Source organism: Paenibacillus sp. FSL R5-0749 (assembly GCF_038595085.1).
GTDB lineage: Bacteria > Bacillota > Bacilli > Paenibacillales > Paenibacillaceae > Paenibacillus.
Window position 1 is genome coordinate 1,441,785 of record NZ_CP152005.1, and the last position, 57,671, is coordinate 1,499,455.

The following is a 57,671-nucleotide window of genomic DNA, read 5'->3' on the forward strand; positions in this document are numbered from 1 at the left end:
ACATTTTGGATCAGCTGGCTCGCTCAGGTTATATCGATTTCCTCGCCGTGGGTGTCGACGATGCCAACACGCAGGGTGTTCAGATTAATGAAATCAACTATGTAGAAGCACGAATCAATGAATGGCTCAGTGGAACCAATGGACAAAATCCGGATCGTGCCATCATCTTGCCGGATGCGGATGGTCTGGGGCACGCTTTGGTTGCTCGCATGGCTAACCAGTTGTTCCGAGGCGGGGCGAAGACACGTTACGCCGTGAAATATTTTGGTCCTCACGGCAATACGATCATCAACACATATGAATACATGGACGTACACGAGAATGTGGTTCGTCACGTGGATATTGTGGGCGGTGTGCTTGTGGCGGATTCGGCATATCCTGAACCGGAGGTGGTGACGGATCCGATGACTAGTGTGGATAATGAACAGCTGGTGGCTGTATCGGTCGAGCAAGTTGTTCCATTTGATATGGCTTCCGAACTGGATCGTATGACCAAGGGTCACCCGGGAGTTTCCGGAGAGAACACAGCCGTCGACATCGAGATTATTGCGATTACCGCTCTGGATCAGGTGCAGGCTGCGTTGGAGCAGTTGACGCTGAATGGGGAGCAAGGCCTGCCTTCGGTGTTAATTGATTTTGTGGGAAAAGGTCCAGCGAATGTTGATGTTGCTGAAGCGTTGCTGAGCAGTCCATATACCGGACGGGTGTTGGGATACAGTGCTTGGAATACACCGGGCAACAAGATCGGTATTGCCGTAGGTATGGGGCAGTCCAGGTACGCGTTGATCACCACAGAGAAGCATGAGCATAAATTGCGAGATGCAATGAATGCACACGGCTCCTTGTTGTTTAAACGTTTCCTGAAAGATTATTACTATAAAGCGGTAGCGATTGCAGAGATTCGCACGTATTCCCGAGCTCACGCGTTGTATACCAATGTGGCTACTCTTTCAGATCAAAATATGTTGCTGTTCAACTCGGAGGAAGATTATGCCCATCTGCAAACATTGCTCCGTGATCTGATGCAAACTTATACCACGGCGCTTGCGAATAAGACAGCCTTCCAGACAGGCAATGTGGCGATTAAGCAGATCTGTAATGACGAATTATCCTATGCGACGTATGCTAGTGCACTGTTGGAATATGCGAATCCGGATTTCATCTGGGGCCGCGCATTTGAGATTACGTTGAACCCGCAAGTTACTTTGAACTAAACTGTTATCTCATCATTTGCTCCTCATGTTTAGGGTGATCACTCGTATGACTGTACTGCTTAATCTCGCCGTTGTTAAAAATGATATATTTATACTTCGCTTCTATTTCATCCGCGAATGTTACGGAGGCACCGTAAGGTGCTTCAGAACTTTTTGAGGAGTAAGTCCCTTTTACTTCGATAAGCTGTTCGGGGGAGTAACCTTTCTGTTCGATCAGGTAAGTGGTTACCTGTTGTTCAGCATCATTTTTCTTGAGCGGATTACCAAGCAGTCCGAAATAAGCCCAGCAGGATATCCCGAGTATAATTGATAAGACGACAAGTGAAGTGATCTTGAATGTTTTACTCATTGGCATTCCTCTCTGTTTTAAGTAAGCGACAACGAATTTGATAATGAAATATTAATATATTTGGATAAATTTATCAATTATTTGTTCTTAATTTTAATGCTTACTTAGGTATCCTTTTAAGGATGATACAAGTATCGTCTTTTTTCCACCCGAACAACTCCCTTAATCGCACCGAAGTCGTACGGAACACCGTCCGCGCTAGGGATGAAAGGGTGTAAGATTGTATTATCGGATCAACAACAAGGGACGCACCGAAAGCACATACGCTAATGTACAGACCGGCCAAATGGCCGGTCTTTTTGATGCGGTGAATGTAGTCTCTGTAATGGTTCGATAGCATACAGACTCTGAATTCAAAGGGGGAGTCTACTGCTGCTGCTGCATTGTTGCTGCACGGTGTGGGCAGATCTCAAACTTGCAGCCAAAGGGGGCGAAATGAATGTGTCTATGAACAATGAGATTAGCACGGTCATGAGCACCGGTAAAATGAGTACGCTCATTAAAAAAACGCTGAAACAGAAGCTCGCGGTCCTTGTTCCAGATTGGGATGATCGTGTGCTGGATGTACCTGCTTCAGGCGAAGTGTTGGCTGGGCCTTGTGCCGTGGTTGCGTTTGCCGAAGAAGTGCCGAAGTCTGCTTGGGCGGGATATCGAAGGATTATTAAAATCTCACCATACGCTCGTCCGGAAGATGGCGGCGCTGAACAAGTGGAAGATTGGTCAGCTGAACTAATCAAAGGGTTGCATCAGGTAAGGTTGATTGACGAAGAAGGAGTAGCCTTCACCTGCATCTATCTGGGTTCTTCAGATAGTGATCGAGTGGATGCCGGGTTTGGCATGCTTACACGCAGTCTGCGGTTTGGGGTGTATATTCCCGAAGACTGGGGTCCTTCTCTCGCTGAAACGGGAGATGGATGGTTAGCTGCGCTTCAAGACTGGACACAGCAAGAACTTGGCTCGAACTGGTCGGTATATGGGGATGCCTGGCCCGGTGGATACGATACGCCGTCTGTGTTATGGCGATTGGCCGGATGCAACACGTCTGTGGCGGGCACTTCAGCATTGGAGGTTCGACAACAGTGGATTGGGCATGTGCTCACCGATCATACAGTGCTAACACGGCACACAGTTACTCGGTTGGTCGAACAGCTTGCTGTGCAATCTCGTCTTGCCGTCAATGAAACGGGGGGCGAAGCGCACGAAGGTAACACGAGATATATTACAGTGGATGAGGTCACGGCAGATTTACAGGCAGATGCGTATCTGAATGGTCAGATTCGACTGACGTTGCAACAGCGGATTCGTCGTCCGGGTACAAATGTGCCATTGATTCGTGGGATTCACCATAGCAAAGGGACGGAATAGATGTTGAGCCCAGAGGAACTCCATCACAGGTGGTTCCAGATGATAACTTTAGAATGAGAATGTAGCTTTGAGATGATAGATCTAGCTTCAACATTATAGCTTCATATTCATAGGTTCAAAGGATCAAAAATTCATAGATCAAACTTAAAGGTTAAAGTTCCAAGATTAGAATTAAAGCTTGAATTTGTAGCGTAGTTCGAAAATCATAGCGATAAGTTCATCGTTTAACGAAATTAGTAGTCCAACAAATGAGGTGAGATGGCTATGGCAAGCTCAGTGAAAAAAAGCAAACAGACAGCCCCGCGGTATACACGGGCCGAACTGATGAATCATGCAGAAGCCCTCTTTGCCGTTAAGGCAGAGGTGCTGTACGGTGCGCTGTACGAAGCGGCGCAAGAGACGTTTTCCATTGAAGAAACGCAAGAACGAATTAACCAATTTATGAAAGCGAAGGTGAAGGGATAATGGCAGGTGGAACTTGGGAGCAAACGAATCGTCCGGTCCTTCCGGGCTTATATATGAATTTTCAGGCGGCAGCATCCTCGGCCATTCAAGCGGGAACGCGGGGGACGGTCGTTGTTCCAATCAAGGCCAACTGGGGTCCTGTAGGGACTTTTGTTGAAGTAGGGAGCGAAGCGGCGATTGAACGTATCTATGCGGCGAATGCGCTGGACAACGGTACAGCTTATACGTCCTTGAAGCTTGCCCTGTTGGGCGGGCCGAAGAAGTTGCTCGCTTATCGGGTAGCAAATGCTGCTGCCAAAACAGCTACGCTCACCTTGAAGGACAGCAGTGATGCCAATGTGCTGCAACTGGATGCGAAGTATCCTGGGGATCGTGCGAATGGATTCTACGTCACCATCCAGCCAGGTGTAATTGATAATACGAAACATGAAGTGCGCCTCTTTGAAGGTAACCGGATGTTGTATGCGCTCCTGACTGCGGATATCACAGCAGCTTCTCTGGCAAAAGAGATTAATTCGGATGAACGAAATGTCTGGGTGACGGCGCAGGCGATTGGTGATGGTGCGGGTGTGGTAGCTACTGTTGCGGGTGCGGCATTCAAAGGCGGCGTAAGTGGCAATGATGACCTAACCAATGCGGAATACATTGCTGTGCAGGGTGCGCTGGAAGGAGAGCAATTCGACGTCTTGGCTTTGGATCAGGCGGCTGATGCACCTCTGCTTGCGAGCTTTGCGGCATGGGTGAAACGTGTGCGTGGTGAAGGCAAGCCAGTGATGGCTGTATTTGGCGGTTCGGCAGCGGATGATACCTCTGCTACAGCAGCACAAAAAGCAGCAGCACGTTCGCTTGCGCTCAACCATGAAGGTGTGATTAACGTTGGTACAGGCGTTCGCCTTGGAGATGCATTCTATAGCTCGGCAGAAACGTCTGCTTATGTTGCAGGACTGATCGCCGGACAACGTCTGAACCAATCTACCACTTATGCAGCTACGCCGTTCGATGATGTGACACGTCGCTGGACGCGCGCAGAACAGGAGCAGGCGGTACAGAACGGCGTATTTATTTTCTTCCATGATGGACGTCAGGTGAAAGCACTTCGCGGTGTAAACACACTTGTAACGCCAGCCGCTGGCCAGAATAATGCGTGGAAAAAAATCCGATCTATTCGTGTGTTGGACGCCATTAACACGGATCTGCAACGTTCCGCGGAAGATACGTATATCGGTAAAGTGAACAATACCGAAGAGGGTCGTCAGGCACTGATTAGTGCCATGAAGGCCTATTTGGCGCTGCTCGCACAGAGCAATGTGATTGAAGCTGACGGTTACGATGTCATTCTTGATCCGGCGTATTATGGCACTGCTCCAGTTCTCAAACCGGAGGCAGATCAGGTATTCCTGCAATGGAATGTGAAGCTGACGGATGTGATGGAGCAGTTGTTCGGTATATTTTACGTGCAATAAGGTTGTGTGGAAGGAAAGAACTATTTTTCTAAAATAATTACTATGAACGGATGGTTTACACGATATTTTTAATTTCAAGGAGGAAAAAGTATGTTGGATGCGTCAAGAGTAATTCTCGGTACCCATGGTCAGCTGCATATTGATGGTGTGTGGCAGACAAACATTAACAAGTTGGAAGCGAGTGTGGAGATTGAAAAGCGTGAGCTGAACCTGGTCGGTAACGACTGGAAAGTGCACAAAAACGGCGCAAAAAAAGGAACAGGCACGATGACGGGCTACAAGGTCACTTCGGATATGATCCTGCGCGGCTTCACCAAATTCGAGATTATTTCGAAGCTGAACGACCCTGAATCATATGGACACGAGAGTGTTCTGCTAAAAGGTTGCATGGTGGACAAAATCCAGCTTGCCAACTGGACAGCGGGTGAGGAAGTACCGGAGGAAACGGGCTTCACGTTTGAAGGATTTGAATTGTTAAATCCGATTGTGGCGAACTAAAAAGGACTTTAATGGAGGCCGAGATGATCTCGGTCTCTTTGTTGTCTACTTAAAGCAAATTTAGTATCTACACGATAACGGAGAGGACAGAAATAACGTGAAGAAGTGGAGCGTTCGCCTTTATCCCCGGATTTTCCCTTGAAGAGGGGAATCAAAAAAATCTGGGGATAACAGCGATCGGAAGGTTATTCTGTCATCGGAGTGGCTAGTGTACCATTATGATTGCAAAATGTGAGCAAGAAGGAGATAACGCCCAATGAGTATGAATGAAAATATGTCCGAAGAACAGATTTTGGATCAATTGTTTGAAGCAGCAGAACGTTTGCCAGAGGAGAATGTGCGGATTCAGCGTCTGGATCTGCTGTTGACCTTGCGTGGACTGACGTCCTCCAAAGTGGATCACATTCGCGAACGCTGTACAATTCGAAAAACGACCAAAGGCCGCACCGAGGAAAAGGTGGATACGGAAACATTTAACGCGCTTCTCATTTCCGAAGCAACCGTGAAATTGAAAGTACGCAGCCTGGAACTGTCCGGCTGGGGGGATACCCGCATTACCGGTCGCATGAAGCTGTCTGGTGGAGAACAGGCGGTTCGCCGTATGCTGCTCGCGGGTGAATTGGATGCTGTAGGTGATAAAGTGCTGGAGCTGTCCGGCTTCGGTGTGGAGATTGAAGACCTAAAAAACTGATTCACTCCGGCGGAATGACCACGTTCCTGTATCACATGTGGGTACGTCATCATCTCCGACCCGGAGAGTTCTGGTCTTTGCCACGCGGGGAGCGCTCGCTGTTGATCGCGTTCTCGGAAGAGGAAATGGCAGCGATCACTTCGCAAATGAATAGATAACGATATAAGGCAGGAGGTGAAAAAATGGCAGAAATGATTGTAGGTCTATCCAAGTCCAATGCCGAAATGCGGACAACCCTTCGATACCTGGATCAGATCCAGCGTTCTACGGAACGGCTGGGAAGAGTTCGATATCAGAGTCTAATCAAGGTGAACAATGAACTGAGAACGACTGGGCGCAGGTTGGAGCATATTTATAGTATGGCTGTGCGAATCAGCAGGCTGCGAATTACACCGACGGTTGGGTTGATTGATAAGCTCAGTCCAGCATTGGATCGCGCATTGGCGAAACTGAACAGTTTCAGGGACCAGATGGTTACGGCTTCGGGTACAGTATCGCTTGAGGTTCGGCAGAAGATCGAAGTGGCGATGGGGAAGATGAACCCGGCGAGTGGGCCTTCGTTGGCACTGAACATTGGGAGCAATAATAATACGGTCAATAATCCTGCCAAGGAAGAAGAACCTAAAAAGTGGTGGGAAAAGTGGCTTGAAGGAATTCAAGCATTCAATGATGTGAAAGATGCAGCGTTTAATGTAGGGGATATTATTGGTTTATTCAAAAAGAAAAAGGATGACAGTCCTGCACCAGATCCAACCAGAAGCCCGGCTTCCAAATGCTGCTGTTGCACAGGTGGAAAGATGGGCAAAAACCGCAGAGTTCGTACACCGAATGCGGGTGGAGGCGGAGGCCCTGATCGGGGCAGAAGAGGCTACCGAAGTGGTAGAAGATCAGGCAACGGCCCGAATCCAGGCCCAAGACCAAATCCGGTACCGAGGCCACCTGTACCTGATCCGCCTAATCCTCCACCCGATCGAAATAGAAATGGGAGAAGAGGACGAAGAGTTAGAGGTATGGGTGGCTTAGGCTTCGCAGACTCTGGTTCACTCGGATCATTAACCGATATGCTGGCAGGTAGTGGGTTGATGGACAGCTTGAGCGGAGGTTTCGCCAAAGGTGCCAAAAGGCTTCTCGGACCCATAAGCATGCTCGCAGACGTGGCGAATGTAGCGACAGCACCCCCGGAAGAACGTGGTCGAGCGGTAGGTTCCATGATTGGCGGCACAGCAGGCACTGCGATTGGTAGCGCCATCGGTAGTGTACTTTTACCTGGTATAGGGACATGGGTTGGTGGTGCAGTAGGTGGTTGGGCCGGAAGTGCAGCAGGCGGTTGGATCGGAGACAAAGCGAAGGATATTGGAAACTTTATGTCTAGTGCTACCGAGGGTGTAGGGGATGCATTGTCGGGTGCAGCGGACTATGTCTCTGAGAAAACCAAAAAAATCACCGATGGCATATCCAACTTCTTCGGCTTTGGTTCCAAAAAAGAAGAGAAGACGGTCTCGGCAGCAACAGTAGCTGCACCGTCGCAATTACCAACAGGGCCGCAGATGGCACCTGCTTATATTCCACCAGCACTGGCCATGACAGGCCCAACGGCTTATATGAACAGCAAGGTCGGTCAGCCTACATCTGCTGGCTTCATGGGAACAAGCATGATGCAAAACCAAGCCATGGCGCTTGGTAACGGTGCTACGCAGACGAATGGAAAATCGTCTACGATGACGGTACAAATATCCGAAGACCAGATGAGCAGTCTGTCCGGTTACTTGAAGGATTTCAAAACCGAAACTACCAATCAGATTGCGATCAATATTCCACCAGGTGCTGTGCAGGTGACCGTTCGTGAAAATGCCATTGACTACGATGGACTATCACGTCAAGTTGGACAACGTATTGTAGGGGAAGTGCGTCGTGCGATGGAAAACCGAAAAACCATCATGGCCTAAGCAGAAAGGAGGCCGTTTATGACTGTATTGGAAGATAACGTGGAAGGGATCAGAATGGAATTTACTCTGATCGATGGGAAAACGCAGTTTCAATTTCCAGTGAAACCGGAAGAATTGACGATCTCACGTTCCAAAGGGTACGAAACGATTAATATGCTGGAGCATGGCGAGTTTGATTTTGCGCAGGGGGAGAAGGTGAAGGAGATCACCTTCTCTTCTTTTTTTCCCAAAGAGTATGATGCGTCCTATTGCATGTACGAAGATTTGCCTGATCCGCGGGTAGCGATGAATATGCTGAATACGTTTTTGATATCGAAAAAGCCGCTGCGCTTCATCATCACCAACACGGGGGTGAATGTGCCGGTATATCTGATCTCGCACAATACGACCTTCCGGGGCGGGGAGAGCGGAGATATTTATTTCGACTTAACCCTGCGGACATGGCGGGATTCCAAGGTGGAGAAGGTCGGCTCAGCTGCATCCGGGAGCAAGTCAGGTTCTCGTACGGATTTGAAAAAGTCTAGCAAGACCTACACCGTCAAATCCGGTGACTCTCTGTCCAAAATAGCAAAGCTTGAGCTGGGCAGCAGTTCCAAATGGAACGAGATCTACAAGCTCAACAAGAAGATCATCGGCACTGATCCTAACCGGATCAAGCCCGGGCAAAAGCTGGTGATGCCATGACCTACAAGGTCATTGTCGACGACAAATATGACATCACCAAGCTGGTAGAGACAATTACGCTGAAGGACTCGCTGGACCAGATTGCGTATCAGGCCAACATCCGGCTGGCGGTGTCTGCATCTTCGGGTCTGCCTTCGATCTCACCGGGCATGGCGGTGCGGATTAGCGGGGTTCCTTTTGGCGAAAAATCCATGGTTCATTTGCTGCATCCTGCGGTCATCTGGGAGGTGGAGAGTTCCAACAGCGGCACCAAGCGGCTATCTCTCACGGTGTACGACCGGATGATCTATCTGGAAAAATCAGAGGACGAGTTCCTGTTGCCGAAGGATCAGACTGCTACGCAACGACTCAAAACCTACGCCAAAGAGTGGAAGATTCCATACGGCACGCTACCGGATACGAAGACCAAGCTGGGCAAAGCCGTGTATCGGTCACAGACGATCTTTTCGATGATGTTTGCTGATCTGAAGGAAACGGCCAAGTCTGGTGGGGAGATGTATCATCCACGGATGACACCCGGCGGATTGCAGCTATTTCAGGTCGGCAGTAACGCGAAGGTGTATGAGCTGGATCGGCTGATTGATCTGACCCAGATGCGTACGCTCGAAGGAGCGGTCACCAAAGTGAAGGTGATGGCAGCGTCGGAGTCTGGAAGTGGCAAAGAGGTTCCATCCAAAGTGCTCGCGATTGAGCAGAATGGTGTGGAAGAACTGGGCACATTGCAAAAGCTGGTCGAGGACGATCAGGTGAAATCGACAAACGCCGCGAAGAAACTGGCGAAAAGTCATCTGACGGGGATTCAGGAGACCTTTACGATCTCCGCACCGGATGTGAATACGATTCGCGCCGGGGACGCCGTGTTGTTAAAAGGACTGAAGTTAATCGTCATGTCGGTCAGCCGTGATCTGTCTGCCGGACCTGGAACGATGACATTGGAACTGGGGACGGCTGAGCTGGTGAAAAGGAGGGTTTACCTTGAATAAAGATGATCCGTATGGGCATTTTGCCGACGTCATGCGGGGTGCGATGAGTACTCATTCCCGTCAGGCCGTGAGCGGTCTGGGCGCGGTATTGGGTACGATGACCTCTTCCGGCGTAAAGCTGGATGATTTCAAGCACGAAGTGCGGGATTATCTCGTGGCCGAGTTGCCGGGCACGCTTGGATTACCGGAGCGCGAGGCTGCTGGCGCGATTTCCGATATACCTGACGTGGCAAACGGTGGAACGACGGTCACAGGACGGTTTCTTTTGCAAGAAGAGGAAGTGGAAGAAGCGGTGTGGTCTCTTGGTAAAGGATTAAAAGCGGGAGATCGCGTACTGGCGATGCGGGTGAATGGCGGTAACGACATTGTGGTGCTGTGTAAGGTGGTGAGTGCCAATGCCTAGTTTGTTCCCGGAAACGGGTATGGTCTGGGGAGATGAGGAGGATCTGTCGGGGGCGGCATCTGAAGAGGTACGCTTTGGACGAAGTTGGCGATTTGATTACGATACAGGCGATTTTGTGCTGACCCCAAGTGGCAAAGTCGCTGCTGCTGATGGGCATGAAGCCTGGGTGCAATGGTGCATCAAGGCCGTGAAAACCCCAAGGTACAGACATGTGATTTATTCTCGGGACTATGGTTCGGAGCTGGAGGAGCTGGTGGGTCATGGTGATAGTCGCGGCGTGATGGAAAGTGAAATTACCAGGATGGTGACGGAAACGCTATTGGCTGATCCACGCACGGATTCGGTAGACCAGTTTACATTCGATTGGAATCGGGAACAGTGCATGTTCTCGTGCCGGGTGGCGAGTGTGCAGGAAGAGATGTTTATTCTGGAAAGTGAGGTGATCTGACGGGATGGCTGAGATTCCGCGTTATTTGGAGGACCAGACGGAGGAACAGATTATGCAGCGTATGCTGGATCGTCTGCCCGCGGATCTGGATAAGTCGGAGGGTTCGTTTCTGTGGGATGCGGAAGCTCCGGTAGCGTTTATGCTGTCTGAGGCGGCGTTGTGGGCGCAGGAATTACTGCGGCGGGGGTTTGCAAGTACGGCTGCAAGCAGTGATCCGAATTTTCGTTCGGAAGAGCTGGATCTGCGGGCGGGAGAGCACGGCATTACGCGGCGGGCTGCGGTGGCGGCTCAGGGTGCTGTGAGATTCGTGGGTACGCCGGGGAAAGTGGTGCCTGCTGGAACGGTCGTGGCTACGCTCGCGGATGAAGTGTCTGCTGAAGCTTCGCTCGAATATGAGACAGTCGGACGTGTGGAACTGGATGCAGAGGGCTTCGGGGTGGTTGGCGTGCGAGCGCTTGTTGCTGGAAAAGAGAGCAATGTGCCTGCGGGCACGGTAACGGTGCTGTCTACACCTGTAAGTGGCGTGACTTCTGTCACTAACGTTGAGGTGATCAAAGGCGGTGCGGATGTTGAGGCAGATACCGCGCTGCTGGAACGCTTTTATGCCAAAGTCCGCAACCAAGGGACAAGCGGCAACAAATCGCAATATGTACAGTGGGCCAGTGAAGTGCCAGGTGTTGGTGCAACACGGGTTATACCGTTATGGCAGGGACCAGGTACGGTGGGATTGTATTTGTTGGACACGGACAAACGTGCCGCAGGTACTGATCTGGTGGCAGCGGTACAAAAGTATGTTGATCCAACGCAGGATGGGCAAGGTGAAGGTGTTGCGCCGGCGGGGCCAGTGGTGTCCGTGATGCCAGCAGAAGAAGTGCCGATGAACATTCAGGTGAAGTTGACGCTGGCCAGTGATGCGACGTTGGCTGATGTGCGAGCATTGATCGAACGTGGGGTGACCGCGTATCTGAAACAGTTGGCTTTTGCAGATCCACTCGTGCGTTACACCCGCATTGCCGCGATCCTGCTGGACATTCCGCCAATTATCGACTATTCGGAGCTTACCGTGAACGGTGTGAGCGACCAGAATATTGAGATGACCACGAGTCAGGTAGCCGTGCTGGGGACGGTGGATGTGCATGAGTAGTGTTGGGCAGATGGTGAGGTGTAACGTGCGGAAGGAAGATGAGAAAGCTTTCCGGGAATGTAGTGGAGAAGGTCGTTCAGGAAGCAAGGAAGCCGTTCGGCAGATGGCGGTAAACCCGTGGAGTGAGCGAGTTCACGCGAATGTGAAAGGAAAGGAGGATGCTGGTCATGAGTGCTCCTTCTATTGTAGATGTTGGACTGACGAGTGAGAAAGGGCGGGAGTTGTTCTCGTATTTGCCACGGTATTACGAGACTTCGCGCGTCATGCAAGCCGATATGCAGGCCAAAGGCACCGAAATGGATCTGCTGTACCAGGCTCTGGATGAGACGTTGGAGCAGTTTTTTGTCCGGACGGCGACGTGGGGGCTGGACTTCTGGGAGCAGGAGCTTGGCATTGAGACCGATCATCGTCTCAAACCTGTGGAACAAAGGCGTGCTGTGGTGGAGTCGAAGCTGCGTGGTGCCGGGAAATTCTCCGGCAGGCTGGTTGCGAATGTGGCTGAGGCTTATGCCGGAGGCAAGGTGGATGTAACTTTTCAGCCGGAAGCGTGGAGTTTTACGGTGAGCTTTGTGGATACGATGGGCATCCCGCCCAATATCGATGATCTGAAACGGGCGATTGAAGAATTGAAACCGGCCCATATGGCCGTGGAATATGAGTATCGTTATCTGGTCTGGGACGATCTGGACAAGAAGCAGAAAACATGGAATGAACTGGACGCCGCGTCCTTGACGTGGAATGAACTGGAGGTGTGGGCGTAATGCCAAAAGAAACAGATCGACTGAAATTACCTCTTCCCTTGGGAAACGAGAATGTGACCCGGGAGAGTATTAATGGAATTTTTGAGAAGATTGATGCAGGTGTTGCGACACAAGCGGATTTGGATACGCTTCGTGAAGCGGTGAGCAAGATGGATATTCCCGATGCGTCTTTGACGCAAAAAGGGAAGGTACAGTTGTCTGATGTTACTAATAGCACTGCAAAAGACAAAGCGGCAACGCCGAGCGCTGTTAAGATAGCATTTGATGAGGCTACCTCGGCAAAGCAGCTTGGAGTTGAGCAAAAAGCGAATGTGGTTGCCGCGCTTAATTCCATAGGTGTATCGGCATCCACATCAGAGTCATGGGCACAGCTTGTCTCAAAGCTAACTACTGTCGTCCGGTCTACGGGCAACGCAACAGAAGCACAAGTGTTGACAAGTGCGACATTTAGTAATGTGGCTGGCAACGGCAGAATAGGAACGATGCCTAACCGTTCAGCAGAAAATCATCACATGCCTGCCATAGATTCAACATTATGGGTTGGTGATCGGGTGTTCTTAAGACCACCAACTGGATACTACAACGGTGAGTCATGGGTGACCACACCAACACCCACCCTAATTCCAGAAAACCTACGGCGTGGTGTCTCCACAATTGGGGGTGTTGTTGGTACGTTAGACCCTAGCAATTCGGGTATGGTTCTTGCTCAATATACATCCCATAGAGATAAACCCGTTGATTCTGATCGGCCGTTTGAGTTTACAGTCGTTGAAAAACCAGCAGGGACGAAGCAACTATTCTTATTTCCCAATATCCAATCGTCAACGCCACCCGTATCTTTTTGGGCGCAATATAACGGGACGACAATATTTACGTATGTCGCTGTTGACAAAAACGGAACTATGTGGAATTTTATGACCTTCTTTGGTTATGGTAATCAAGCAAGAACTTATTTAAACTACCAGTATTTGATCAGCAGTATCGATCGAACGATCCGTACGTTTAGTGGTTCCTATCCCTTCACAGTAGCAAATGCCCCAGCAAACTTTGATATGGATGGTATTGTGAAAATAGTTGGCCGGGCTACGGGGAATACCCCAACAACCAATTTTAATTTCGAATCCAATTATAACTATATTTACGGTTAAGGAGGGACCCCTTTGAAAATAGTTTATCAAAAAACAGGTCGAGTCGTTGGTATATACTACGGAGTTAACGACACCATAAAGGGTGATTATAAAGACAGCAAATCAGCCATACCAAACCCCGAAGCGATTCCCAATATGGAGCCAGTCCTGATGTTCAACCCAGAATCGGACAAGCTTTACTATGACTATATTGCCGTAGAGAGTTTAGAAACGAGGTTGTCCAGACTTACCGAAGAAAACAATGCAAATCAATTGGCGTTGATGGAATTACACATGATAATGCTTAAAGCACTTCCTAATGCCGAATAACCTGGCTCGGTTTTTGAACCGTGTGGGTTGAAAGGAGGTAACAATATGTTAGCTGTATACGTAATGATGATCCATAAAGGATTGATCAAGTTGGAGTCTGTACCATTACAAAGCCGTGATAAAGTGGCTGAAGCTCTTGCAGCGGTAGGGATGAACTAGAGCAGAAATATAATGTAACTCGCTTCCAATTATATAACACATAACCTCATGTTCTCGTAATTGGTTTTTGTATATTAATGAAAAGAGTGTAGAAGTTTGGAATACCGATTATGTCTTTTACACAACAGTCCTGAACAGATATTTATATAATTTCAGGATGGGGTGCTATTCAAAAAAATTAATTAATTTTAGACATGAATTATTTCACCAGATAAAAAGGAGGTGAACTATGACTACAAACCAACTAACTACAGCCATTGCAAGAATACTCTCACAGCGCTTCACGAACATCTCGATCCACCCGTCAACGGGAAATAACAACTCTAATCCAGATACTAAAGGCTTAACCTACCGCTTGCTGTCCGCTCAGCTCACCAGGGAACGCAGCGATCGCTTCGTCCTGTCTCATGCCTTTGAAATCCGCTGGCTCGATCCAAACGATATCCCAGCAACCCTGCCAGATGAGCTGTTTGAAGCACTGGAAACCATCGACGTGGAGGGCACATCCTATCGCGCAACGGAAATGCGTTGGGAAACGGAGAACGACACACCACGAATGCTGGTGTACTATACCATGCGAACCACCAAAGTGTCGGAGTCCGCCCGTACCATGCAACAACTGGAACAGCGACCTACCGCACTTAAGGCTACAAGAGAATAACTATATTAGTTCAACCGAACGATGGTTATCCTGTCCTTAAAGTGGTCAGTATAGCTATTTTTTTTATTGAACTTAACTAACCGAATGAGGGGATCTACATGAAAGGAATAGGAGGCGCATTGGCAATGTTTACGAAAAAAGAACCGGACCCTAAAAAAACAGACACTCCACAGAAAAACAATCCAAAATACAGCAAAGCACAGTTCGCCGAATCCCGGCAACTCAGCCTTATCGAAAAAGATATTTTGGCAGCAGTTCTGCTGGAACAACAAACGTACACCTTGCAAGAAGCACAGCAACACATCCAACAATTTATGAATGGGGAGGCACAATAATGGCTGGAGGAACATGGACAACACAAAACAAGGTACGCCCCGGCGTATATATGAATTTTGCATCAGAGGGCTCGTTGCCCGGTACGGTAGGAGAGCGGGGAACGGTGGCTTTGGCATTGCCATTGTCATGGGGACAAGCGGGCATGATCATGACTGTACAAGCTGGTGAAGATGTACAAGCCAAATTGGGCTATGACTGGACAGCACCTCAACTGCTGCTCATCCGCGAAGCTTTGAAACGGGCACAGACCTTACTTCTTTATCGACTGAATGCAGGTACTAAAGCCAAGGCAACTTTGGATAAACTGACAGTCACAGCCCAACACGGCGGCGTACGTGGTAATGATCTGGCTGTTGTAATCTCCGCGAATATTAATGATCCGGATCAATTGGATGTCTCCACTTTGCTTGTGGGTAAAGAAGTGGACAAACAAACCGCGTCTACCATCGAATCTCTGGAATCCAACGCATACGTCACATTTACTGGTGAAGGTGCACTTACAGCTACAGCGTCACTTCCACTAACAGGTGGCTTGGATGGTACAGCAACGAACCAAGACCATTCCGATTTCCTAACCAAGCTAGAGGTGCTGGATTTTAACACGGTTGGTCTGGTCTCAGATGATGCCACACTCAAGTCAGTCTATACAGCTTACATCAAGCGTTTGCGTGATACCGAGGGCAAGAAGGTGCAACTGGTTCTGTCCGATTATCCTGCTGCAGATCATGAAGGCATTATCAGTGTGAAAAATGGTGTTGTACTTGCAGACGGTACCGTTCTTACGCCGAAACAAACGGTAGCTTGGACTGCTGGTGCAACAGCCGGGGCTAATCTGAATGAATCCCTGACGTTCCGTGCGTATGACGATGCCGTGGATGTGAATGGCAGATTGACACATACCGAGACAGAAGCAGCATTGCGTAATGGCGAGTTTGTGTTTACAGCGAGCAGCAACCGTGCGGTGGTAGAACAGGATGTAAATACATTCCGTTCGGTGACACCGGATAAGGCACGTCATTTTGCCAAAAACCGTGTTGTCCGTGTACTCGATGGTATCGCTAACGACATGAAACGGATCTTCGAGTCCTACTACATCGGCAAAGTGAACAACAACGAAGATGGGCGCAGCCTGTTCCGTTCCCAATGTGTGACTTATCTGAAGCAACTTCAAGATATTGGTGCCATTCAAAATTTTGATTCCAAAACAGATATCACTGTTGCTCTGGGCAATGAAACCGACAGTATTCTGATCGAGATTCAGGTCCAACCTGTGGATTCCGTTGAAAAAGTATATATGAAAGTGAAGGTGGTTTAAGATGGCATTTTTGAAAGCAAGTGACACGATCTCCGGCCAGGAAGGCCGCGCATACGCAACGATTAACGGACAGACGGAAGAAATGTTCTATGTGAAGACATTGGAAGCAACGGTGGAGAAACAAAAAGCAGAGGTCAAAACGTTGGGGCGTCGCGGCGTACAGCACAAAGCAACCGGTTGGTCCGGTTCAGGTTCCATGACAATCTTTTATACCACATCCCGTTTCCGCGAGCTTATGCTCCAGTACATGCAGAATGGTGTGGACACGTACTTCGACATTGAAGTGACTAACGAAGATCCTTCGTCTACAATTGGCAAACAGACCGTGACCCTCAAAGGCGTCAACCTCGACAGTGTGATTATGGCATCCCTGGATACCGAGGCAGAGGCGCTGGAGGAAGAAGTGAGCTTTACATTTGAAGATGTCGATATGCCTGTATCGTTCAACCTTCCTAAGTAATTTAGCGTGGAAAGCATAGTAATTTAAGATTTATAAACAGTTTAACTTAGCAGCGGGTTTGTAAAAGAAACCTGTTCAACTTGCCTGTGTTACGGGCTATTTGGCGTGTCATATTTCTGCTCTTCGCCGCTTCATGCGGCGGGGAGCCTAACTTTAGAGGAGGAACAATACATGAGTGGATTGAGTATGTTTTTTGCCCAAAATGCAGCAATGGATACAACGGAGGAGTATATCGTGTCCCCCCGTTTCAAGGATGAGAAAGGCGAACCGGTTGCCTGGAAACTGCGCAGCATGACCGAGGACGAGAACCAGGAATGCCGCAAAGCGGCTACCCGCAAAATCAAGGGCAAGAACGGTGTCTATACACCCGACATTGATGCGAATGATTACATGGCTCGCCTGATGAGCGCAAGTGTAGTATTTCCTGATTTGAAAAACGCAGAACTCCAGCGGTCATATGGCGTGATGGGGGCGGAATCGCTTTTGCGGAAAATGCTATTGCCTGGGGAATTTGCTTCGCTCGGTGAACAGGTCCAGAAGCTGAATGGCTTCAATCAGGATATGAACGAACTGGTGGATGACGTAAAAAACTAATTAAAGAGGGCGATTCCGAAGCCAATCTGGCTTATTACGCTCTCCATGAATTAAACATTTTGCCGCACGAGCTAATGGCCTTCTCCATGCGAGAACGAGCGGCGATCTATGCGATGATCTCCATCCGGGTGGAAGAAGAGAAGAAAGAACGGTCCAAGAATCGCGCCCGGAAGAAATAAAAAGGAAAGGAGGGAGAAATAAATGTATGCCATGTTTGCAAGACTGTATCTTACTTCAACACGTATAGTAACGCAATTTCAACAATTACCTGCTGCTATAAGTACCATGTTTAATTCTGCTCGACTGAACAGTATTGCAATGGCATCCAAACTGTTACAAGGGGTATCCGAGGAACAAGCCAAAGTAAACGCAGCTTTTGCAGAAGGAGCCCAACGCGTGCGATCCTGGATCAGCATGATGAAATCAGCAGGACAAGCGGTTCTTGTACCAGCGGCGCAGGAAGAGGATCTGAAGCATCGCTATATGGCTGCTACGGGTGATGATGCTCAGGGAGAGACGATCTTTAATCGCTACCGTGCGGAAGCTTCCAAGAGCGGACAGAATGTTACGGATGCTTTGCAAGGTGCACTATCTCTCATCCCGTATGCGCAGAATACGGACCAGGTTGATCAGCTGAGAGACATGACTAAACGGTTGAGCATGCTTTCTCCAGACTGGAAAAGTATTTCGGATGCCTCAGGTGCTTTGGTGGCCGCAATGAATGGTGATAATGGTGAACTGGCAAGCTCTTTTAATATTCCAGAAGAGATTTTGAATGGAGCAGGTCTGCAACAAAGTATTGATTCATCCAATCTGGATGGGTTTATCACAAAGCTTGATGTTATTCTACAAAAACAAGGCTATACCCAACAGGCTTTTGATACCATGTTGGATTCACCGTTGCAGAAGTGGAATGCACTGGTGAATCAGTTTAATGGGGTTCTCGGCCAGATTGGACAGGCAGCTCTTGTTGCGTTGACGCCTTTACTAGATCGATTAAATGAGGCTTTTGCCAATGGTGAATTCACTGGCATTATTGAATGGCTTAGCAATGCATTTACGGTTGCGGCAAACGCGTTGACGATGCTGGTAGATGGCATTCTGTATATAGCAAGTGTGATTCAGCAGAACTGGGATATTATTCAGCCGATTCTTATGGCGCTTGCGCTTGTAGCTCTGGCTTTGGTCATTATCCAAGTATACAGTCTGGTTGCTGCGTGGTTATTGTTAAATTGGCCGATTCTTTTAGCAATTGCTGCGATTGCCGCAGTTATTGGAATTTTAAACATGATGGGGATGTCTGGTACAGAGATTCTTGGAGTTATTATAGGTTCATTTATGATGCTTGGGGAAATCGTACGCGTAGTTGTGGCTACAGTGTGGAATCTGTTTGCTTCGCTGGGGGAGGCCATTTTCAACGCTTTCAGAGCTCCGATGTATGCTTTACAGAAATTATTTAAAGATACGGGGATTTTCATACTTGATCTATTCTATAACGTCGTAACTGTAATTGAAGATGCCATGGAACGAATTAATGGTGGACTGAACAGTCTGATCAAACTTGTTAACAAAACTTTTGGCTTTAATATTGGTTTGTTTCAAGATTCAGATATTAATTTAGGTGGCAAGCAAATAAAGGAGTGGAAGAAAGGTCTGGAATCTTGGGAGCCTACGAGTGATAAAGATGTGAAGACTTTCTTCAAAATGGACGGAGAATACAATCCTAAAGCTTTTGAAGATGGTCAGAAGGTTGCGGAGGATTTACTTTCTGGTTTCTCTTCAACTTCGAATGCAGATTCCAAGGATAAAGGTCTACCAGGCGGTAATTTTGGCAAAGGCTTCACACCTGAAATACCCAAAACACCTCCTATGCCTTCAATACCAACAGCACCTGCTCCCACCGTTGTCCCCAACAGCAACATGAGTAACATCAACAAAATCAACAATATCGGACAGGTGGACAAAATCGGTGACGTGGATGGCACAGTGGATGTGACGAGCGAGGACTTGAAACTGATGCGTGAGCTGGCAGAGATGCAGGCGATTCAGCGATTTGTCAGCCTTACGCCAACTGTTCAGGTCACTACGGGTGATATCAACAGCGGACATGACGTGGACAGCATCATCAGCAAAATCACCGATGGACTGAACAGTCAGATCGTCTCCAGTGCCCAGGGGGTGTATGGATAAGTGGAATATTATATTCAACTCAGCTTCAATAACCGCTCTGAATACATGTTTTTCCCGGTGACACCAGAGAGCATTGAGTTTTCGGATTCGGGAGACGGCAGTTCGTTTAACGTGAGCGCTTTGGGTGAAATTAACGTGATCAAGTCGCCGAAGCTGCGTGAAGTCAGTTTCAGCGGGATTTTTCCAGCAGACTACAGCCCGTACCATCTGAACTATGATGCAAGACATCCGGCAATTCAGAAGCAGTTTTACCGTGATCCCTATGAATATGTGAAAAAGATCATCGGCTGGATGCAGACGGGCAGACCCGTCAGGCTGTTCTTTTCCAGTGCAAGGTATACCATTAATATGGCGGTTTCCATTGAGAGCTTCGATTGGAAAGAGACAGCGGGTACAGTGGGGGATATCCAGTATGATATCAAGCTGAAGCAGTTCATTTTCTATGCCGCCAAAAAAGTAGTACCGCTCAAGGACAGCAAGGATAATACTGCTTCAAAAACAAAAACCAAAGCCTCCCGGCCCAATGAAAAAATCCAGCCCAAGACGGTTACACTCAAAGCCGGAGACTCCTTGTGGTCTGTAGCCAAAGCCCATCTGGGAGATGGATCTCGCTGGAAAGAGATGCAGAAGTTAAATGGCATCAAAGATGCACAACTGAAGAAGCTGCCGATTGGACTTGTGATCAAGCTTCCGTGAAAGGAGAGGCAATATGCAAGAGCAGATCAGGCTGGATGATAAGCTAGCCAACTTGAAGAAACGGTTATTGCTGGATGACAAGCAGGGCAACATCTGGGACATTAGCGAAATTGCTGGCGACATTACGTACAAAACCTCCCGCATCGGCAAGCCTTCCTCTCTGGAATTCACGTTGATCAAGGGCAGTCTGTACCAGAATAAAAAATTCACCTATGAGAATGGATATGTCGTGAAATATATCAGCAACGAGGTAGGCATATTTTACGGATATATCTTCTCGGTGGATAGCGGCAAGGACGAAAGTGTCAAAATCAAAGCCTACGACCAGACTCGTTATCTAACCGCAAATCAGACGTACAAGTTCGTTAACGCAACCGCTACAGATGTGATCAAACGAATTGCTACCGACTTTCAGTTGAAGGTGGGCGAGCTGATCCAGCCGAAATATGTTATTCCACGCATGCTGTTTGATAACAAAAAGCTGATCGACATGATCTGTGAGGCGCTCGACCGAACGCTGATCTATGATGGCAAAAACTACATCTTCTACGATGATTTCGGCAAGCTGGTGCTTCGGGATGTGGAAGAGATGCCTTACGGCTTTGTCATTGGGGATAACAGTCTGCTCACAGATTACAGCTATACAAGATCTATTGATGACCAGACGTATAACAAAATCAAGCTTTATCGGGATAACAAGGATACGGGAAAAAGAGAAACGTTTGTTCATCAGGATTCAGGCAGCATCCGTCAATGGGGGCTGCTTTTTTTGTACCAAAAAGCGGATGATGGCCTGAACGAAGGCCAGATTGATGACATGCTGAAGACCCTGATGACCCTCCGTAACCGTGAGACGCAGACGTTGAAAGTGGATGCGCTTGGCGATTTCAAGGTGAGGGCAGGCAGTTTTGTCAACATCCAGATCGATGAACTCAAGATTAATCAATATTTTCTGGTGGACGAATGTACGCATAAGGTACAGAGCGGTGTGCATACGATGTCGCTGGATTTGAAGGTGGTGTAACGATAAATGATGCTGGACGTGATTAAAAAGGCGGCGGTTGCCGCTGTAGATGCCAAGTCTCCCGTTCAGGTAATGTACGGAAGCGTGACAAACACACAGCCTCTGGAGATCACCGTTGAACAACGGCTGGCATTGGCTGAGCCTTTCCTGGTACTGCCGGAATCCGTAGTGAACAAAGCTTGGACCGTGGGTGACCATGTCTTGTTGTTGCGTGTTCAAGGTGGAGACAGCTTTGTCGTGCTGGATCGGCTGGTGAATCCATGATTCCACAGGGTGCGCAGATGAGCGCAGAAGATCAGGAGGAAGCTGCTGTGCTTCCAAGTCTGACGTATGTGTTTCAAGCTTCAGGACAGCGAATTGGCAGACTGCAACTGGATGGAAAAGATGCGGTAAGACAGGCGGTGTATAAAGCGTTATCCACACGTCGCTACGAGCATCTAATCTACTCTTCGGATTATGGCATGGAATGGTCCTGGGAAGGAATGGCCGGGAAATCCATGGTTGAATCTGAACTGGAACGCTGGATCCGCGAAGCGTTGCTTCCGGATGATCGGATTTCGGATGTAACGGAGTTCGAATTCGTTCACGAGGTAGATGGGGTACGGGTTTCATTTACCGTGGAAACGGATTTTGGCAGCTTCAGGGAAGAGACGGAGGTGAACATGGATGTATGAAGGGCAGACGTTTGAAATTATTCTAAATAGAATGCTGGATAGGGTACCAGATGGTGTGGATAAACGTGAAGGCAGTATTATCTATGATGCGCTTGCGCCTGCGGCTGTAGAAATGGCTCAGATGTATATCGAGCTGGATGTGAACGCCAATCTGAAGTTTGCAGATACAGCATCTGGAGAGTATCTGGATCGCGCGGTGGCTTGGTCTGGCATTAGTCGAAAAGCGGCCACGAAGGCACGTTGGGCTGGAAGTTTTCGGGACAACGAAGGTAAGCCTGTTGAGGTTCCTTTGGAGAGTCGTTTTTCCACGGGGGATCGGGTGTATGTTGTTGTGGAACGCATCGCAGCAGGGCAATATGTGTTGGAGTGTGAAGTTGCAGGGGCGGAAGGTAATGAGTATACGGGGGCTCTGCTGCCCATTGATTATATTGCCGGCCTGACGACGGCTGAATTGACACAGTTGCTGGTTCATGGTGAAGACGAGGAAACGGATCAGGCCTTGTATGATCGCTATCAGGATAAAGTTTCCCGTCCGGTTACGAGTGCCAACAAATATCAGTATGAGTTATGGGCGCGGGAAAATTCCGGGGTTGGCAAAGCGAAGGCTTTTCCACTATGGGACGGGCCAGGTACAGTCAAAGTGGCATTGCTGAATAATGAAATGCAAACACCTGCTGATGCGGTCATTAAGGCGGTGCAAGAGTATATCGATCCAACCCAGAATGGAATGGGCGAAGGTGCTGCTCCAATTGGACCCGTGGTTACAGTCGTGGGAGCGGAAGAGGTTCCTATTGATGTGGAGGTACAGGTCACGCTTGCTTCTGGTTCAACGTACGAGGGCGTGAAGACACTGATTGAAACGGGAGTTACGGCGTATCTGAAAGAACTGGCTTTTGCCGATCCGTTAGTTCGTTGGACACGTATTGCCAATGTCATTCTGGATATTCCGCCCGTAATCGATTACAGCGATCTGCTGGTGAATGGTGGGATGTCCAATCTGGAGATCGCCCCCGGCGCAGTAGCCGTTCTTGGGACGGTGAAGGTGACATGAGTAAAGCAGAGGTATTAATGAATCTTTTGCCCCCGTTGTATGAAAATGTGCTGGAGATGCAGCTTCTTACCGAGACCGAAGGGGTAGAGTTAGACAAGCTTACTGTGGGTTTGGAAAGTGTGCTGGATCAATTCTACCCGGAGTCTGCGACCTGGGCATTGGAACGTTATGAGCGGGATTTGCAGATTCCTACAAATCAAGCCAAGCCAGAAGACCAGCGGAGATCCGTAATCATTTCCAAAATGCGCGGCAGCGGTAAAGTCTCAGGCTCCATGCTCAAGAACGTGGCGCAGGCCTACGAAAGTGGCGGGATTGATGTATCCGTTACGCCCGAGGAGTACTTGATCCGAATCCGATTCATCGACACATGGGGCTTGCCGCCCAATCTGGATGATCTGAAGGCAGCGATTGAGGATATTAAACCAGCACATATGACCGTAGAGTACCGTCTACGGTATTTGACGATCTCGGAGGTTGAAAGCATGACGCTGGAGGAGATCGAACAGACCCGACAGGATAAATTTGCAGGAGGTGGAGCATAGATGAATGAACCAAAAACACCGAACTTGGGATTGAATAAGATTGACCGTTCCTCGCCATCGACGACCTATTTTGATCTGGATAAGTATTTGGATCAGAACTGGGAGAAGGTTGATGAGGGTGTAGCGACTAAGCAAGATTTAGAGGAAATTCGTGAAGCGATAGGGGAGATCGATGTTCCTGATGCGTCTTTGACGCAGAAGGGTAAGGTGCAGTTGTCTAGTAGGATGGATGGATCGTCTGAGATAGTGGCTGCAACAGAGAAGGCTGTTAACGATGCACGTAAAGCTGCTGAAACTAGTGCGAAGAATGCTAGTCTTTCAAGGAATGGAGGTACTCTCACTGGGAGTGGTGGAATACTATCAATTGTAAATGAAACCCCTGAACTTGATGGACTGTACGCTCAATTATATCCCGAAGGTATAGAGGCTGGAAGGAAAGCATGGTTTGGTTTTGGTGATAAATACAGTCGTAGCCTTACTTTGGCAAATGAATTTTTAGATGGTGATATAGTATTTCGTGATCGCACGGGCACTACATCTATTGCTGATTTAAAGCAATCTGGCGTTAAGGCTAAGCAACGTATCGTAGACTCGCTTAACGTCTTAGGTGAATCAGCGTCTACGAGTGATGATTGGGAACGACTAGAACATAAACTTCGTGTAGGGAAGATATATGGCCCGAACAAGAAAGTCCCAATTGAGAAAGTGAAAGATATGCAGATAACATTGGCTGCCACTTTTTCGAATAGCCAACCTGATATAAAATACGGAGTGGATATCGAAGGAAACATAACTTTTGGTAGTATCATATCAGGAACAAATTTATATAAGCTAACCAACATTAATCCTGCTGGAGTAGAAAGATGGACCACGTCTATGAATAATGGATGGACTTTATCCGCTCTTACAGTTAATAGTGTTAGACTGGAAATAGCTACTATATTTAGTCGAAGCGTAAATAATGTTACTGAATCTCAGGTTTACATTTTTGATTGTAGGAATGGAGTTCAGCTAAGAAGTTTTCAGATTGAACCTCTTGGTTATAGTAGTTTGGAGCTTGATGATAATGGATTAGTTTATGTTAAGGAAAGCTATAGAGTTAATGTTTATGACGCTTCTGGTGGAATACGCACAACTATTTCATATTATTATTCAGGAAAAGAAGCTGTATGTGTGGATAGAAAGAATGGTGAAATATATTTACATGCTAGTTTCAACGGTAAAACGGGTGTTCATAAATTTTCAAATAATGGAACATATTTATGGTATTGTGCTGTTACTTTCTTTGGAGGATTTGCAATTGGGATGCAAAACGGGGTGACTATGTTACATGTTCGGACAACTGGTTCATCAAATGTCACTCTAATTAATGCTAAAACAGGGGAAAAGAATCTACAAATCACTAATGTATTACCACGTAGTTTTAATCCTCGATCAATCATTATGTATAGCGATAGCATCTTGGCTGATGATAATGGTATGGGTATTTTGTATGGTGCTGAAGAAGAAAGCTCAGGTTCGAATTATTGTAAGTTGGCTCTTGGTATATATTCTGAAGGTGGAAAATACAAGAGATCATTAGACTTTTCTGATTCGTTGTATTCATTCATTAATGTAAAAGGAATATTTGCAAGCGGTGATGGAAGCAGACCTGATAAAATACTATTTATTTTTTCGAGTCGGATAAATGTATACAATATTAATGCGGAAATACTAGGTTAGGGGGATATGCATATGTACGTTTTTTATGAAGATATTAGTAAAGATACTGGAAGGGTAACCACGATCCTTTTTGACGATAGTCTATTTGACCCATTGGATAAAAGGCAGTACTTTAAATTGGATACATTGCCCAGTCCTGAAGAGATTGTTGGAAAAGAACCGATTATGTTTATAAAGAAGGACGAGAAAGAAATTTACTATGAATATGAAAATACTCCAGCTATCGTTGATCCAGTTAAAGAAATTAAGGCCTTGCAGCAAGAAAACAATACCCTTAGAAACGAAATTGAGATTAATCAACTTGCCCTTATAGAGTTACACAGCATTATTTTAGAGTTAAAAGGAGGGAGAAACGTATGAAATCTCTTTATATTAGATTGATTCAAAAGAGTTTGATTAGCATTGAAGATGTCCCAGAAGAATTGAGAAAAGATGTGCAAAAAGAGCTCGAAAATTTTTAATTTAGGTACATTTAGGAATTCTATAACTTGAGAGACACGTTTCATTACAATATGGAGTAATGAAAATAGTTATATGCTTCAAAATATATTATTGAAATAAAATATTATTTATTTTTATGCATGGAGGTGAAATTATGGAACGATGGGACACCCTATGGAAATGGGGAATTGCACTCATGAGCAGCTCGGTAACCTACTTCTTCGGAGGTTGGTCAGGGGTGCTCGGCGTATTGCTTGTGTTCGTCATCCTCGACTACCTAACAGGTATCGCAGCGGCGGGGATGACTGGCAAGCTAGAAAGTAATGTCGGCATGTTCGGCATTGCACGGAAGGTATTTATATTTGCAATGGTATCGGTGGCTCATCTGGTGGACGGTGTTCTGGGAGACGGACATTTGTTCAGGGATGCGGTCGCCTTTTTTTATATCGCAAATGAGTTGTTGTCCATTATCGAAAACGGGGGCAAGTTGGGCGCTCCAATCCCGCCTGTGATTCGGCAAGCCATTGAAGTGCTCAAGGGAAAAGGGGGAACCGGGGGGATCTCGGGTAACTATACTCCTGATTCCAGAGAATCTTTTGTACAGTCAGATCATGAGGAGGTTGATCAACAGATTAGAGATGAAACGAAGTAAAGACTCAGCATTCATTAAAAATTGTCCTGTGGCGGATATAGAGCACTACAGAGTCGAAAGTCTGCACCAGTAGCCTACAAGTAGTGAAAGAGACGGAATCGATTCTGAAGAAGCGGAGCGGTCGCCTTTGTCTCTAAATTTTAACCATTAGAATAATAAATCATAAAAATTTGGAGACAACAGCGATCATAAGAACGATCCGTATCTGGAACGGTCGCGTACCGGCTTGATATTTTTTCCTAAGAGGATAGATACTCATTGAACATAGCTATTACCATCAACAAGGGACACGCACACAAGCAACCCCTGATCCAACCGCATTAACTATATACAAACGGCAATTTGCCGCATAAAGGGTGTGAGAAACATGCAAACGAGAAGTTCAGGCAACACACAGGGCATTGACGTCTCCCGATACCAGGGCAATATTGACTGGGCTAAGGTGAAGGCAAGTGGCATGACATTTGTATTCATCAAGGCAACCGAGGGACAGACGTATACCGATCCAAATTACCAGAAAAATGTAACAGGCGCACTGGCGGCGGGTATGCTGGTGGGAACCTACCATTTCTTCCGCGCGACATCTACCGATGGTGCCAAGGCAGAAGCGGCACATTATGCCAATACACTGAACAAAGTTGGAGGCGCCAAGGCGTTACAACTGCCACCTGTCATGGACTACGAGAACAACCCCGGCAACCTGAGCAAAGCGCAGATGAATACAGTTGCCAAAGCTTTTTTAACCGAACTACAACGTCTGACAGGTGTAAAACCGATCATATACACAGGCAATTCTTTTGCCGGGAATTTTGACACATCACTCAGCTCATACGATCTGTGGATCGCGCGTTACAGCAACACCCGTGTACCGGACGACCAGCCGGCATGGAAGCGTTGGACGTTCTGGCAGTACACGGATTCGGGCAAGGTGAATGGCATCAGCGGCAACGTGGATATGAATGAATTCGAGGGAACAGCGGCACAGCTCAGAGCAAGATACGCAGCAGCCACTCCGAAACCTCCGGAGCCAACCAATCCAACGAATCCAAGTAATCCGAATCCACCAACCGAACCACCGAAAGGGGGCGAACCGATGACAGCCGAAGAGAAAGCAGCGTTTGATGCGCTCAAATCCCAAGTCGACAAACTGCAGGCGCGTCAGCAAATGGAAGTTCCAGTATGGGCAAAAGCAGCTGTGGATGCAGCACTGGCGTATGACACCAAAAATCCATTGTTCAGCATCGATAATGGGGCGAGTTATGATTTTTACCGTTTTATTACCGTAATGCATCGCAGAGGTTTATTTAAAAAGTGAACTGATTTTTAGCAAATTAAAATGTTGATTTTATATGAATGTGGATGGAGTGGAGAAGGAACACGAGACGCTTTTTGTCGAACTGTGTTCCTTTTTTGTGCTTTGTGTAAGTAATATTAACGCATATAATAAAGTTGAAGACTTATGTCTGTAAATCTCTTGTCTAATTGATTAATGTGATGTAAAGTAAGTTACACGAAATTGTTTTTCACTACGGTTTACTTACACAATCCTCCTCATCATGACAGAACCATAACATAAGAAGTTATTGTAATGTCTCCCTGCTGTACAATCCAACATCTCAAGATGACTCGTTCATACGTTTTACACATCCAATCTGCAAGAGACAACCACCGTATTAAAAATACTTACACGATCTAAACAACCTAGCCTATGTTGAGTTTCTTTCGTCTGTATTGCAAACGATACCTAGTCCAGCTCCCACACTGCATACTTAAGAGGACCCGCGACCCGCTCAAGGAACAGACGTTATTGGTACCCAGCAGCGTAGTATCCATATGCCCATTTGTATTTCTGATCTAGTGACTTGAACTTGGTCTTACCGGTCCGTAACCGTTCGCTATTACTTATTGACCTTAGTTCAAATAAATCGCAACAATCTCATTCATTTCATTACATTACATAGAGTCATCTCACAAGGCATTTTGTTCATTGTACGTCTTCTTTCTCTATAAAAATTAATCGTCCATATCCGTAATCCATGCGCAGGATGATCTGGCGTTTACTTATATCCATTATTCATCTTTCTCCCATACTTTTTTCAAGTTTCATATACATGCCTTACTTCTCCCGGAACTTTAATTCAGGTATCACAGGCACCTAAAGCCTTTCATTGATACAAGCAAGCACCGAACCAATGGCTATCATTGAAGTTTTTTCATGCCAGCATCACACACATTATGAGACAGGGAAGGGTGTTGTACGTATGCGAATGAGAAAGAAATGGATGTCCGGTTTTTTGACTCTGGCTTTGAGTACCGTCTTGGTGTTGTCAGGCTGTTCGAGCAATGAGGGGGCTGGGAATTCGCCTGCTCCGGCGGAAGGCAGCGAGCCACCAGCCGAAGTGACAGAAGCGCAAGATACGATGATTATGGGGCGTGGCGGGGATTCGGTGGCATTGGACCCGGCAATTGTGACCGATGGAGAGTCGCTGAAGATTGGACATCAGGTGTTCGACTCGTTGCTGGACTACAAGGAAGGCGGAACAGAAGTCGTTCCTGGACTGGCAGAGAGCTGGGAGATTTCGGCGGATGGGCTCAAGTATGTGTTTAAGCTGAAGTCCGGTGTGAAATTCCATGATGGTACGGACTTCAACGCTGAGGCTGTTGTGTTCAACTACAACCGCTGGGGTGATCCGGCGAGTGAATATAAATTCGAAGGAGACTCCTTCGATTATTACGACTCCATGTTTGGTCCAGAGGACGGACGTGTGATCAAGGAAGTGAAGGCGACGGACGAGACTACGGTGGAGTTCACATTGAACCAGCCACAAGCGCCTTTTCTGCAAAATATTGCGATGACGCCATTCGGCATTGCCAGCCCAAAAGCGATTCAGGAGAAAAAAGAAAACTTCAAGAGCGAGCCTGTGGGCACCGGACCATTTGTATTCAAAGAGTGGAAGCGTAACGACTCCATTACCCTGGAGAAAAACGAGGATTATTGGAAAGAAGGACTGCCGAAGCTGAACAAAGTTATCGTGCGTTCGATTCCGGATAATACCGCTCGCTTCAATGCCCTGCAAAACGGCGAGATTGATGTCATGGAAGACTTGAACCCGGACGATCTGTCCATCCTTGAAGGCAACAGTGAGTTGCAGAAGATTGAGCGTCCACCGTTCAACGTGGCGTATATCGGCTTTAACTTCAAGAAGAAACCATTTGATAATGTCAAAGTCAGACAAGCCCTCAACCATGCGGTGAACAAACAGGCACTTATTGATGCGTTCTTTGCTGGACAAGCTGAGCCTGCTGTCAACCCGATGCCGCCAACGCTGTGGGGATACAACGATACCATTGAGGATTACCCATATGATCTGGAAAAAGCAAAAGCTCTACTCGCCGAAGCTGGCTTCCCTGACGGTTTGCCTGATCCGGTAACCTTCTATGCCATGCCGGTATCTCGCCCGTATATGCCTGATGGCAAGAAAGTAGCGGAAGCGATCCAGGCTGATTTTGAGAAAATCGGCGTGACCACGAACATCGAATCCCCAGAATGGGCGACGTATCTGGATGATGCCAAAGCCGGGGAGAAAGACGATATCTACATGCTCGGTTGGACGGGGGATAACGGGGACCCGGATAACTTCCTGTATACATTGCTGGACAAAGACGCCATTCCGGGCAACAACCGTAGCTTCTACGTCAACGAAGAGTTGCATGTGCTGCTGACGGATGCGCAGAAAGAAACAGATCAGGAGAAACGTGCCGAGCTGTACAAACAAGCACAGATGATTATCAAGGAAGACGCACCTTGGATTCCACTTGTGCACACCACGCCAATTCTGGCGGGTAAATCGAACCTGAAAGGTTTTGTACCATCTCCGCTGGGCAGTGAATCCTATGCTGGTGCCTACTTCGAATAATACAGACGTAAGCTGAACTTATCCATTTCAGGATAACGGAGAGTGGAGAATCACTCTGAAGAGGGCACTGCACCTCGGAGTGAGTAGGTGTAATTTCTTTCTATTAAAGCGCTGGTGAGACGAAATGCTTGGCAGAACCCACATCCGGACGTAACTATCCAAAGCATGCGTATCTGCCAGCGCTTTTTATTTTGCACGATATGTCGAAGGCAGGTGAACAGGATTGAACAGCTATATTGTCAAACGTGTGCTTGTGTTGCTGCCCGTGCTGCTGGGCATGACCCTGATTGTCTTTTCCATCATCCATGCCATTCCGGGTGATCCGGCCGAGACCATACTTGGGCAAAAGGCAACCGAACAATCCAAGCAGGCCCTCCGTGACCAGCTCGGTCTGGATAAACCCTGGTTCCAGCAATATTTCGCCTACTTGGGCGATTTGATCAAAGGCGACCTCGGAACATCCATCCGCACCAAGGTGCCTATTGCCCAGGAAATTGTGCCTTATCTGACAGCAACCCTTGAATTAACGATGGCAAGTATGTTGTTTGCTGTCATTATCGGGGTGAATGCCGGGATTATCAGTGCATGGAAGCACAACTCCTGGTTTGATTATTGTTGTATGGTCATTGCTTTAGTGGGTGTATCCATGCCGATCTTCTGGCTCGGTTTGATGGAACAATGGCTGTTTGCAAACAAATTGCAGTGGCTGCCATCCATTGGGCGCATGAATGCACGTGATCCGGTGGAAGCCATTACGGGCTTGTATGTGCTGGACACGATGATCGCTGGACAATGGAATCAGTTGTGGACCGTAACGAAACATTTGTTGCTTCCGAGTATAGCGCTGGGCACCATTCCAATGGCCGTTATTGCCCGGATGACCCGTTCCAGCATGCTGGAAGTGATGAGTTCCGATTACATTCGTACTGCAAAGGCGAAGGGACTGGGCCCGTTTTTTGTCGTATATGGACATGCCCTTAAAAATGCTTTTATTCCCGTGCTTACGGTTATCGGCATCCAGACCGGATCGTTGCTCGGGGGTGCGGTGTTGACCGAAACGATCTTTGCTTGGCCGGGCGTGGGACGTTATATATATGAAGCGATTAGTTCGCGGGACTATCCGGTAATCCAGAGTGGCATTCTGATCGTGGCATTCTTTTTCGTGGTCATCAACCTGATTGTGGACTTGCTCTACGCCGTGTTCGATCCTCGGATTAGTTATAAATAGGAGATTCATTAATCATTCATATCCAAGAAAGGAGACGCCGCATGGCCAAATTATCGACCAATACCGGACCATCCATTGATGCTGCGTCGGCGAGCACATCCGGTCCATGGCGGGAAGCGTGGAGAACGTTTCGGAAGAATCGGCTTGCGCTTGCGGGCTTGATTATTATCGTGTTTTTTATCCTGTTGGCCTTCCTTGCGCCATACATCGCACCTTACGATTACAAAGAACAGGTGCTGGTGGATCGGCTACAGGCGCCTTCGGCAGAGCATTGGTTTGGTACGGATGATCTGGGACGTGACGTGTTTTCCAGAGTGCTGCATGGAGCGCGCATTTCCTTGTGGGTGGGCTTCTTCTCTGTCATTGGTTCCATTATCGCGGGTACGCTGCTTGGTCTGATTGCTGGATTTTATGGAAAATTGGCGGACATGCTCATCTCGCGTTTATTTGATATCTTGCTCGCATTCCCGGGGATTTTGCTGGCCATCGCCATTGTGGCGATAATGGGCCCGTCGTTGCAAAATGCACTGCTCGCCATCGCCATCGTCAACATCCCGACTTACGGAAGGTTGGTGCGTTCACGGGTACTCAGCTTGAGACAGGAGGAATTCATTACGTCGGCGCGGACACTTGGGGCGGGCAACGGGCGGATCTTATTCCGCCACATCTTGCCCAACAGTCTTACTCCGCTGATCGTACAGGGTACGCTCGGGATTGGAACGGCGATCATCGAGGCCGCAGCACTTGGATTTCTGGGCATGGGTGCACAACCACCCGACCCGGAGTGGGGGAAAATGCTGTCGGACTCCCGTCAGTTTATACAAAAAGCACCGTGGACACTCATCTTCCCCGGCGTTTCCATCATGTTGACCGTCCTCGGCTTCAACCTCATGGGCGATGGACTCCGTGATACCCTTGATCCGAAAATGGCCAAAAAGTAGAATTTTCAAACTCAAACTCAAACTCGTATTCATATTCAACCTCAAGCTCTAACCGTAACCGTAACCGTAACCGTAACCGTAACCGTAACCGTAACCGTAACCGTAACCGTAACCGTAACCGTAACCGTAACCGTAACCGTAACCGTAACCGTAACCGTAACTTTATAACCTTATTCTGCATTCTAACTTTTTCTGTAACGCTTTTATGCGGCACTGCTAACTATAAAACTAAGCGTATGTGCTACTTTTTAACGCGTCCCTATTTGTACCTGTAATGCTAGCTTCTGCTCCAACTCTAACGAACCTAGGAGGTCCTATTTTGCGATTTCCAGTCAATCTCCCGATCTAACGAACTTCACACACCCTAATATGTGAAAAACTTTCGAATGTGCTCCATAGATTGGATTAAATTTAGCAATAGCGTGTCTAGGGTTCGTTAGATTACAGATTCATCCAAAAAAGGCCATTTAACGCCTCTGAGGTTCGTTAGCGCGACTGCCATACTTCTCAAGACATTCAAGCAATCACAGGACCAAGTTACCAATATACCAACGAACATATCAACACAATATATCAACACAAAAATAGCAATACGGACATATCAATACGAACACATCGATACGGCAGTCTCAACACTGCAAACCCGAGGATATTCCGAGGCGCATTAAATAGACAAGTTTTAAAGCCATCCACGATACCAATGGACAGATTACGATCTTCCCCCATAAGCCGGTTCGAACTTTGGTTCGAGGCGGCTTTTGTTTTACCTGTGGGATTACGTTAAAATGATTGGTGATGTGTCAAAGTTGAAGGGTATTCGATCTTTTTGTTAAAATAACCGCCTGCGTATTGACACCCAATTTTCCCATATGTTATATAAAAGGAAGGGTTTAGCACTCCGATCATTAGAGTGCTAACAAATGATGTTTTTACTATACGCCTACATATGGAATGATTCTGTTTTTGAAAATAGTTATTGAACCTGAGTAGGACATGCGAAGCCAAGGGACGCACAGACCTGAAGAAGCGAAATGTTTGCTTAATCTACAGACTCCATCTAAATAGAAGGCTCTAATCCTCATACAAGTTCCTGATTAAATGCGAAAGTAGTGCAGGGGACGAAATCGATTTGGAGGAAGCGAAGCGTTCGCCTTTATCACCGGATTACTCCCTTATATAAAGGAATCAAAGAAATCTGGGGATAACAGCGATCCGAAAAACGATTCGTAACCGCAACGGCTACATGGCAGAACGTCATGCACTTATTTTTTGCAATGACTCATTAGTGTGAGTCACATTATCTGAGGACTAGAGCGCTCAAAGGTTTTTGAGTCTACTAATGGTCGCAGGTATATCTCAGTTATTTCTATTTTCAATCAAGAATCATTCGATATCCAAATCTGAAAGGAGTCCAACCATTCATGGCTAAAAAAGAATTCCAGGCAGAATCCAAACGTTTGCTGGATATGATGATCAACTCCATTTATACCCAAAGAGAAATCTTTTTGAGAGAATTGATCTCCAACTCCAGTGACGCCATTGATAAAATTTATTACAGAGCACTGACAGACGATACGCTCGTTTTCAACAAAGAGGACTACTTCATCAAGCTTACAATCGACAAAGAAAACCGCACGCTCACACTGACAGATACCGGTATCGGGATGACGCAGGAAGAGCTGGAGAACAATCTGGGGGTTATCGCGAAGAGTGGTTCCCTGGCGTTTAAGAAGGAAAATGAAGCCAAAGACGGCCATAACATCATCGGACAATTTGGGGTTGGTTTCTACTCGGCATTTATGGTGGCGGACAAGCTGACCGTAACGAGTAAAACGCTGGGCAGCGACGAGGCTTGGAAATGGGAGTCCGAGGGCGCGGATGGATACACCATTACACCGGCTGAAAAAGACTCCGTAGGTACAGAGATCGTGCTGACGATCAAAGAAAATACCGAAGAAGATTCGTATGACGAATTTTTGGAAGAGTACCGCCTGAGATCCATCATCAAGAAATACTCCGACTTCATTCGCTACCCGATCAAGATGGATGTGACGGGTCAACGTCCGAAAGAGGGCACGGAGAACGAGTTCGAGGAGTACCAAGAAGAACAAACCGTGAACAGCATGGTGCCGATCTGGCGTAAAAATAAAAGCGAATTGACTGAAGAAGACTACAATAACTTCTATATGGAAAAACGCTACGGTTTTGACAAACCGCTCAAACACCTGCACATCAGCGCAGATGGCGCAGTGGTATATAATGCAATCCTGTTTATTCCGGAGAACACGCCGTTTGACTACTATACCAAAGAGTATGAAAAAGGCCTTGAACTCTACTCTAACGGTGTACTGATCATGGATAAATGCGGGGATCTGTTGCCAGATTACTTCGGGTTTGTCAAAGGTATGGTGGATTCGGAAGACCTGTCTCTGAACATTTCCCGTGAGATGTTGCAACATGACCGTCAGCTAAGCCTGATCGCGAAGAATATTAAGAACAAAATCAAGAGCCAACTGCAAAGCCTGTTGAAGGACGAGCGTGAGAACTACGAGAAGTTCTACCAGGCGTTTGGTCGTCAATTGAAATATGGTGTATACAGTGACTATGGTGTGAACAAAGATACATTGCAGGATCTGCTGTTGTTCACGTCTTCCAAAGAGGGCAAACTCGTGAGCCTGGACGAATACGTCTCCAGAATGCCGGAAGACCAGAAGTACATCTATTATGCCTCCGGTGAGTCCATTAGTCGTATTGAGAAGCTGCCACAGATCGAGGGTGTTCTTGAGAAAGGGTACGAAGTACTGTACTTTACCGATGACATCGATGAGTTCGCAATCAAGATGATCATGAACTACAAGGAGAAAGAATTCAAATCCATCTCCAGTGGTGACCTGGGTATCGAAGATAGCGCGGACCAAGAAGAAACGGACGCTCAAGACAACGACAACAAAGAGCTGTTTGAAGCGATGCAAGCTCAATTGGCGGGTAAAGTCAAAGCCGTTAAAGCTTCCAAACGTCTCAGAAGCCACCCGGTATGTTTGTCCACTGAAGGTGAGCTGACGATTGAAATGGAGAAAATCCTGAAAGCTATGCCGAATAGCGAAAATGTACAAGCCGACAAAGTTCTTGAAATCAACGTGAATCATGATGTCTTCAAATCATTGAAAGACGCTTTCGCACAGGATCAGGAGAAACTGAACCTCTACACAAGTCTGCTGTACCATCAGGCATTGCTGATCGAGGGATTGCCAATTCAGGACCCAGTAGAGTTTACTAACGATATCTGCAAGGTTATGGTGTAACAATCCGGCGTACAAGGGTGCAATAACATCCTTGATGCAAACATTCACGCCGCTTCAAGAGTCACTGCGTGAACATTAAGTTTAGTAGCTAAATCGTAACGCTGCATCCACCATAATCATCCGACAGGGCATTTACGTCCTGTCGGTTTTTTTGTTTTTACTCACAACGGGGTGGGCGTGGGGGAGGCAGACTATCATTGCAGCGATGGATGAACATCGTAATGAAATTCTTTAGCCTTTCAAAGTTTTGAAGAATTCCTCCTTTATAGGGAATGTGATGTCATTTAAATTGGGAGTGAATCAAACAGCAAAAGTAGTGAAGGTGACGGAATCGATTCTGAAGAAGCGAAGCGTTCGCCTTTATTCCCGAAATTCTCCCTTTTAAAAGGGAATCAAAGAAATTTGGGAATAACAGCGATCATAAGAACGATCCGTAACCGTAACGGCCACACAAACTGTATAAGTCACTTTTTTCATCATAAGTCACGATAGTGTGAGTTCAATATGAATCATGATCATTTAGATGCACGAATGATAGTCTGGCAGGGTATAATAAAAGAATAGGACTGTTTATTACAAGTTGATGTAAGAAGAGATGACAATCGCAGACAGGTTTTACTTTTCGAAACCACAGATGTTGTGTATAATCACTCAAAATAGAGACAGTCGGCTAGGAGTGATCCCCATGCAATGGAACGATCTGAGAGAACATAGACAATATCCTGAACTAACCAAATTGGATGGATCTCGTGCAGCATACGAACGGGACTATTCCAGACTCATTCATTCACCGACCTTCCGTCGGTTACAGGGCAAATCACAGGTGTTTGGCGCAGGAACGGGTGATTATTATCGTACTCGTTTGACCCATTCCCTGGAGGTGGCGCAGATTGCACGAGAGGCTGCCCGCAGCCTGATTCGTCGTTTTCCCGAGGTGGACTGGGACCGTGCGGATAACCCTGGCCTTATTATTGATTCAGAAGTGGTGGAGTGTGCTGCAATCGCACATGATTTCGGTCACCCGCCGTTTGGACATAAAGGTGAAGAAGTATTAGATGGTATTCTGGATGACCTCATTAACACCGAGGCTAAGAAAATTATGAAAAAAAGCCGCAGCGCCAAAGTTCCCAAGGTGGAGTCTGAAGTCCGTGCCGAGCTAAAACGGAAATATGAGCATTTTGAAGGAAACGCACACAATTTCCGTCTCATTATGCATTTGGAGAAGCGTGAGGATATCGACGGACTGAACCTGTCGGATGCGGTATTACTGGGAATCAACAAGTATCCGTACCCCGGGACAGAGAGCAAGAAAGGCATGTATCATCATGAGTGGCAATATATTCGTGAGATCCGTGAACGTTGGAACGTGCCGGCAGGCAAGAAGACGCTTGAAGCACAGCTGATGGACCTATGCGATGATATTGCATACTCCTCGCATGACCTGGAGGATGGGATCAAAGCAGGCAAAATTGAAGTACATGAGCATTTCCTGCAAGATCCGCATGTGAATCGATTAATTGTGGATAAGATTACAACACTGGAGGATCTATTCTGGGACGGATGGACCCGGGAAGCAATTGGGCAAAAGGTAGAGGAGGTGCTCGCTTCGTTCCTGCGCATCTGGAATGAAAAGATGCCATTCTGCGAGCATGATTACTCACGTACCCGTCGTGAGGTGAAAGCTTATTGGGTGAGCTTTTTTGTAGGCAGCCTGGGTGTTATTGACGATGGCGACTGGAAGAAGGTAACCTTTGTCCGTGAAGGGGCTGAGGATCTTGATATGCTGCGTACAGTAAGTGTGCTCAAGAGTTTTGCATGGGTGACGATGATACGTGACCTGCGTGTGCAACGGCTACAGAAGCGAAGTGAGTGGATGATTAAGCGATTATGGGATGCATTCCTCGATCCGGAAACGTCCAAATCCATTATTCCATCCGACTGGCTGCAACGCTATGAGAAAGATCAGGCCAAAGCGCAACCGATCTGGACCTGGGAACACATGGTGATTGATTATATTGCAGGAATGACGGATGCATTTGCCGAGAAAATATACAATGAACTTTATGGACTGAAGGTAGGTTCCATCTACGATCTGGATTAAAATGAACCGATATAAAGGGAGATGAGACGCTTGGCTGCAAGAATGAGTGATAAGTTCAGACTGGGCGTACTTGACCTTGTTCCAAGGTTAAAAGATGCCTCAGCGGAACAGGCACTTCAACAATCGGTGATACTTGCGCAACATGCCGAGGCTTGGGGATACGTCCGATACTGGACATCTGAGCATCACGATATGGCTGAACTGGCATCGGCCTCTCCCGAAGTACTGCTATCCCACATCGGAGCAAGAACGACAACGATCCAACTCGGCTCTGGCGCGGTCCTGTTGCCCCATTACAGCCCGCTCAAAGTTGCAGAGTCATTCCGTCTGCTGGCGACGCTCTATCCTGGGCGCGTTGAGCTTGGGCTCGGACGCGCTCCTGGCGGTGGACCTCATGCGACAATGGCACTTAGTGGCAATTACTTGCAACATGTGTCCAAGTTGCCTGAATCACTTGCAGCACTGACGGAACTGCTTGAAGATCGATATACCTACGAGGATCATCCTGTGACGGCTCGTCCGATTCCAAAGCTTCCGTTATCGCTTTGGATGTTGGGGACCAACGTGAAGAGCGCAGAATTTGCGGCACGGTTCGGCATGGGTTATGTCTTTGGTCAATTCATGAGTGATGCTGATGGTACAGAGGCTGTAAGGCGATACCGAGAAGGATTTGTTCCCAGTGCAACCATGAAGGAACCTGAAGTTATGGTGGCAGTCAGCGTATTGTGTGCGGAGTCAGAGACGGATGCCTTGGCCTGGAGTCGTGATATGGCAGAGAGACGCAAGGCGGATGGAAAAGAACGTTTAAGCGAGCTGAATTCGAGTGGTATCGCGGTCTCCAACACGAATGACTCAGCCAGTGCTGATCATCATGAATCAGAGCGGCACTATGCAGGTACACCTGAGCATGTATGGGGTCAATTGGAACAAGTAAGTCGCAGGCTGGATACGGAGCGGTTGCTTCTGGTTACGGCAGGACCAGATTATGAGCGCAGGCTGAATTCTTACCGATTGCTGGCTGATCATAAGACCGCCATACTGAAGTAGGACGACTACTTTATGATATAAGCCGTTGAAATTTGGACAAACCGAAGAACTACAGATCAGGAATTTTCCGAATGCTGCAGTTCTTCGGTTTTACTTTGTAGAATTTCGACAATTATTTACAAGATTAAGCTTCTTAATAACAAAATAATGTTATAATACTTTACGTCTATTTTCCTATCGATATAATATAGATAAGTTCTTTTGACAAGAGGTCAAAAGAAGGGGAAAACAATGACAAAAGCACCTGAATTCGGGATGACCGAAGAGGTCAAGGGGGGAAATCATATGTTCAGCAGATTTAAGATCAAAAGTATCGGTCTGCGTATCAGCATCGCATTTTACTTGTTAATCCTCTGTTTGATTATTTTGAGTGTCACCATTGTCACCCGCATGAATTCAATCGAATCCAACACCAATGAGATTACAAACAATTGGATGCCATCAATCCAGCAAATTAACCGGTTAAATTATACTACGGAGCACGTTCTTTCGCTAAGTTATCGTCACTTCGACGCGGATAACTCGGACAAGGCAGCCTTGTCAGAAGAGCGTACCAAGTATATTCGTGAAACGACACAGACAATTAAAATTTATGACCAGCAGGAAAAGTCTACGGAGGAACTCGATCACTGGACTGCGTTCAAGAACAAATGGGAAGCGTATCTCAAGATTAATACGCAAGCAATCAAGCTGAGTGATGAGGGTCAGACACAGTTGGCGAAGGAAGTTGCTGATAAGGGTGCGGATTCCTTTGACACCATGCAAGTTGATCTCGATTATCTCGTGGAATACAATCAGAAACAGTCTGACATTGCGGCGTCCCAAACGATCAGATCGGTACAGGATGGTAGACTAATCATCATTATCGGCGTTCTGGTCATGATTGTCATTACAGCGATCAGCATTCCGATTATCCGTTCACAGGTTGTGAAACCACTGCTGCGTGTTATTAGCGCGGTGAAACTGATTGCAGAAGGCCAATTGAATGTTCAGGATATACATACTAAACATGAGGATGAAGTCGGCGTTCTGGCCAAAGCAGTGAATGATATGAAAGGTAACCTGACTTCCATGGTGCTAAGCGTCAGACGAATTGCGGAAGCTGTCAATCGTCAGAGCGGGGAACTGGCAATCTCATCCGAAGAGGTTAAGATTGGTAGTCGCCAAATAGCAGTGACCATGGAAGAGTCAGCCAAGGCTGCGGAGAGCCAGGCAGAGACAGCCGTGGAATCAGCCCGTACGGTTGAAGCATTGAATGATCACATTCAGAATCATACGGAACAAGGCAGTCAGCTGCGCGTCATGTCGGATCTTGTACTGGAGCAAGGGCTGAATGGTCGCAAAGCGATGGAACAGTCAGTTCAGCAGATGCAGCAAATTTCCGGAGCGGTCTCAACTTCCATGAACAAAATGGAACGGTTGAATCGTAAAAACGAAGATATCTCCAAGCTGGTTCAGGTCATTCATGACATTGCACGCCAAACCAATCTGCTGGCATTGAATGCCTCCATTGAAGCAGCCCGTGCGGGAGAGAGTGGACGCGGGTTCGCCGTAGTGGCCTCAGAAGTGCGGAAGTTATCGGAAGCTGTGCAGACTTCGGTCGAAGAGATCACGGCGATTACCGAGGATATTCAGCAGGAGTCACAAGGGGTGGTTGCGGAATTGCGTACAGGCGTACAGGAGACCGAACTGGGTCAGGAGCATGTACTTGCTTCAGGTCAGCTCTTCCGTACGATTAATGAATCGGTGGAAGGCATGGTTGGTGTGATTGGCACCATGACAGATGGCCTCGCAGGCATGCAGGAAGCAAGCGGACGAATGAATGATTTCAGTCAGCAGATTTCGGCTGTTTCGGAACAATCAGCAGCAAGTGTGGAAGAAGTTTCTGCATCGGCGGAAGAGCAGGTCAGTTCCATGGAAACGATTAGCGGCAATATTCAAAGTCTGAAAGAATTATCGGAAGATTTGCTAACATCCATTGAAAAATTAAAAATATAACCTTCTTCTTATAATAGAAGAAACTGGCTCATGCTTGCGCGGGCTGTTGAGAATCTCAATATAAAGTAAGGTGTCCCTCAATCCTGGGTACACCTTACTTTTTTCTTTCCAAATAGTTACGTCCAAAGAAATGGATAGTTGTCTAGCAGTCTAACATTGTATACAATGACTACCTGAAGCATTCGTAACAGCTGATATTTGATATGTATACACTGAGCTACTGTTTATATAGAAGAAACATGATTAATGAAGGAAGGGGAGGAGAATTTTGCCTGATGAAACAATTGGTAGTTACACTACTTCTGGGAAATACCTCTACACCTTTGCTTGCCACGAGAACGAGCGTGAATTGTGCATGCTGGAGCTGAATACGTTGCTTGAACCGAGTTCAGAGATCAGTATGGATAGGGGAGCATATGTGTGGTCTGAACGACGTATATCACCTGGACGTAGTCCTTTTATCCATGGCAGATTAGATGTAATCGGTGAAGGCGATACGGTGACTGACCTGCTCCCTCTTGCCAAAGAGATTCGGCTGTTGCCAGAAGAGACATTTAAGGTGACATGTCTGAAAGAAGGGGATCATGCCCCTGATTATGCACAGTCTCGTCAGCTGGAAAAAGAAGTCGGCATGTGCATTAAAGGCAGGGCACAGATGAAGCAGCCAAAGGTGACTTTCGGCCTAATCCAAACAGGAGAAAAATGGATCTTGGGCCAGTGGACAGAAGCTGATCGATCATGGCAGATACATCGGCAGAAGCCGCAAAATTACTCAACTGGATTTGGCATCACGCTTGCCAGAGCGCTGGTGAATATTGCTGTTCCGAACGTGGAAAACCATCGATTACTTGATCCGTGCTGCGGTATGGGAACAGTTGTCATTGAAGCTTTATCCATGGGAATTGATGCGAGAGGTAACGACCTTAATCCTCTGGCTGTCCGAGGTGCACGCATCAATCTGCCGCATTATGGATTTGATTCGGATCGAATCACGTTAGGGGATATGAATGAACTGCAAGATCGGTATGATGCAGCGATTTTGGACATGCCCTATAATCTCTGTTCTGTACTTCCAGATGCTGAGCAACGAGCCATGTTGGAGAGCTTGCGCAGATTGGCCAAACGGGCCGTGGTTGTTTCCACAGAGTGGGTAGAAGAGCATTTGTTGGAAGCGGGATGGACAGTAAAAGAGTACCGAACAGTAAACAAAGGCACGTTTATACGTCATATTTGGTTGTGTGTGTAAGTATAAAAAAACAAAACTCTACCTCTAAGGAAATTTCCAGAGGTAGAGTTTTTTACTGTGTACATTTTAATTGAACTAACGATTTACACGAGAAACGTAGAGGACAGAAATAACCAGAAGAAGCAAGTTGATTTGCACAATATTGCATGGGAACGGATGTTTGTGTTAATATTTATGACTATAATCCACCAGGTTAAGCGGAAGTGTCTGGCCAGCTATATAAGCTTCCAGATTTTTGACGAAAATATCGAGGGCACGATCCGTGTATTGCTCCGTGCTTCCTGCGATATGTGGCGTCATTAAGACGTTATCCATGCCCCATAACGGGTGGTCTGCCGGAAGGGGTTCTTCTTCGAACACGTCCAGTGCGGCGAAGGCAACCTGGCCGTTTTGGAGTGCATTCAGCAAGGCTTCCGTTTTCACACTGGGGCCGCGGCCCACATTGACGAAACATGCACCAGATTGGAAATGCTCAAATGCAGTTTGATCATATATATGTTTGGTTTCATCGGTCAACGGTAAAATGTTAATCACATAATCGCCTTGGCTCAAGGCTTCATGTAGGCCGGTCATGTCGTACATCTGATCCACGTTGGGCACATCTTTGCCTGAGCGACGAACTCCGATCGTTCGCATGCCGAGTGCTTTGAGGATGCGGGCTGTTTCGGTTCCAATCTCACCTACACCAACGATGACCGCTGTTTTACCGTGCAGTTCGGGTAGGGGGTTGGCGGGAGCTTTCCATTCGGATTGCTGTTGATGCAACATGGCTTGTCTCAGCCAGCGGCTGTGGGATAACATCATGCCCAGAATAATTTCGGTGATTGGAATGGCGTGAACTCCATTTGCACTGGTGACCTGAATGTTCTTCTGCTGCAAATCTGCAAAAGGAAGATTGTCCACACCAGCGGACCAGACCTGAACCCACTTCAACAGGCTGTCTTGTCTCAATGCATGTTCAGTGACAAGAGGTGACCAACCGAGAATAATCTCAGCCTCTTTCAACGCAGCAGGGTCCGATTCCTTGGCTTTTCCGAATGTCAGGGTGTACCCCGGTGCGGCATTCTGAATGCGTTGTTTCTGTTCTTCGGATAGAGATGGAAAACATACAATTTTACCCATAATGTGTGGTCCTCCTGAGATCAATAGTTTGATAAGTTTGATAATTGAAGTGTATCAGATTTGATGTTGGATGTGCATAAGGTGGTAAATGCAGGAATCTAGCCTTATTTGCAAATGGTTATCTTTGTGTCACTCTATACTTACCCAACTTGAAACGATATGTATAGTTATGAAATAATAGAGCGAACTTTAGAGAGGTGTATGCAATGAATAACCAATCACATCAGGATCATTCATCCCGACGGGAAAGATTGTTTGTGGCGATTCGTCTTCCTGGTCCTGTTCAGCAGTCTCTTCAGATGGACGCGAGGCTTGTACAGAACAAGCTTGATTTTCGTAAATGGACAGATCATCGGGATTATCATATAACCTTGCAATTTCTTGGAGATACACTTGTTAGTGAGATTGGACATCTTCGGAAAGCGTTGCGCTCAGTAGCAGTTGAATTCCAGGCGTTTGAACTTCAGCTTGCGGATTGGGGCACATTTGGACTTGAAGAAGCGCCTAAAGTATTATGGAAGGGTGTTAGCGGAGAGATAGATCGGTTGATTTCATTGCAAAAACAAATCGTTCAGGCCACATCGACTCTTGGATTCGAAGCTGAATTAAGACCATATGCTCCCCACATCACCGTTGCTAGAAAATATCTGGGACAACTCCCAGGTAATGAGAATAAAGGGGTATCTGGAGTGCTTCCGGAACATGCCTCAGGTGTTAATTCATGGATGGTGGAGGACATTGTACTTTATGTGACAAGGCTTGGACAATCTCCAATGTATGAGGTCGTGGACACGTTCTCTTTTTCCTGATAATCATTTTTATGCCATAAAATCACATTGACATTACGTTTATCCCTATGTAATATTAGCCATCGTTATTCAAATTCTTTTTTTTGGGTTACTTAGATAAGGGAAATGTTTCGACAGGAGGAATCTTCGAATGAACATTATAAGCAAGAATCGTTGGGTAGCACCGATGTTATCAGTGCTGCTTGTATGTATAGTGGGGGTAAATGTCGTTCAGGCGACGGGGAAGTGGAATGAAGCTAGTGATAGTAAACAGATGACCGAACTTGCGGCTTCTGTGCAAAATAAACAAACATCTGCGCAAGAAGAGAGGCGCATGATGGAAGATGGGACAAGTCTGTCTACACAAACCGTAGCGTGGACTGAATCTCTGCCAGCGAAGAACTGGTTGACGACTGCTCAAGAAAAGCAGGAATTGCAAGAAGCCAAGGCCAAGAACAAAGCTAGAGCTGTAGCTGCGGCCAAAGCCAAAAAAGAAGCTGCACTGAAATTGGCCAAAGTGGAACGTGCCAAAGCGGTGGCTGCTGTAACAACTCCCCCCCAAAAACTATACTTTACGCGGACCAAACTTCTGAACCAGGAAGACTCGAAACTCGCAACCTGGTCATACAGTGTGTCCGATAAAGAACTGCTCCTGCTGCAAAAAATCGTCATGGCAGAGGCGGAAGGTGAACCGTACGAAGGCAAAGTGGCAGTTGCCAATGTTGTCTTAAACCGGCTGCGGTCAGCCAATTTTCCCGATACCATTTACAAGGTGATCTATCAGAAATCCCAGTTCAGTCCTGTAGCGAACGGACGTTTGAAACGTGTGGTTCCCAATGAGGACAGTATCAAAGCAGTGAATGCTGCGCTGAACGGGAAGAAGGAAGTTGCCGATGATACGTATTATTTCTTATCATTGACGCTTGCCGACGATCTGACAGTTGCCCGCTCGCAGAAAAAAGTAAAAACGATCGGTCATCATACTTTCTACAAGTAATCGACCCGTAAATTCTGCAAACAGGCAGGGTAGTTAACAGTGTGTGCTTCACACGGCCCCTTCAAAAAGCCTGAATCGTAGTTTTATTTCGTTATTTAAAATATGGTTATACTCTAAATTACCCCTTTTTCTGCCAAATCATACGGTCGAAATCAATGAAAATAAAAGAAGGTTCCCTTCCAATAATTCGGAAGGGAACCTTCTTTGTATATCGTGAGCACTTGCCTTGTCCTCTATAACACCTCATGAGAGCTGTTCTACAGGTCCATAGAGACGTTAGAATGGGATTCTGGTACCTGACAAGGACGTGGCAGCAATTCCGGCTGAGAATCGCTCTACGGGTGTTTTCGTAACTTCGGCTGTCGTCGGGAATAATAAATCATGAACAGCTTGGGCGCAACACGTTGGATCATAGGCTGAACGGCTGCCGGTAATATGTGCTACGTTCAGCGGGCTTTCAGCTTGAGTGGATGCCTGTTCACAGAGTTGGCTGAAACGTTTGGTAATCACATCGGCAGAGTGGATGACCTGGCCGTATCCGGCTTGTACAAAGTATTCACAGTTCTCTTCCTCTTGACCCGCCAGCGGAGGAATGAACAGCATGGGTAACCGCTTAGCCAACGCTTCGGTACATGTCATGCCACCAGGCTTCGTGATTAGCACATCGGATACATCCATCAGTTTGCTTACTTCACGGGTATATCCCAGAATACGAATATTAGGGTGCTGGAAGCAAGGCATCTCCTTCATTTTTGCAATCATTTTCTCGTTGCTACCAAGACAAAACACCAATTGAACACGATCTGCCCAGGACGTGAGAGCTTTCATATGATCCTCATCAAAAGAAAGTCCCCAGCCTCCACCCATAAGCAGCGCAGTAGGCATGTTCTGAAGCCCCATCTCTTGCCGCAGCTTTACTTTGTCGCCCGCTTCCCAGAAGTCAGGATGCACAGGAATTCCTGTAATCTGAATGTGGGAGGGATCGACCCCCCGAATTTCAAGTAATGCTTTGACCTGAGGGGTGGAGACCAGATATTTATTCACTTCCGGATTAATCCATGTTCCATGCACGTCATAATCCGTCACGACGGTATAGAGCGGGATATTCAGGCCCTGGCGTTTGAGCCGGGAGATCACTGCATTTGGAAAAGGATGGGTACAGATCACCGCATCTGGTTTCAGTTGGGATACGACCTGTGCTGTCTGTGTATAGAAAATTCGATGCAACGCCAGCTTGGTAAAGCCATTTAATGACTTGTTGTACTGTGTGCGGTACAACAGACTGACCAGTTTGGGTTGAACCGACAGTGTCTTTCGATATGCAGAAAAGATTAATGGAGCTACCGTTGGATTTAAAAATTTGCCTAGTTCAATGACACGACTGTGAACATGTGGACTGACTTTTTTGATGCCATGTGCCAGCGCATGAGCGGCCTGAGTGTGACCGGTACCGAATCCTTCCGATAATAAGAGCACTCTTGGTTTTCGCATGAGTTCACCTTTATTCATAAGTTTTAATTCATAATGAAGATATTCATCATTTTCGTTAGCTATAAATTATACATTACTACATGAATATACATTGAAGCGCAGAATCATGTTTCATCCATAAATATTTACACCATATCTCTTGGTCTGAGACAGTCTGACTTCATTTATATACGTATGTTTGAGTCATCTTACACTATAGACGACGACAGAAGGAGTTTCCACTGCATTTCGGTTAAAAAAAATTAACACAATATTTAAAATGTTAGGGTTGCAATCTTATTGCTGAGGTGGTAATGTATATTTTGACCGAATGACCGAATTGTATTTTTGGTCATTTATGTAGGACGAATGAACATTGAATGGAGTAAAAGGAGGGATATGATGGCTCCGATTGACAGGAGACAGCAGGTTATTCATGCAGCAGCCCAGTCGTTTGCCATGTTTGGATACAAAGCAACTACGATGGACCAGGTCGCCAAGATTGCGAACGTGGGCAAAGGAACGATCTATACGTTTTTCACCAACAAGGAACAATTGTTTGATCAGATTCTGGTAGAAGTGATTCAGGAAATGAAGAACATCGCACATCGTGAAGTGCATCAGGAAAGTGCATTTTTTGATAATCTCTTTCGGGTGCTGGATGCGTTGTTGGAATTCCGCCGTGATCACGAACTGCTGGTTAAGTTATCACAGGAATTGAAGGACTTTGGAACACTGCAGGCCAAGGAAGGGTTGGACAAAGTGGAGAAAGTTATTTCCGATTTTCTGGCCCGGGAGCTTGAGAAAGCGAAGGATAATGGAGAGATTCGGGATTGTGATCCGCAAGTGGTCGCTTTTATGATGATTCGCTTGTATATTGCACTCACCTCTGATTGGAACAAACAACATCAACCACTGAGCAAAGAGGAAATCAAGAATTACTTTCGCCTTTTCTTAATGGAAGGAATTGCTGCTGTAACGTAATCCGAATTTATTCTACTATAAATAAGGGTTATCATACATGTGTGGCAGCGAGGCTTGTCGGAAGACAGGTTTGTTTTTTTGCTTTAAATTGACCGTTTGAGGAAAATGGTCACTTCGTGTTTCGGTAATTTTTCTGGAACGCGACATTTTATTTCATTATAGTTATTCCTGCTCATGAAGCAGAGAGATTAAGGGGAGAAAATGACATGAAATCTTTATCCGTGTTTTTCAAGGATGTGGGATCGGCCGTGAGAAACCCGAAGGTGTTGATCCCTGTTATTGCAATTATGTTTATACCGATCCTGTATAGTGGCATCTATCTGGCGGCTTATTGGGACCCATATGGTCATGTGGATGAGATGCCGGTTGCCGTTGTCAATCTGGATAAAGGCGCAGAGCTGGAGGGCAAATCACTTCATGTAGGTAATGATCTGGTGGATGAGCTGAAGAAAAATGCAGATTTTAAATGGGACTTTGTCAGTGCGAGCCAAGCCAAAGAAGGCATGAGTAATGACAAATATTATATGCAAATTACGATTCCGGAGAACTTCTCATCTCAAGCAACAACGTTGCTCGATGACAAGCCGGCACCGGCTGACCTGATCTACGAACCGAATGGCAATTACAGCTTTGTCGGGGCACAGATCGGCAAGACTGCGATTAAGGATCTGAAAGCGAAAGTATCAGCCAAAGTAACGGAATCCTATGCAGAGACTTTGCTCGACAAGTTCTCCGAAGTATCTGATGGCTTAGCGGAGGCGGGTGATGGAGCTGGTGAACTGAATACCGGCGCAGGCAAACTGGATGATGGTGCAGTTAAGCTCAAGGATAACTTGGCGAAGCTTGCATCCGGGACGCTTGAACTTCAGGAAGGACTTTCTCCATTAAGTGATGGGGTTAACGCGTTGCACACGGGCGCGACCAAGCTTGAAAGTGGAACAACGAATCTTGTATCGGGTCTGCAACAGCTTCAGGCTGCCGCTTCGAGCCAGCTTCAGAGCGGAGCAGATCAGTTGAAGGATGGCAGTGCCAAGTTGGAAACGGGCCTTCAATCTTCACTGGATGGTACAAGTAAGTTGCAGGCTGGCCTGGCATCGTCAGAACAGGGCAGTGCGAAGCTGTCTGATGGTCTGCAAAGTGCCGTTCAGGGCAGCGGTACACTGGCAACAGGCCTGCAATCGGCTGTGGATGGCAGTGGGAAGGTTGCGGATGGAGCACAGAGCGTAGCCGCCGGATTGAAGCAGCTTGCTGCATCGAACCCGGAACTCGCCGAAAATGCGGATGTACAGAAACTGCTTGCGGCGAGTGAAGCGGTTGCTGATGGAAGTGCGCAACTGCATGAGAGCGAGCAGAAGCTTGCACAGGGTGCAGATCAGCTGCATCAGGGCAACCAGCAGTTGGCCGCGGGTGCATCCGAGCTCCATGGTGGTCAGAAGCAACTACTTGCTGGTGCAGACCAGCTGGTAGATGGACAGAAGCAATTGCTGGCTGGAGCCGGACAGCTTAGTCAAGGGGGAGCGAAACTCTCCGATGGTCTGAAGCAGTTCAGCGGCAAATTGGGTGATGCTGCAAGTGGCGGTACATTGTTGGCGAATGGTGCCAAGCAGCTGGGCTCAGGTACAACAGCTTTACAAACGGGTGTGGGCAAACTCAGTGGTGGCGTTAGTTCACTAACCGATGGTTCCAAGCAACTGGGTGATGGCGCAGGCAAACTGGCTGACGGTCTTACTGAGCTAAAAGATGGTTCAAGTGAACTGGCAACCAAGCTGAATGATGCCGCGCAGAAAACATCCGAAGTGAAGAAAACGGATGATGTGGTGAACATGTTCGCTGAACCGGTGAACTCTTCGGAGAACACAGCAGAGAACGTGAGCAATTATGGTACAGGATTGACACCGTTCTTCCTGTCGATCGGTCTGTTTGTGGGATCATTGATTTCGACGATTGTATTGAAAATGCGGGAAACGTCCGTACCTGGTGCAACAGGCTGGAATCGTTTTGTCAGCCGGACACTGGTATTTGGCTCCGTGAGTATCTTCCAATCGGTTATCGTGGCAAGCTTCATGTTATATGGTCTTGGACTGGAGACGCACAGTGTAGGGCTGTTCTATCTGTTTACCATTATTACAGGGCTGACCTTCATGTTGATCGTTCAGGCGCTTGTAACCTGGCTGGATCTGCCTGGACGTTATGTTGTCATTCTGCTGCTGGTCTTCCAACTTGCGGCTAGTGCAGGTACATTCCCGGTAGAACTGATTCCATCGTGGCTTCAGGCATTTAGCCCTTGGTTGCCAATGACACACAGCATTATGGGCTTCAAAGCTGTTGTATCGAGTGGTAATCTGGATGTGATGTGGCATCAGGCAGGAATTCTTAGTATCTATGCAGGTGTATCTATTCTGCTGACGCTTGCTTACTTCCTTTGGAATGGCAGACGTCCGAAAAAAGAAGTCGAACAGGCTGATTCCGGTCAAGTTGTGACGGCATAAGTCGAACCTGATCTTCAGCAGGGTCATATTTTTGAATAAAAACTTTATTTTCTTGTAGTGAAATTATGCAATATAGTAGTCAAATAGTGCAAATAGCCTGTGACCCCAAAAAGGGGTTACAGGCTATTTTGTATACAAATGCATAAAGAAGTAAAGATTCGCTGGCTTCCACAGTGGAAATTTGGTTGAATTATGGATAAACGCAGGCGGTACATGGAACGATTTTCTTCTGTCAGCAATTTAATTCAGTTGTACTCTGGCTTAAAAAGTGTATAATTATTCGAAAAAGAGATGAATTTAAACGTCACTACTGTAAAGCTGTACTGCAAAACATTTCTTATCAGAGGTATTAAAAAGTTTAAATTGCGCTGATGTTAGGTCGGTGTTAAAATAATAGAACTATATCAAAAAAACGTCGCTCCATTTCAGTAGCCGTGCCAGCGGCTGCGTGTTGATTTATACATGATGCTGTTTGCCGGATCGTCCGGATCAGCCCAACTCATTCAATGGCTTCTGCCCAATAGCAGGCTTATTTTTGACAGTCTCATGCTGTCACCTCTTCTATCTAGCAGGCTCTATCGCAAGCGAAAGGCCAGCTCCTCCCGTTTCATTGTTGCCTGTTGCCTATGTTCTTGATCTTTCCGAAATACTTCATTATAGAAAGGTTGCGTTCCATGAGACACATCGGATTACCTCCAAAACAGGGTCTATATGACCCGCAGTTCGAAAAAGACGCATGCGGAATGGGTTTTGTTGCCAACATCAAAGGAGTACCTTCACACGATATCGTTAGTCAGGCACTAACCATGCTCAGTAACATGGAGCACCGTGGAGGACAGGGAAGTGAGCCGAATTCCGGTGACGGAGCGGGTATCCTGATTCAGATTCCACATCGTTATTTTGCACAGGAAGCGGAACGTCTTGGTTTTGCATTACCTGAGCAGGGCTTCTATGGCGTGGGAATGTTGTTCATGTCCCAAGACCCTGCCATCCGTAGTGCGCACGAAGAGAGCCTCAAGAAGATTATTGAAGAAGAAGGACAGACGTTCCTGGGTTTCCGGGATGTGCCTACTTTTGATGAAATGCTTGGCCGTTCTGCACTTGCAGCGAAACCTTATGTACGTCAGGTGTTCATTGGAAGATCCGCAGATGTGAAGGATGAGCTTGGATTCGAACGTAAACTGTATGTTATTCGCAGACGCGCTGAGTTGGCTATTCGATATTCGGCAGATGAAGCAGAAGGTGGTTCATTCTACCTGCCAAGCTTGTCTTGTCGCAAAATTGTTTATAAAGGCATGCTCACAACGGAACAGGTGGGAGAATTCTATCTGGATCTACAGCAAGATCTCGTAGAATCTGCGCTTGCACTCGTGCATTCCCGTTTCAGTACGAACACCTTCCCAAGCTGGGAACGTGCCCACCCGTATCGCTTCATGATCCACAACGGTGAGATCAATACGATGCGTGGTAACGTGAACTGGATGCATGCACGGCAGTCCTTGTTCGAGAGTGAATTGTTCGGTGACGACATCGCCAAAGTGAAACCGGTCATTAACCCGGATGGTTCCGATACAGCGATGTTCGATAACACACTGGAGTTCCTGTATCTTAGTGGTCGTTCACTGCCACACGTGGCCATGATGATGGTTCCTGAACCTTGGAGCACAGATGAGGGCATGGACCCTGCCAAAAAGGCATTTTATGAATATCACAGCACAATGATGGAGCCTTGGGATGGACCAGCAGCAATGGCCTTCACAGATGGTTTGCAGATTGGTGCCACACTTGACCGTAACGGTTTGCGTCCAGCTCGTTATTATGTAACCAAGGATGACCGCATTATCCTGTCCTCAGAAGTTGGGGTGCTTGATATTGCGCCTGAAGAGATCCTGTACAAAGATCGTCTGCGTCCAGGTCGGATGTTGCTTGTGGATACACAAGAAGGCCGCATCATCTCAGATGAAGAAGTAAAAGCGATCATTGCAGCCGAGAATCCGTATCAGGATTGGCTTGATGAGCATTTGATGGATCTGAGCGAGCTGCCGGAAGCACCGGAACTTCCTGATCCAAAACATGATAACGTGACCCAGCTTCAGCTGGCATATGGATATACATTTGAAGAGCTTCGCAAAATCCTGGAGCCAATGGCGACAACAGGTATGGAAGCTACCGGTTCGATGGGCTATGATGCACCACTGGCTGTGCTATCGGATCGTCCGCAGCGTCTGTACAACTACTTTAAACAGATGTTCGCCCAGGTAACCAACCCGCCAATCGATGCAATCCGTGAAGAGATTGTAACGTCTACGGCAACAACCATTGGTCCTGAGCGCAACTTATTGAACCCTGAACCGGAGAGCTGTCGCCAGATCCGTCTGGATACACCGGTATTGTCCAATGAAGACTTTGCGAAGATTCGCCATGTGCGTCGCCCAGGCTTCCGCTCCATGACGATTCCGATTTTCTTCACCGCTGCGGAAGGAGCAGAAGGACTGCGCAAAGCAATGGATCTGCTCTTCGAAGCTGCGGACCGGGTCATCGACAAAGGTCATAACATTCTGATCCTGTCTGACCGCGGTGTGGACGCAGAGAATGCGGCCATTCCTGCATTGCTTGCTGTAGCAGGTCTGCATCACCATCTGATTCGTCAGGGAACCAGAACAAAAGTCAGCATTTTGCTTGAATCAGCAGAGCCGCGTGATATTCACCACTACGCATTACTGCTGGGTTACGGTGTGAGTGCTGTGAACCCTTATCTGGCCTTTGAAACGCTGGATGACATGATTCAGCAAGGATTGCTTCGTGGCATTTCGCATGAGAAAGCAGTGAAAAACTACATTAAAGCAGCTACCAAAGGCGTTACGAAAGTGTTGTCCAAAATGGGGATTTCTACGATTCAATCGTATCGTGGCGCTCAAATCTTTGAAGCGGTGGGTCTGAAATCAGACTTCGTTGACCGTTACTTTACCTGGACACCTTCCCGGATCGGTGGAATTGGGTTGGAAGAAGTGGCAGCCGAAGCGCTGACACATCACAACCGTGCCTTTACGGATAAAGACGGTAACGATAAAGTATTGGATTCCGGTGGCGATTATCAATGGCGTAACGACGGAGAAGAGCATCTGTTCAATCCGCAAACCATTCATACGTTGCAACACGCAGTTCGTACCGGAGATTACAAGCTGTATAAAAAATATTCCAAACTTGTGCAAGGTGAGAATGATCAGCTGTTGACCATTCGCTCCATGCTGAAACTGAAACCGGTTGGAGCTTCCATTCCACTTGAAGAAGTTGAATCCGTAGAAGATATCATGCGTCGTTTCAAAACGGGTGCAATGTCCTTCGGTTCAATTAGTAAAGAGGCGCATGAAGATCTTGCCATTGCAATGAACCGTGTTGGAGGTAAGTCCAATACTGGTGAAGGTGGAGAAGATCCGGCTCGCTTCATTAAAGATAGCAACGGGGATTCCCGTCGCAGTGCTATTAAACAGGTCGCATCCGGACGTTTCGGTGTTACTTCCAACTACTTGGTTAATGCCGACGAAATTCAGATCAAAATGGCACAGGGAGCAAAACCGGGTGAAGGCGGACAACTGCCAGGACGCAAAGTGTATCCTTGGGTTGCTGAAGTCCGTGGTTCAACACCGGGTGTAGGTCTGATCTCGCCACCGCCGCATCACGATATCTATTCGATCGAGGATCTGGCAGAGCTGATCTATGACTTGAAAAATGCCAATCCGCGTGCTGAGATCAACGTTAAGCTCGTATCGGAAGTGGGCGTGGGTACCATTGCGGCAGGTGTAGCCAAAGGGCGTGCCGATATTATCCTCGTCAGCGGTTATGACGGTGGTACAGGTGCATCTCCGCAAGGTTCGATCCGACATGCGGGTATGCCGTGGGAACTGGGTCTTGCAGAGACACATCAAACGTTGATGCTGAACAATCTGCGTGATCGCGTCGTACTCGAAACAGATGGCAAAATGCTTAACGGCCGTGACTTGGCGATTGCAGCTTTGCTTGGAGCTGAAGAGTATGGTTTCTCTACCGCACCGCTCGTTGCACTTGGCTGTATCATGATGCGTGTCTGTCAAATGGATACCTGTCCGGTGGGTGTAGCAACACAGAATCCGGAGTTGCGTAAAAATTATATGGGTGATCCGGCTCATGTGGTTAACTTCATGCGATTTGTTGCTGAAGATGTGCGTGAGATCATGGCTGATCTTGGTTTCCGTACCATTCAGGAGATGGTCGGACGTACAGATTGCCTCGAAACGGTAGAAGCCGTAGATCACTGGAAGAAAAAAGGTGTGGATCTGTCTGTATTGCTACATGTGCCTGAAATGCCGGAAGGCTCTGCACGTTACCGTACACAGCATCAGAACCACCAATTGGAAGAAACGCTGGATATGCAGCAATTGTTGCCACTGGCACAGTCTGCTATTGAATCCGGTCAACCGGTTGAAGCGGTGCTTCCAATTACGAACGTTAACCGTGCCGTAGGTACCATTCTGGGTAGTGAGATCACACGTAAATATGGACTCGCAGGATTGCCTGAAGATACGGTTAAATTCAAATTTGTCGGCTCTGCCGGACAAAGCTTTGGGGCCTTTGTACCTAAAGGCATGACCTTGACCGTTGAAGGGGATTCCAATGACTACGTAGGTAAAGGATTGTCCGGAGGTAAACTGACCGTGATGCCTTCTCCGAAAGCAACGTTTGAGGCGGAAGATAACATCATTATCGGTAACACGGCTCTCTACGGTGCAACAAGCGGTGAAGCGTATATCCGTGGTATTGCGGGTGAGCGATTTGCTGTACGTAACTCCGGTGCCAAAGTAGTCGTTGAAGGGGTAGGCGACCATGGTTGTGAGTATATGACGGGTGGACGTGTCGTTGTACTCGGCGATACAGGTCGTAACTTTGCAGCAGGGATGTCCGGAGGTATTGCCTATGTGTATGATCCGGAAGGCACATTCTTGCAACGTTGTAATCTGGAAATGGTTCTTTTGGAGCGTATCGAAGATGTTGCCGAAAGTGCAGATCTGCGAGGTATGATTCAACGTCATGTTGCCAATACAGGAAGTGCTGTCGGTCAGCGCGTTCTGGATAACTGGCAAGATGCGGTGAACCAGTTCGTTCGGGTTATTCCGAAGGACTTCAAGCGTATGACGGAGCAGATTGAACGGGTTCAGGCGACGGGCTTGACTGGAGAAGCAGCACTGCTTGCAGCGTTTGAAGCAAATATGCGTGAACTTGCACGTGCTGGGGGTTAACTCCTTGTTCAAAGGTGAACGTGCATGAACAGGTTGTATGAAGAATAATAGGAGCTATATGGTTGCCATTTTGGCACCATATAGCTCCTATTTGGCTTTCGACAAAATTAGAACCCCTTCAAAAAACGTTATCGTCATGAGACGACAACATCACGGAACGTTCTCAAGTATAATAAGGCTAGTTTTGGAGGGCAGGGAAAGTATATAGATAAGAGAGGTTAGCGGAATGAATATGAAGCATCCAAACAGGGACGATCGTAGGCCGACAGGGAAACAAGTCGAAGCAACCCAGATGGACATCATGAAAGTTTTACTGCAATGCGGAATCGACCCGGAGCGTTGGAACCATTTCATATCCTCCGTCAACAACAAGCGTCCTTGACACAATAGATAACCATGGAATGGAGGGAATTAGGACACAAAAAAAAGCCCAGAAGCCAGAGATAGCATCTCTTGGGAACTGGGTCCTCTTTTCGGGTTTAGTCCATGCTGCGTTCCATGCGGACAAACGCAATAAAACGACGTGCCTCTTCTTCCGTTAAGGACTTCCCATCAATCATCAGATCGAAGCGTTCTAACACTTCTTTGTCCGATAACTCCAAGGTATCAACGAATTCACGTACGTCCTCATCCATCACGACATCGCTTTGCTTCGTACGTCCTATAAGATAATCAATAGACACATCAAAGATGTCAGCAAGTCTCGTTAACACTTCGAAGTCCGGTTTACGTCGGTTCTTCTCGTAGTGGGAGAGAGCAGCTCTGGTAATATGAATGGAGCTCGCAAGTTCTTCTTGAGTAAGTCCCCGCTGTTCCCGTAATTCAGCAATGCGATTTCCGTAGCTCATAAGCTATTTCCCCCTGAACGACATCAAATATATATAGAAACAATCCTGAGCCAAGTTTTTGATCAGGGCAGCTTTCCTGCAAAAGAGTAACTCCTCATAAGTTTCCTTTAACCCATTTCCATTTGTAAATAGGTCTGTCTAAGGACATCTCAAATTGTCGTAAATCAAAAGAACCATGTCCAAATACCGCTTGACATGATACGTTTTGTATCGTAAATTGGACGTATGGAGTTACAAAATGTATCATTTGGGATATTTTAAGTATCTCCTTGTTGCCTGGACCATATACCTGTGAGAAGGAAGTAGAGGCAGTCCATGTAGGCTAATCCATTCTAAAGGAATGAAACCATGCAATCAATAATTCAGGAATGGGCTGATATGAAATTAAATGTCCATATGTACATTCAGGAGTTTCATAAGAAAATGGTAGAACACAAAAGACGCCCTGTTCTGTTACTTGGAATGGACACTCAAGCAATCACCTTCCTGAGCGACCTGAACTTGCCAGTATCATCAGAAATGCTCATAGGTTTGGATGTTGAAGATCATCATGTATGTGTAAGACTTCACGCAAGGTTGCAATGGAAACAGCCCTTCGGAGAGCTCACAATGTATCATTCAAATTTGCATATTCAGCACGAACAGAAACTATATATAACTGGACAGTTAAACACAATGCTTACTGAAGTTCAGTTTCCCACGGTTTCCCGTTCTCAGTATGAAAAGGCAACAGAGCAGAAGGATCTGCAGAAAACCTATCATTACATTGATTTCACCATATAATTCCAAGTCGATTCTTAACAAATTCTGAACAAAACATGTACTTAACGCCATTTTACTATATTTCATAGCGTTATGCATTAGTTCTTTAACACCAAAAGCATTTGCGCAATGAATAAAGGGGCGAGGGGGCTCATACTATTTCAGGAAGTTTGGATATGGTTGAAATGCACTGCCACATATTATCCGGTCTGGATGATGGTCCTGTTCGAATGGAGCAGTCCGTTGCGATGGCTGAGAAGGCGGCAGCCTCTGGAATCACCTCCATTATTGCTACTCCGCATCACCTGAACGGGCAATACAACAATGAACCGATGGTGGTTAATCAGGCCGTGAACCTGCTACATGCAGAACTTCACAAACGTAACATTCGCCTGGAGATCCGTCCCGGACAGGAGATCAGGGTGCATGACAACCTGATTGGAGACTTATATGCAGGAAAGTGCTGCACACTCGCCGGAAGTCGTTACATGTTGCTGGAACTGCCCTTTGGTCATATTCCCTCACAGTTCCCCAGGATACTGCATGAATTACGAATAGCGGGAATTACCCCTATCATTGCTCATCCGGAACGCAATCGTATCATTTTGAAGAAGCCAAAGTTGTTGGCGGGTTATTTGAGTCAAGGCGGGCTATGTCAGCTTACGGCTCAATCTTTCACTGGGCTTTTCGGACGGAAAGTTCGGCAGTGGTGTTTTCATTTTTGTAAAGAAAACGGGTTTCATTTCATTTCATCAGATGCACATGATACG

The 57,671-nt window shown here is 47.0% G+C and carries 52 protein-coding genes (2 of these 52 cut by a window edge); 48 read left to right on the forward strand and 4 right to left on the reverse strand.

The window, feature by feature from the left end; genetic code table 11:
- On the forward strand, positions 1–1,214 hold the 3' portion of the coding sequence (locus MKY85_RS06240; protein WP_342572117.1) for a DUF4127 family protein. The gene continues 637 nt to the left of window position 1, outside the view; only the last 1,214 of its 1,851 coding nucleotides appear in the window; its start codon lies beyond the left edge, outside the window; the stop codon is at positions 1,212–1,214.
- Between the two features lie 4 nt (positions 1,215–1,218).
- Here the strand turns inward: MKY85_RS06240 and MKY85_RS06245 are convergent, their stop codons facing one another.
- On the reverse strand, positions 1,219–1,563 hold the full coding sequence (locus MKY85_RS06245) for a DUF3139 domain-containing protein (protein ID WP_342572118.1): 345 nt from the start codon (positions 1,561–1,563) through the stop codon (positions 1,219–1,221).
- A 441-nt stretch (positions 1,564–2,004) separates the two neighbouring features.
- On the opposite strand from MKY85_RS06245, the gene MKY85_RS06250 reads away from it, so the two are divergent.
- The 39 genes from MKY85_RS06250 to MKY85_RS06440 all read left to right on the forward strand — a co-directional run bounded on the left by MKY85_RS06250 (position 2,005) and on the right by MKY85_RS06440 (position 42,168).
- Complete coding sequence (locus MKY85_RS06250) at positions 2,005–2,928, forward strand: hypothetical protein (protein ID WP_342572119.1); 924 nt, start codon at positions 2,005–2,007, stop codon at positions 2,926–2,928.
- Positions 2,929–3,192: 264 nt separating this feature from the next.
- Positions 3,193–3,393 carry a hypothetical protein gene (locus MKY85_RS06255; RefSeq protein WP_017690177.1) on the forward strand — a complete coding sequence of 67 codons (201 nt, stop codon included), beginning with the start codon at positions 3,193–3,195 and terminating at the stop codon, positions 3,391–3,393.
- Positions 3,393–4,856 (forward strand): phage tail sheath subtilisin-like domain-containing protein, encoded by a 1,464-nt coding sequence (locus MKY85_RS06260; RefSeq protein ID WP_342572120.1) that lies wholly within the window; start codon positions 3,393–3,395, stop codon positions 4,854–4,856. The genes MKY85_RS06255 and MKY85_RS06260 overlap by 1 nt, the downstream gene beginning before the upstream one ends.
- Before the next feature lie 90 nt (positions 4,857–4,946).
- On the forward strand, positions 4,947–5,354 hold the full coding sequence (locus MKY85_RS06265) for a phage tail tube protein (RefSeq protein ID WP_105600731.1): 408 nt from the start codon (positions 4,947–4,949) through the stop codon (positions 5,352–5,354).
- Positions 5,355–5,610: 256 nt separating this feature from the next.
- On the forward strand, positions 5,611–6,045 hold the full coding sequence (locus MKY85_RS06270) for a hypothetical protein (protein ID WP_017690174.1): 435 nt from the start codon (positions 5,611–5,613) through the stop codon (positions 6,043–6,045).
- A 182-nt stretch (positions 6,046–6,227) separates the two neighbouring features.
- On the forward strand, positions 6,228–7,991 hold the full coding sequence (locus MKY85_RS06275) for a hypothetical protein (RefSeq protein WP_339259374.1): 1,764 nt from the start codon (positions 6,228–6,230) through the stop codon (positions 7,989–7,991).
- Between the two features lie 54 nt (positions 7,992–8,045).
- On the forward strand, positions 8,046–8,675 hold the full coding sequence (locus MKY85_RS06280) for a LysM peptidoglycan-binding domain-containing protein (protein ID WP_339261335.1): 630 nt from the start codon (positions 8,046–8,048) through the stop codon (positions 8,673–8,675).
- Positions 8,672–9,658, forward strand: coding sequence for a phage portal protein (locus tag MKY85_RS06285; protein WP_339259375.1), 987 nt, complete (start codon positions 8,672–8,674; stop codon positions 9,656–9,658). The genes MKY85_RS06280 and MKY85_RS06285 overlap by 4 nt, the downstream gene beginning before the upstream one ends.
- Entirely contained in the window at positions 9,651–10,061 is a 411-nt protein-coding gene (locus MKY85_RS06290) for a hypothetical protein (protein WP_339259377.1), read from the forward strand. The genes MKY85_RS06285 and MKY85_RS06290 overlap by 8 nt, the downstream gene beginning before the upstream one ends.
- Positions 10,054–10,509 carry a DUF2634 domain-containing protein gene (locus tag MKY85_RS06295; protein ID WP_339259378.1) on the forward strand — a complete coding sequence of 152 codons (456 nt, stop codon included), beginning with the start codon at positions 10,054–10,056 and terminating at the stop codon, positions 10,507–10,509. The genes MKY85_RS06290 and MKY85_RS06295 overlap by 8 nt, the downstream gene beginning before the upstream one ends.
- Before the next feature lie 4 nt (positions 10,510–10,513).
- Positions 10,514–11,653, forward strand: coding sequence for a baseplate J/gp47 family protein (locus tag MKY85_RS06300; RefSeq protein WP_342572121.1), 1,140 nt, complete (start codon positions 10,514–10,516; stop codon positions 11,651–11,653).
- A gap of 167 nt (positions 11,654–11,820) precedes the next feature.
- The gene (locus tag MKY85_RS06305; protein WP_342572122.1) at positions 11,821–12,414 is read left to right on the forward strand and encodes a YmfQ family protein; all 594 of its coding nucleotides are present in this window, start codon (positions 11,821–11,823) and stop codon (positions 12,412–12,414) included.
- Complete coding sequence (locus MKY85_RS06310) at positions 12,414–13,562, forward strand: phage tail protein (protein WP_342572123.1); 1,149 nt, start codon at positions 12,414–12,416, stop codon at positions 13,560–13,562. The genes MKY85_RS06305 and MKY85_RS06310 overlap by 1 nt, the downstream gene beginning before the upstream one ends.
- A 12-nt stretch (positions 13,563–13,574) precedes the next feature.
- On the forward strand, positions 13,575–13,871 hold the full coding sequence (locus MKY85_RS06315) for a hypothetical protein (RefSeq protein ID WP_342572124.1): 297 nt from the start codon (positions 13,575–13,577) through the stop codon (positions 13,869–13,871).
- Between the two features lie 388 nt (positions 13,872–14,259).
- Positions 14,260–14,691, forward strand: coding sequence for a DUF6838 family protein (locus MKY85_RS06320; protein WP_342572125.1), 432 nt, complete (start codon positions 14,260–14,262; stop codon positions 14,689–14,691).
- Positions 14,692–14,816: 125 nt separating this feature from the next.
- Positions 14,817–15,026 (forward strand): hypothetical protein, encoded by a 210-nt coding sequence (locus tag MKY85_RS06325; protein ID WP_342572126.1) that lies wholly within the window; start codon positions 14,817–14,819, stop codon positions 15,024–15,026.
- Entirely contained in the window at positions 15,026–16,342 is a 1,317-nt protein-coding gene (locus MKY85_RS06330) for a phage tail sheath family protein (protein WP_342572127.1), read from the forward strand. The genes MKY85_RS06325 and MKY85_RS06330 overlap by 1 nt, the downstream gene beginning before the upstream one ends.
- A gap of 1 nt (position 16,343) precedes the next feature.
- A complete protein-coding gene (locus tag MKY85_RS06335) occupies positions 16,344–16,802 on the forward strand; it encodes a phage tail tube protein (RefSeq protein ID WP_017690162.1) in 459 nt (152 codons plus the stop codon).
- 171 nt (positions 16,803–16,973) lie between these two features.
- Positions 16,974–17,396 (forward strand): phage portal protein, encoded by a 423-nt coding sequence (locus tag MKY85_RS06340; protein WP_342572128.1) that lies wholly within the window; start codon positions 16,974–16,976, stop codon positions 17,394–17,396.
- A 201-nt stretch (positions 17,397–17,597) separates the two neighbouring features.
- Positions 17,598–19,586 carry a hypothetical protein gene (locus tag MKY85_RS06345; protein WP_342572129.1) on the forward strand — a complete coding sequence of 663 codons (1,989 nt, stop codon included), beginning with the start codon at positions 17,598–17,600 and terminating at the stop codon, positions 19,584–19,586.
- Positions 19,587–20,282 carry a phage baseplate protein gene (locus MKY85_RS06350; protein WP_342572130.1) on the forward strand — a complete coding sequence of 232 codons (696 nt, stop codon included), beginning with the start codon at positions 19,587–19,589 and terminating at the stop codon, positions 20,280–20,282.
- A gap of 13 nt (positions 20,283–20,295) precedes the next feature.
- Entirely contained in the window at positions 20,296–21,306 is a 1,011-nt protein-coding gene (locus MKY85_RS06355; protein WP_342572131.1) for a hypothetical protein, read from the forward strand.
- A gap of 6 nt (positions 21,307–21,312) precedes the next feature.
- On the forward strand, positions 21,313–21,570 hold the full coding sequence (locus MKY85_RS06360; RefSeq protein ID WP_175383663.1) for a DUF2577 family protein: 258 nt from the start codon (positions 21,313–21,315) through the stop codon (positions 21,568–21,570).
- Positions 21,567–21,980 carry a DUF2634 domain-containing protein gene (locus MKY85_RS06365; protein WP_342572132.1) on the forward strand — a complete coding sequence of 138 codons (414 nt, stop codon included), beginning with the start codon at positions 21,567–21,569 and terminating at the stop codon, positions 21,978–21,980. The genes MKY85_RS06360 and MKY85_RS06365 overlap by 4 nt, the downstream gene beginning before the upstream one ends.
- A complete protein-coding gene (locus MKY85_RS06370; RefSeq protein WP_342572133.1) occupies positions 21,973–23,031 on the forward strand; it encodes a baseplate J/gp47 family protein in 1,059 nt (352 codons plus the stop codon). The genes MKY85_RS06365 and MKY85_RS06370 overlap by 8 nt, the downstream gene beginning before the upstream one ends.
- The gene (locus MKY85_RS06375) at positions 23,028–23,573 is read left to right on the forward strand and encodes a putative phage tail protein (RefSeq protein ID WP_342572134.1); all 546 of its coding nucleotides are present in this window, start codon (positions 23,028–23,030) and stop codon (positions 23,571–23,573) included. Before MKY85_RS06370 ends, MKY85_RS06375 begins: the two co-directional genes overlap by 4 nt.
- On the forward strand, positions 23,574–25,295 hold the full coding sequence (locus MKY85_RS06380) for a tail fiber protein (RefSeq protein WP_342572135.1): 1,722 nt from the start codon (positions 23,574–23,576) through the stop codon (positions 25,293–25,295).
- Between the two features lie 12 nt (positions 25,296–25,307).
- Positions 25,308–25,655, forward strand: a complete 348-nt coding sequence (locus MKY85_RS06385; protein ID WP_342572136.1) for a hypothetical protein — start codon at positions 25,308–25,310, stop codon at positions 25,653–25,655.
- Positions 25,652–25,756 carry a CD1375 family protein gene (locus tag MKY85_RS06390; RefSeq protein ID WP_342572137.1) on the forward strand — a complete coding sequence of 35 codons (105 nt, stop codon included), beginning with the start codon at positions 25,652–25,654 and terminating at the stop codon, positions 25,754–25,756. The genes MKY85_RS06385 and MKY85_RS06390 overlap by 4 nt, the downstream gene beginning before the upstream one ends.
- A 134-nt stretch (positions 25,757–25,890) precedes the next feature.
- A complete protein-coding gene (locus tag MKY85_RS06395) occupies positions 25,891–26,388 on the forward strand; it encodes a phage holin family protein (RefSeq protein WP_342572138.1) in 498 nt (165 codons plus the stop codon).
- 367 nt (positions 26,389–26,755) lie between these two features.
- Complete coding sequence (locus tag MKY85_RS06400; RefSeq protein ID WP_342572139.1) at positions 26,756–27,703, forward strand: glycoside hydrolase family 25 protein; 948 nt, start codon at positions 26,756–26,758, stop codon at positions 27,701–27,703.
- A gap of 952 nt (positions 27,704–28,655) precedes the next feature.
- Positions 28,656–30,305 (forward strand): ABC transporter substrate-binding protein, encoded by a 1,650-nt coding sequence (locus MKY85_RS06405; RefSeq protein WP_342573287.1) that lies wholly within the window; start codon positions 28,656–28,658, stop codon positions 30,303–30,305.
- A gap of 223 nt (positions 30,306–30,528) precedes the next feature.
- The gene (locus tag MKY85_RS06410) at positions 30,529–31,533 is read left to right on the forward strand and encodes an ABC transporter permease (protein ID WP_339240246.1); all 1,005 of its coding nucleotides are present in this window, start codon (positions 30,529–30,531) and stop codon (positions 31,531–31,533) included.
- A 41-nt stretch (positions 31,534–31,574) separates the two neighbouring features.
- On the forward strand, positions 31,575–32,474 hold the full coding sequence (nikC, locus tag MKY85_RS06415) for a nickel transporter permease (RefSeq protein WP_342572140.1): 900 nt from the start codon (positions 31,575–31,577) through the stop codon (positions 32,472–32,474).
- 1,421 nt (positions 32,475–33,895) lie between these two features.
- On the forward strand, positions 33,896–35,776 hold the full coding sequence (htpG, locus tag MKY85_RS06420; RefSeq protein ID WP_339240249.1) for a molecular chaperone HtpG: 1,881 nt from the start codon (positions 33,896–33,898) through the stop codon (positions 35,774–35,776).
- A gap of 685 nt (positions 35,777–36,461) precedes the next feature.
- Positions 36,462–37,877 (forward strand): dGTP triphosphohydrolase, encoded by a 1,416-nt coding sequence (dgt, locus tag MKY85_RS06425; RefSeq protein WP_339303651.1) that lies wholly within the window; start codon positions 36,462–36,464, stop codon positions 37,875–37,877.
- A 21-nt stretch (positions 37,878–37,898) separates the two neighbouring features.
- Entirely contained in the window at positions 37,899–38,924 is a 1,026-nt protein-coding gene (locus MKY85_RS06430; protein ID WP_342572141.1) for an MsnO8 family LLM class oxidoreductase, read from the forward strand.
- Positions 38,925–39,209: 285 nt separating this feature from the next.
- The gene (locus tag MKY85_RS06435; RefSeq protein WP_342572142.1) at positions 39,210–40,922 is read left to right on the forward strand and encodes a methyl-accepting chemotaxis protein; all 1,713 of its coding nucleotides are present in this window, start codon (positions 39,210–39,212) and stop codon (positions 40,920–40,922) included.
- 268 nt (positions 40,923–41,190) lie between these two features.
- Entirely contained in the window at positions 41,191–42,168 is a 978-nt protein-coding gene (locus MKY85_RS06440; RefSeq protein WP_342572143.1) for a methyltransferase domain-containing protein, read from the forward strand.
- Between the two features lie 165 nt (positions 42,169–42,333).
- Here MKY85_RS06440 and MKY85_RS06445 read toward each other — a convergent pair whose 3' ends face one another.
- Entirely contained in the window at positions 42,334–43,290 is a 957-nt protein-coding gene (locus MKY85_RS06445) for a D-2-hydroxyacid dehydrogenase (protein ID WP_342572144.1), read from the reverse strand.
- 206 nt (positions 43,291–43,496) lie between these two features.
- Between MKY85_RS06445 and thpR the strand changes: the two genes are divergently transcribed.
- Together thpR and MKY85_RS06455 are read left to right on the forward strand one after the other, a co-directional pair.
- On the forward strand, positions 43,497–44,099 hold the full coding sequence (thpR, locus tag MKY85_RS06450; protein ID WP_342572145.1) for an RNA 2',3'-cyclic phosphodiesterase: 603 nt from the start codon (positions 43,497–43,499) through the stop codon (positions 44,097–44,099).
- Between the two features lie 130 nt (positions 44,100–44,229).
- Positions 44,230–45,075, forward strand: a complete 846-nt coding sequence (locus MKY85_RS06455) for a cell wall hydrolase (protein WP_342572146.1) — start codon at positions 44,230–44,232, stop codon at positions 45,073–45,075.
- A 276-nt stretch (positions 45,076–45,351) separates the two neighbouring features.
- On the opposite strand, the gene MKY85_RS06460 is transcribed toward MKY85_RS06455, so the two are convergent.
- Positions 45,352–46,566, reverse strand: a complete 1,215-nt coding sequence (locus MKY85_RS06460; RefSeq protein WP_339240259.1) for a glycosyltransferase — start codon at positions 46,564–46,566, stop codon at positions 45,352–45,354.
- A gap of 381 nt (positions 46,567–46,947) precedes the next feature.
- Here MKY85_RS06460 and MKY85_RS06465 point away from each other — a divergent pair, with 381 nt between their 5' ends.
- The 4 genes from MKY85_RS06465 to MKY85_RS06480 all read left to right on the forward strand — a co-directional run bounded on the left by MKY85_RS06465 (position 46,948) and on the right by MKY85_RS06480 (position 55,673).
- Entirely contained in the window at positions 46,948–47,529 is a 582-nt protein-coding gene (locus MKY85_RS06465; protein WP_339240260.1) for a TetR/AcrR family transcriptional regulator, read from the forward strand.
- A gap of 206 nt (positions 47,530–47,735) precedes the next feature.
- Positions 47,736–50,018, forward strand: coding sequence for a YhgE/Pip domain-containing protein (locus MKY85_RS06470; RefSeq protein ID WP_342572147.1), 2,283 nt, complete (start codon positions 47,736–47,738; stop codon positions 50,016–50,018).
- A gap of 674 nt (positions 50,019–50,692) precedes the next feature.
- The gene (gene gltB / locus MKY85_RS06475; protein WP_342572148.1) at positions 50,693–55,291 is read left to right on the forward strand and encodes a glutamate synthase large subunit; all 4,599 of its coding nucleotides are present in this window, start codon (positions 50,693–50,695) and stop codon (positions 55,289–55,291) included.
- Positions 55,292–55,517: 226 nt separating this feature from the next.
- Positions 55,518–55,673 (forward strand): hypothetical protein, encoded by a 156-nt coding sequence (locus tag MKY85_RS06480; RefSeq protein ID WP_215078381.1) that lies wholly within the window; start codon positions 55,518–55,520, stop codon positions 55,671–55,673.
- 97 nt (positions 55,674–55,770) lie between these two features.
- On the opposite strand, the gene MKY85_RS06485 is transcribed toward MKY85_RS06480, so the two are convergent.
- On the reverse strand, positions 55,771–56,139 hold the full coding sequence (locus MKY85_RS06485; protein ID WP_047841965.1) for a helix-turn-helix domain-containing protein: 369 nt from the start codon (positions 56,137–56,139) through the stop codon (positions 55,771–55,773).
- 348 nt (positions 56,140–56,487) lie between these two features.
- Between MKY85_RS06485 and MKY85_RS06490 the strand changes: the two genes are divergently transcribed.
- Both MKY85_RS06490 and MKY85_RS06495 read left to right on the forward strand, forming a co-directional pair.
- The gene (locus MKY85_RS06490; RefSeq protein WP_342572149.1) at positions 56,488–56,922 is read left to right on the forward strand and encodes a hypothetical protein; all 435 of its coding nucleotides are present in this window, start codon (positions 56,488–56,490) and stop codon (positions 56,920–56,922) included.
- A 155-nt stretch (positions 56,923–57,077) separates the two neighbouring features.
- Positions 57,078–57,671, forward strand: partial view of a CpsB/CapC family capsule biosynthesis tyrosine phosphatase gene (locus tag MKY85_RS06495; protein ID WP_342572150.1) — the 5' portion only. It continues 165 nt past the right edge of the window; 594 of the gene's 759 nt are visible here — the first part of the coding sequence; the start codon lies at positions 57,078–57,080; the stop codon falls past the right edge of the window.

What these genes read in the sequence shown, in the direction of transcription:
- gltB (WP_342572148.1), top strand. Translation starts at nt 50,693, where the DNA reads ATGAGACACATCGGATTACCTCCAAAACAGGGTCTATATGACCCGCAG.
- MKY85_RS06255 (WP_017690177.1), top strand. Translation starts at nt 3,193, where the DNA reads ATGGCAAGCTCAGTGAAAAAAAGCAAACAGACAGCCCCGCGGTATACA.
- MKY85_RS06280 (WP_339261335.1), top strand. Translation starts at nt 8,046, where the DNA reads ATGGAATTTACTCTGATCGATGGGAAAACGCAGTTTCAATTTCCAGTG.
- MKY85_RS06370 (WP_342572133.1), top strand. Translation starts at nt 21,973, where the DNA reads ATGTATGAAGGGCAGACGTTTGAAATTATTCTAAATAGAATGCTGGAT.
- MKY85_RS06360 (WP_175383663.1), top strand. Translation starts at nt 21,313, where the DNA reads ATGATGCTGGACGTGATTAAAAAGGCGGCGGTTGCCGCTGTAGATGCC.
- MKY85_RS06335 (WP_017690162.1), top strand. Translation starts at nt 16,344, where the DNA reads ATGGCATTTTTGAAAGCAAGTGACACGATCTCCGGCCAGGAAGGCCGC.
- MKY85_RS06435 (WP_342572142.1), top strand. Translation starts at nt 39,210, where the DNA reads ATGTTCAGCAGATTTAAGATCAAAAGTATCGGTCTGCGTATCAGCATC.
- MKY85_RS06330 (WP_342572127.1), top strand. Translation starts at nt 15,026, where the DNA reads ATGGCTGGAGGAACATGGACAACACAAAACAAGGTACGCCCCGGCGTA.
- MKY85_RS06490 (WP_342572149.1), top strand. Translation starts at nt 56,488, where the DNA reads ATGCAATCAATAATTCAGGAATGGGCTGATATGAAATTAAATGTCCAT.
- MKY85_RS06285 (WP_339259375.1), top strand. Translation starts at nt 8,672, where the DNA reads ATGACCTACAAGGTCATTGTCGACGACAAATATGACATCACCAAGCTG.
- MKY85_RS06430 (WP_342572141.1), top strand. Translation starts at nt 37,899, where the DNA reads ATGAGACGCTTGGCTGCAAGAATGAGTGATAAGTTCAGACTGGGCGTA.
- MKY85_RS06345 (WP_342572129.1), top strand. Translation starts at nt 17,598, where the DNA reads ATGTATGCCATGTTTGCAAGACTGTATCTTACTTCAACACGTATAGTA.
- MKY85_RS06275 (WP_339259374.1), top strand. Translation starts at nt 6,228, where the DNA reads ATGGCAGAAATGATTGTAGGTCTATCCAAGTCCAATGCCGAAATGCGG.
- MKY85_RS06480 (WP_215078381.1), top strand. Translation starts at nt 55,518, where the DNA reads ATGAATATGAAGCATCCAAACAGGGACGATCGTAGGCCGACAGGGAAA.
- htpG (WP_339240249.1), top strand. Translation starts at nt 33,896, where the DNA reads ATGGCTAAAAAAGAATTCCAGGCAGAATCCAAACGTTTGCTGGATATG.
- MKY85_RS06455 (WP_342572146.1), top strand. Translation starts at nt 44,230, where the DNA reads ATGAACATTATAAGCAAGAATCGTTGGGTAGCACCGATGTTATCAGTG.
- MKY85_RS06295 (WP_339259378.1), top strand. Translation starts at nt 10,054, where the DNA reads ATGCCTAGTTTGTTCCCGGAAACGGGTATGGTCTGGGGAGATGAGGAG.
- MKY85_RS06265 (WP_105600731.1), top strand. Translation starts at nt 4,947, where the DNA reads ATGTTGGATGCGTCAAGAGTAATTCTCGGTACCCATGGTCAGCTGCAT.
- nikC (WP_342572140.1), top strand. Translation starts at nt 31,575, where the DNA reads ATGGCCAAATTATCGACCAATACCGGACCATCCATTGATGCTGCGTCG.
- MKY85_RS06300 (WP_342572121.1), top strand. Translation starts at nt 10,514, where the DNA reads ATGGCTGAGATTCCGCGTTATTTGGAGGACCAGACGGAGGAACAGATT.
- MKY85_RS06465 (WP_339240260.1), top strand. Translation starts at nt 46,948, where the DNA reads ATGGCTCCGATTGACAGGAGACAGCAGGTTATTCATGCAGCAGCCCAG.
- MKY85_RS06375 (WP_342572134.1), top strand. Translation starts at nt 23,028, where the DNA reads ATGAGTAAAGCAGAGGTATTAATGAATCTTTTGCCCCCGTTGTATGAA.
- thpR (WP_342572145.1), top strand. Translation starts at nt 43,497, where the DNA reads ATGAATAACCAATCACATCAGGATCATTCATCCCGACGGGAAAGATTG.
- MKY85_RS06260 (WP_342572120.1), top strand. Translation starts at nt 3,393, where the DNA reads ATGGCAGGTGGAACTTGGGAGCAAACGAATCGTCCGGTCCTTCCGGGC.
- MKY85_RS06355 (WP_342572131.1), top strand. Translation starts at nt 20,296, where the DNA reads ATGCAAGAGCAGATCAGGCTGGATGATAAGCTAGCCAACTTGAAGAAA.
- MKY85_RS06460 (WP_339240259.1), bottom strand. Translation starts at nt 46,566, where the DNA reads ATGCGAAAACCAAGAGTGCTCTTATTATCGGAAGGATTCGGTACCGGT.
- dgt (WP_339303651.1), top strand. Translation starts at nt 36,462, where the DNA reads ATGCAATGGAACGATCTGAGAGAACATAGACAATATCCTGAACTAACC.
- MKY85_RS06325 (WP_342572126.1), top strand. Translation starts at nt 14,817, where the DNA reads ATGTTTACGAAAAAAGAACCGGACCCTAAAAAAACAGACACTCCACAG.
- MKY85_RS06390 (WP_342572137.1), top strand. Translation starts at nt 25,652, where the DNA reads ATGAAATCTCTTTATATTAGATTGATTCAAAAGAGTTTGATTAGCATT.
- MKY85_RS06400 (WP_342572139.1), top strand. Translation starts at nt 26,756, where the DNA reads ATGCAAACGAGAAGTTCAGGCAACACACAGGGCATTGACGTCTCCCGA.
- MKY85_RS06485 (WP_047841965.1), bottom strand. Translation starts at nt 56,139, where the DNA reads ATGAGCTACGGAAATCGCATTGCTGAATTACGGGAACAGCGGGGACTT.
- MKY85_RS06380 (WP_342572135.1), top strand. Translation starts at nt 23,574, where the DNA reads ATGAATGAACCAAAAACACCGAACTTGGGATTGAATAAGATTGACCGT.
- MKY85_RS06405 (WP_342573287.1), top strand. Translation starts at nt 28,656, where the DNA reads ATGAGAAAGAAATGGATGTCCGGTTTTTTGACTCTGGCTTTGAGTACC.
- MKY85_RS06245 (WP_342572118.1), bottom strand. Translation starts at nt 1,563, where the DNA reads ATGAGTAAAACATTCAAGATCACTTCACTTGTCGTCTTATCAATTATA.
- MKY85_RS06385 (WP_342572136.1), top strand. Translation starts at nt 25,308, where the DNA reads ATGTACGTTTTTTATGAAGATATTAGTAAAGATACTGGAAGGGTAACC.
- MKY85_RS06305 (WP_342572122.1), top strand. Translation starts at nt 11,821, where the DNA reads ATGAGTGCTCCTTCTATTGTAGATGTTGGACTGACGAGTGAGAAAGGG.
- MKY85_RS06395 (WP_342572138.1), top strand. Translation starts at nt 25,891, where the DNA reads ATGGAACGATGGGACACCCTATGGAAATGGGGAATTGCACTCATGAGC.
- MKY85_RS06310 (WP_342572123.1), top strand. Translation starts at nt 12,414, where the DNA reads ATGCCAAAAGAAACAGATCGACTGAAATTACCTCTTCCCTTGGGAAAC.
- MKY85_RS06470 (WP_342572147.1), top strand. Translation starts at nt 47,736, where the DNA reads ATGAAATCTTTATCCGTGTTTTTCAAGGATGTGGGATCGGCCGTGAGA.
- MKY85_RS06340 (WP_342572128.1), top strand. Translation starts at nt 16,974, where the DNA reads ATGAGTGGATTGAGTATGTTTTTTGCCCAAAATGCAGCAATGGATACA.
- MKY85_RS06320 (WP_342572125.1), top strand. Translation starts at nt 14,260, where the DNA reads ATGACTACAAACCAACTAACTACAGCCATTGCAAGAATACTCTCACAG.
- MKY85_RS06445 (WP_342572144.1), bottom strand. Translation starts at nt 43,290, where the DNA reads ATGGGTAAAATTGTATGTTTTCCATCTCTATCCGAAGAACAGAAACAA.
- MKY85_RS06270 (WP_017690174.1), top strand. Translation starts at nt 5,611, where the DNA reads ATGAGTATGAATGAAAATATGTCCGAAGAACAGATTTTGGATCAATTG.
- MKY85_RS06365 (WP_342572132.1), top strand. Translation starts at nt 21,567, where the DNA reads ATGATTCCACAGGGTGCGCAGATGAGCGCAGAAGATCAGGAGGAAGCT.